A 57671-nucleotide genomic window follows, 5' to 3' on the forward strand; every position below is an offset into this window, starting at 1 on the left:
CTTTGGACCTTTGAACCGGTTCCATTGCTGCATAATACCATCTGAACCTTCCGGCCGGCAAAAGTCGCCGCATTGGATGATAAAGTCGGGTGATGCTATCATCACGGCATCCATAAACGCTGTAATACGTTTTTCTTCATCCTGGCCAAATTGCAGGTGATGCAGATCGGAGATCATTCCTATCCGGAGTGGCTTTGCACTTTTATCGGGGGAAGCCGGAATCGCAAAACTGGTTTGACGAAGGAAGAAGGCGCCTCCTGCGAGTGCGGCGCCCCTGATAAATTTCCGACGGTTAACGGACAGCATGGGAAAATTATTTTGTTGTTTTTTTAATCCCTGGTATGGGCGCTCCTACCGGGTGATTGGCCGTGAAATGCAGACCCAGCAAACTTGCGGCGGTTTGTGCAATCTGATCCTGGTAAATGGTGCCGGCACTTTTTATTTCGCCGGTAGCTGGTGTATCGGGGCCTATTACCGCCAGCCAGGTATCGCCGGAACCGGCGGCGTTGGCGCCGTGGTCGGTCCACTGATTACCGTTACCACGACTGTGATCTGGATAAATAAAGATGGTAGTCTGGTCTTTATAGAAAGGATCGTTTTGGATCATGTTCCAGAGGCTTCCGATCATGGCATCCAGGTAGTGACCGGCATCCAGGTAGGAATCGTACTGACCCGCATGGCCGAAATCATCGGGATCCACAAAATCAATATGGGTAACACGTGGGTTATTGGCTTTCATGTAGGTTTTGGCAATGGCATAAGTGGCCACGTCGAACCGCACAGAATGCCCGAAGTAAGCGGGCAGATAGTCCTGTATTTCATTGGCCAGTTCCTGCGCTTCGGTTAACTTAGGACCGCTCACTTTTTCCATTGGATTGATGAGTGGGAGATGATTACGGTTTCTGTTCACGATTCTTGACACGGCATTCCAGCCGGCTATGGTCACAATTTTATTGTTGAATCCTTTTTGTTTGCCCAGGAAATCCAGGATGGTTTCATTGGGATTATCGGGATAGTCGTTCGAGTTAATGGTGGAATCGTAATATCCGCACAGTGTTTCACTTCTGCCGGGATAGGAGAACCAGTATTTGTTGCGGAGGTTTACCTCGTTGCCCAGATTCCGGTTGCCATACAATTGTCCTTTTGAAGCGATGGTGTTCCAGAAGAAGGGCATCAGTTTTTCCCTTCTCTGCTCCGGGGTGGCTGCCCAATACTTTTTAAAAAGGGAGGATGAATCCTGATCACGGTATTTACGGTTGTAGATCAGTGCGGAGTCGGCTCCTTCAAACACTTCTTTCCAGCGGTAGCCGTCGATGGAAATCAGCAGGATGTTTTTGGTCTGGTGTTGCTGAGCGAAGCCTGCAAGGCTGCTGCTTAGTAACAGGATGGCGCACCATATATTTTTCATATGCAATTATTGAGCGGTTAGTAATTTACTTTGTAATCTTTTTTGATGGACTGGCCGGACCATGCTTTTACGGAAGTCCATGGTGCTGCGGGTTCTGTCCAGAATGGATCATCAGCGGGAAGTCCCAGTGGGAGGAAACTCAGCGTGGCCATGTATAAACTGCCGGTGGAAGTATAGGCGTCTGCCAGCATCGGTTGATGACCATTTAATCCTAATACCAGCCAGCCATTTTTATCGAAGTTCTGGTTACCGGCAAACAGGCTTTTGGTGACGGCTGTTAACGCCGCCCGTACTTGTCCGTTGCTCAGTGTTTCGGGTAATTGTTTCAGCAGGGCACACTGGGCCAATGCCTGGAAGGCGGCGTTGCGGTAGGTCATGGACCTGCCGAATACCGGAAAGGTACCATCCGGAGCAATCATGCGTTCCTGGAATTCTGCATATCGCTGCATGCGTTTCAGTGCAATATGATAAGTGGCCGTATCTGACTTCTTCTGTGTTACCAGAACAGATAACAAGTCTATCAGCATCGGGTGGATCACAAAGGAATTGTAGTAGTCCATGCTGAAAAGCGGGCCATCGCTGTACCAGCCGTCACCGGCGTACCACTCCTTCATTTTTTCCAGACCAAATTGTATGCGTGCCGGATCATACTGCTCACCCAGTTGCAGGAGGAAGGCCTCATCGATGGCGGCAAACAGCAGCCAGTTGTTATAAGCAGCGGAACGTGTTCTGAGTGATTTAAAGCCCGTTATCAGATACTTTTTAGTGTTGCTGTCCAGGGGAGCCCAGAGTGCCTTTGGTGCCCTTAAAAAGGCTGCGGCAAGGTAAGCCGCGTCCACGATCGGTTGCCTGTCGTCGATATCAAAGCGGATAAAATCCGGGTCAGCCGGGTTGCAGGCGTTGTTTAAACCTTTCACGGCCTCCTGGCGTAGTTGCCGCCGCATATTGCCTTCTTCGGTATTATCGTCCGGTAAGGCAAGCCAGGGCGCAACGCCGGCGAGGGTTCTCCCGATGGCTTCCAGGTAAGTGAATTGCTTTGCATCACTGTAATAGCCTGGCCCCAGTTCGAGTGGCATCTGCTGTTTCAGCGTTCCCATCGCCAGGTGATGGATCACGGGATAGCTGATTTTATACAGCGACTTTACCCAGAAAGCGCGGTCCTGCTGCCCGTTTGGCGGCAGGGGCGCTTTTTGCGCATTTGCCGTAGAGATACTGCCCAGGCACATCAGCAGAAGGGTAAAGAAAAAAGAGGATTTAAGCATGATCACATTTTTTGTTGCACACGTGCATTGAATTTCATCATTTCCACACCAGCCAGCAGGAAGGCGCCTACGCCATAAACATCGGTGTCGTCAAAAGTAACTTTGTCCGGAGATGCGCCCTGTGGCTGCACAAAGCCCAGCTTGCCATCTTCGTGTATAGCATCGGTGAGCGACTGCCACGCCCGGTCAATAACCGGTTTGTATTTCCTGCGGGATAAGTATCCGTTGTTGACACCCCAGGTGAGTGCGTAGCAAAAAAAGGCAGTGCCACTGGTTTCCTTCACCGGGTAGGCAGCGGGATCAAGTAAACTGGCATGCCAGCTGCCATCGGGCTGTTGTAAGGCGGCTATGGCGGCAGACATTTCCTTTAGCTGTTTAATGAGAGCGGGTTTGGCGCGGCTGCTATCGGGCAGTACCGAGAGTACCCGTACCAGTCCGCCCATTACCCAGCCATTGCCTCTCGACCAGAAAACTTTTTTGCCGTTGGCTTCGCGTTTGGTAAAGTAGCGGCTGTCGCGGTAAAAGAGGTGTGCATCTTTATCGTATAAAAAGTCACTTGATTTCTTCCACAGGTATAAACACTTTTCCAGGTATTTGTAATCACCGGTAGCCTGTGTGAGATAAGCCAATGCCGGTGGTCCCATATAAAGTGCGTCGCACCAGGCCCATTCCCGGTAGTCAATGCGGTTGCCCCATTGCAGCGATTCCGTGTGCGGAAGCGTGACAAGGGTATCCGCCATACTTTTAAAATCCCTGATGTAAAGCGGATTTTTAAAGATGTTGTATAGCTGGATATAAGTTTGTGCTACACAATAGTCATCTGCACATTGGCGATCGTTGCCGATCTGCCAGTGGTTGTCTTCTCCCACCTGTTTCAATTTGTCGTAGTACTTTTCTTCCTGTGCGAGATTGGCCCAGGCCATCATACCAGTGAGTAATACACCGCTGGTCCAGTCTTTTTTGGATGTTTTCCATCCTGCAGTTTCCAATGTATTCCATTGCCAGTCGGCTACTTTTTTCATGGTCTGAAAAATGGCTGCCGTGTCGCGGATCGATGATTGTGCGTTGACCAGCAGGCAGGTCATCAGCAATATCGGAATGATGAATAAACGTTTTTTCATGTAGTCGTATTAGTTAGGAAGCATAAAGTCGGCGATTACCGGGTAGTGGTCAGACAGGTACCCTGTTGCGTCTCCATTGGCAATGAATGCATTGGTGCATGCATGTGCCATGGAAGGCGTAGCCAGGATGTAATCCAGTCTTTGCCGCCTTTGAATTACTTCTTCCATATTTTTCCGGTAGCGGCCAATCAGGATGGGTGTGGAGTAACTAAAGCGGTTTTCGGAAGCAACATATTTCCGGCAAACATCTATCATTGGTGTGGAGAGAAATTTGCTGATCACGCTGTAGTCGAAGTATTCGTCGGCCAGGTTTTTATATTGCAGGCTTTTCCGGTCGCTGATAATGTCTTTTTCCAGCAACAGGGGTACTCGTTTTTTCATATCGTCGTCCAGTGGGGAGTTGGCATTGAAATCTCCCAGAACAATACACCTGCCGTTTTCCAGCTGCTGCCCGGTGATGCGGCTGATAATGGTATCTGCTTCCCTGCCGCGGATGCGGTAATCGTCCGGGCTGAGATGTACTACAAATATATCTATGCCGCCTACCTGGCAATGCAGCATGCCGTGCCACATGCCTTCCAGTTTCCGTTCCTTAACGGTAATGGGCATATTGGAAGTAAGTCCGACCGAATAGCCTTTTGTTTTCAGCAACACAGTGTAAGGATGTCCCCAGCCGCGTGCTTCGGTTTGTAATCGTTCTGCTGAGTAATCGCAGAGTTCCTGCAGGGCAACAATATCCGGTTTTTGGGAATAGATCCAGGCAGCAGTTTTTTGCTGCCGCCCGGTATCTTTTCCAAAATTAAATCCATCCATGATATTATAGGTCATCACCCGCAGGTGGCGATCCTGGCCTGTGGCTGCGATGTGCAGCAGGCAGGCGCTGATCAGTAATATCCATCCTCTTTTCATATTCCGCTTCATGATTACCAGTTAGGATTAGGGATCAGGTTGGGATCATAGGCAAATTCCGTGGTAGGAATGGGCCAGAGATAATCCCGGTTAGGTCTGAAGCTGCGTTTATCAGCCGGTTGTGCGATGATAAACCCATCTGCGGTGAGTTTCGGGTTGGTCAGGTCGCCCTGTTCCGCCTTGATGTATTTTGATCCCAGTATGGCTTTGGGCAATTCCACTTCGGCTGTTTTCCATCTCAGCAGATCCCAGTAGCGGTAGCCTTCCATGGCCAGTTCTACGGTGCGTTCGCGGCGGATTTCTTCCCGCATATCCAGGCCGTTGGCCGTTACAAAACCATTGGTGAGTGGCGTAACACCGCCTGCACCGTTCCTGTTACGGATCTTATTGATGGTGGTGTTCAGCTGGTCGTCGGTGATGCTTCCGTTTAATTCATAGAGTGCTTCTGCGTAGTTCAGCAATACTTCTGCGTAGCGGATAATTGCGAAATCGGTGAAGCTGCCGTTGTCCCAATCCGTTTTATTGAACCATTTGGCTACTTTATAGCCGGTTACGGTAAACTGGAAACTGGGTACATAGAAAGACGTAGCATACCAGAGTTTTTTATTGAATACGGTCATGCCTGCTCTCGGGTCCCTGTTTTCAAACTGGGAGAGGGTAGTGGTTTGTTCCTTTGCAAATGCAGATTTTGCAATGGGCAATCCATCCTTGTACAGGTACAGATCGAGGAGTGCTTTGGTAGGCGTGATATAGGCCTGTTCAATATTACCGGATACGTTATGGGTAGATATTTTGTTGGCGATATCTTTTCCGTAGAGGCGTACCAGTACGTTTTCTTTATTGGCTTTACCTTCTCCCACAAACTGGAAAAGATAGAAATAGCTGCTGTCCGGTTTGGGAGCATATTGCCAGATATCGTATTTGCCACTGTTAACAACGGCGCCTGCGGCATTTACGGCGATGGTTAAATCGGCCTTGCTGTTACCATAACCGAAGAACTTTTCGCGGGTACCTTCAAAGAGCGCTACCCTGGATTTGAAGGAGAGGGCGGCGCCTTTGGTGATCCTGCCGTAATCGGCATTGGCCTGTACGTCGATTTCAGGTACCACGGAAGCGGCATAATCGAGGTCGGCATAGATCTGTGTGATCACCTGTGCCCGGGGCGTTCTGAAAGCCTGTGTGAGCGAATCTCCGAGAACGAAGGTTCTGAGGATGAGTGGCACATCCCCGAATCTTTTCAGCAATTCAAAATAAGCCCAGGCTCTGAAAAAGGAAGCTTCGCCTCTGGCCTGGTTGATTATTTTCTGATCGCCGGTAATGCTGCCGGATTTTTCCAGGATGGTATTGCTTCTTCTGATGAGGGTGTAGTTATCGTTCCAATCGGCGCTGGTAGCGGGCGCCAGTCTTGATCCGTCACTGATATTATTGGGACCGGTGGCGTAAGCAATATCAGAATAGTTATCCTGGTAGCTGTTGGCAATTACCGGCAACGACAGGTAGAGTGCATTTGCGGCGGATATCAGGTCGTTGGGCGTCTTCCAGAAAGATGCATCGGTAACAGCTGTTTCCGGAAATTTATCCAGTTTCCGGCTACAGGCTGATAGTACGAGGACGCCTGTAAAAACCGTGATTATATTTTTCCATGTATAATTAATCTTAAACATAGCTAGCTTTTTAAAGAGTTCTAAAAGGTCACATTCAATCCGGCAGCATAGGAGCGGAAGAAAGGATAGTTAAAGGCGGTGTTGTTGGGCTCTTCCGGATCGTAATATTTCATCCACATCTTTGAGTTTTCCCAGAGATCCTGTCCGGAGAGATAGATCCGTACTGCTTTCATGCCTGCCTTTGACGTGAGGGTTGCGGGAAGGGTATAACCGATCTGCAGATTTTTGAGGCGGATATACGCTGCATTCTGTACCCACCAGCTGGAGGTAGAGGTATTCTGACCGCCGCCTATGTAAAGTCTCGGATAACGTGCATCCTGGTGATCAGGCGTCCAGTAGTCTTCCTGTCCTTTTACGGGTTGTCTCCAGCTTTCCACGAATGGAACGATGAAATAGGAATTGATGAGCATCTGGCGCTGACCAACCCCCTGGAAGAAGGCCGCGAAATCGAGGCCTTTGTAATTAAAGCCCAGGTTGAAGCCATAGGTATAACGGGGAGTGGTACTGCCCAGTTTTACGAGGTCGCCATGATTTTCTTTGGTGTTTAAGCCGGCATCGATGCGGTTGTTTTTATCGATATCGTCGTAAATAATATCACCAGCACCGGTGATGTTGCTCTGGAATACGCCGCGTTTTTGTACCTGGTCGGCGCTGGAATATAATCCCAGTGCGCGGTAGCCCCAGATAGAGTTTATTTCTTCTCCTTCAATTACGCCTCTTACACCGGCGGTATACACAGAAGCGCCCTGGTATTTCAGTACTTTATTTTTACTGTCGGAGATGTTACCGTTGATCCAGTAGCTAAAGTTTTTACCGATTTTGTCGCGCCAGCCTAAGGATACTTCCCAGCCCCATGCCTTCATGGACGCGTAGTTGTACTGACCGGTGGGAATGCCTATCATAGCGGTAGTGTTGACAGTTACCAGCATGTTTTCATTTTTCTTCACGTAGTAGTCGCCGCTAAAGGTTAACCGGTTGTTCAGCGTAGCGAAGTCGAGTCCTCCATCGGTGGTCGCAATTCTCTCCCATGTTTTCTCCGGGGAAGCCAGTGCATTGTTGTAATAGCCGTAAGTGCTTACGTTATTGAACGGATAGGCGGCGGATTTGCTGAGGGAAGAAATGTAATCGTAGCTACCAAAGTTGCTGAGGTCGGAGTTACCGAGTTTACCGTAGGAACCACGGATTTTAAACTCGTTGAATACCGGCAGCAGGGAGTTAAACCAAGGCTCTTTCGATACGCGCCATGCGGCGGACACAGAAGGGAATGCCTGGTAGCGGTAGCCTGGCGCCAGTTTGGAGCTACCATCGTATCGGAGTACAGCTTCCAGGAAATATTTGTCGGCGTAGTTGTAGCTCAACCGGCCAAAGTAGGATTCCATGGCCCAGGTGTTCACCGTGTCCGAAGCTGCGTAGAGCGTAGGATCTCCGAGGTTCAGGGAAAAGAGGTCGTTGCTGCTGAGATTTTTAGCGGTTGCCGCATTGATCTGTTGCCTGTAATCTTCGAACTGGTAACCGCCCAGGAGGTGGAACTGGTGGGCATTTCCGAGCGTCAGATTATAGTCGGCCAGCAACTGATAATTGGCTCTGAAAACGTTTGCATTCTGGACGCTGTAAGAGTTGGGATTATTGTAATAACTGGAAACCCCTACTGCATTGTATCTTGGAATGGTGCGGATGCTGCGGCCATAGTCGTAGCTCTGGAGATACGGTGCATAGATCGCTTTCAGGCTGAGACCTTTTACCAGTTCGGAAGTTTTGAGGGTGAATACACCGCTGAAATTATCGGTGCGTTCGTCTGTTTTCCCACCGTCTTTCAGGTAGGCGTACGTCTGGTTGGCGGAGGAATAATCATTGTAATGGTCTGCATTATCGGGTGTATGTACCGGTGATACAGAGCGCAATACGTAGATGTTGTACAACAGGCCATAGTCGCCGTCTGTAGCCGCCATCGGCGATAATACGCGCTGGTTGGCATAGGCCAGGCGGGAGTCCAGGCTTAACCAGTTGGTGAATTTTGTATTGAGATTGAGACGGAAGTTGTATCGTTTGTAATCATCGGGGCCAAATTTAAACAGGCCGCTCTGGCTGTAGTACCCACCGGAGAACAGGTATTGTGTATTGCTGTTGCCGCCGGCCACGCTGATATTGTGTTGTTGCTGTTGGGTAGTTTTCCGCGCCACGGAGTCGATCATGTTTACGTTGTCGTAGTATTCGTAGCTGCTCGGGTTAGCGGGATTGATGCGGTAATTGAAATTCGGATCTTTGAACCAGGCAATCTGCTGATCGGTCCAGGTAGCGCCCTGGCCTGCATTGAGCCGGGATTCATTCAGCATTTCCGCTTCGCGCCAGGAGTCGATTCTTTCCGGCATACTATAAGCTCTGTTGATGCTGTACATACCATCGTAGGACACGGTGAGTTTACCTTCCCTGCCACGTTTGGTGGAGATGAGGATAACGCCGCCGGCGGCTCTGGCGCCGTAAATAGCGGCAGCTGCTGCGTCTTTCAGTACGGATACAGATTCAATATCGTTCTGGTTGAGTGCATTGATATTGGCCTGTTCCACACCATCCACGAGTATCAGCGGACTGGAACCGTTAACGGAAGTGAAGTTGCGGATCTGTGCGGTCCAGTTTTCCTTGCCGGGTTGGCCGGAAGAGCGCGTGATGACCAGGCCGGGAGCAGTTCCCTGTAAGGCGCTGAGGGCGTTGGTAACAGGGCGGTTGGCGATGGTTTCGGCATTAATAACAGATACCGCGCCGGTTACACTTGATTTCTTTTGTGTGCCGTATCCCACCACCACTACATCGTTCAGTACGGAACTGGATGGGTTCAGGGAAACTTCCAGGTAAACGCCATCCTGCACAGCTATTTTTTTCGGTTTGAAGCCGAGGAATTCTACGGTAAGAGAATCTGCGTTGGCTGCTTTAATCGTGAACTCGCCGTTTTTGTCGGTGATGGTGCCACCGCCTTTGGAAGTTCTGATGGTAGCGCCGGGAATAGGCTGTTGTGTATCCGATAAAATTTTCCCGTGTTGCTCTTTGGGCGTTGTCTGTGAGAAAGTGTTCAGGCAGAAAGAGGCCTGTAACAGGAACGACAGCGTCAACCCTTTTTTGATTTTACGGGCAAAAGGAGTCCCTGATCTATTTTTTTTCATAGATTTGTTAGCTAATAATTAAACGAATGGAGCAATCTGTAACGACGCTTGCTCTAATTTTTTGATTTTAAGGGAAGAGGCTTCTTCCCTTTTTTTTGTCCGGTTGGTGTCCGTTTACATAGTTGACGTTTAGATCGTGATAAAATAGCATGGCCCCCTTTGAAGATCACTTCAAAATATACATTAGAGGAAGGCGGTTACGATTAGTCCAAGGCTAGGTAGCTGGCATCTGGTTTAATAAAAGCCCGCTTTAATTACATGACATTGTAAAGTTAAACTAAACAAATTTCAATCTGAGTGAACAAATTGTTACGAAATCTTTAATGCTTTGTTGCGTAGAAAGGTGGCATCGCCGTGAGGGTGACGCGTGGGGAAACGTAGTGTCAGCGTGGATAGCAGGGCAGATGGTGCCCGGAACAGTGCTTTTGTTATTCCGGGCAGTGGTGTGTTATTCCTCTTCTTCCTCTTCTCCGTCTTCATCTTCATAAGATATATAAGACCAGTCAACATCAAGCGTATCCAGCAGGCGGTCAAATCGTTCCTGATCGCTTGTGCCTGCGAAGATACCGGTACAGGTATGTTGTTCGTCAAAGGAGAGACTGATTACTTCGTAGAAGTTTTTCGTGTAAACTTTTTGTCGTTCCCAACTGATGTCGGGTACTTCCGTCCAGTTCTGTGTGATGGCATCTACGGTGGCAGGTGTAATCTGTTCCAGCGCGTTTGCATGATATTTCAATCCACCGAGGGTGCCGTTATATATAGCCATCAGCAACAGGAAGCCGGTGGTTGTTTTTGTTTCCAGGGTCCATACCGGTGCTGCGGAAGTACCATAGTTGGCCCACACCGGTGGATCGCTTTGCAGGAGATCTTCTTCCTTTATTCCCCAGCAGGCTGCCCGCTGGTTTTCTTCATAAAACACGAGATAACGGTCGTCGGAAAATCCGATTGCTTTACCCGGTTTCAGCAATCTGTTATGGGAATAATTAATGGCTTCGTTTTTTCCCAGGGTGAGGTAGTATTCCCTGAGTTTTTCCGGGAGGGAGAGCTGGAGCTGTTGTTCGAGTGTTGCTATTTCATTTTCGGAGAAGCCCAGGTGGCCGTTTTCATCCAGGTCGTAGAGTCGTTTTATTTTCCGGGTATTTGTCATGTTGTTTCTTTTGATAATCTTACCTCAGCTTCCCAGTCGCTGCAGGAAGCTATTCAAGTCAGCCTCCTTATCCAATCCGAGTTTTTGTTTAATCCGGTACCGGCTCATGCGGACGCTTTTGGCTTCGATGTTCATCAGCTGGGAAATCTGCCGGGTATCCATTTTGAGATAAAGATAGGCGCATAGTTTCAGATCCAGCAGTGTTAATTTTTTTTGTGCCGTATCATTGAGCAGCAGGAAGAAGTCGGGGTGGATCTGTTGTATTTCCAGTTTGGCATGTTCAAAATCGTTATCGATCACCATTTCTTCTTTCAGCATTTTCTGGGTGCTGACGGCATCGCCTTCGGTGAGTTTATCTTTTATATTGAGGAGCATCTGGTTTTTGTATTCCAGTTGCAACACATTTGCCATTACTTCTTTTTTCAGTTGTTGTTGCTGGGTTTCCAGCAATAGTTGTTCTGCCCGCAGCCTGGCATGTGCTTCTTTCTCCAGTTTTATCTGCATTTCGGAGTCCTGCTTTTCCAGTTGCAGTTGTTTTTCCCGTTGCAGGGAGTAGCGCAATCTGAAGTGATAGGCCAGGAACATGAATATCAGTCCTATTACCAAAGCGATGGCGATGCCGGCATACAGGTAGTTTTGCCGGGTCTGGCTTTTCTGTCTTTCTTTCAGAAGCTGTATTTCCTGGTTGTGTTTTTCGGTTTCGTATTGAATTTCCAGCTTTTGGGTATTGAGTACCTGTTGCTGGTTGAAGTTCTTCTTATTATATAAGGTCACTTCTTTCTGAAAGGCCAGTGCTTTTTCGAAATCGCCTCTTTTTTCGTATAGGCCAGATAGTGACTGCACCACATTGATGAGGGTATAGTAAGCCGGAGAGGGGGCGCTTTTCATCAGGTGATAGGCCTCCATCAGGTAGTTCTCCGCCTGGCCATAGTTTTCCTCGCGCATGGCGTATTCACTCAGGATACCAAGACTGCTGGCTGCCACATCTTCCGTATTGGGGGTGTTTTTCAGGACAGCCCGGGCGGTATTGGCATATTGTGTGGCTTGTATTTTAGCGCCGGCATCATTTGCCGGGAAGTATCTCAGGTAGCTGCTGGCGATATTGATCAGGGCAATGGCGTAAGTGTTATCCGCCACCTTACCGGGAAATTGATGATAAAGGGAATCCGTTTTTGCCAGGTAATAAAGTACGCTATCCAGTTCGGGTCTGCTCTTTTGTGTGTTGTATTTATATTCATGGGCAACAGACATAGCGGTATAGCAGTTGCTCAGCAGGTTATAATCGGTAGTCCGGAGGGCATTATCTGTGGCAGCACGGGCGTAGGTGTTTACCTTTTCTTCGTTGTCCCAACCGGAATTGACCGCATACAGCTGGTAATATATTTTGGCGGCGATATACGGGTCTGTTTTCTTTTCCAGTTGTCTTAACGCCTGCTGACAGTACTTGACAACTTCATCGGATTTATCGAGTGTCTTATATAATAAGGCACGGGAATAATACGCATATGCCATGGCAATAGCGTCATGAGATTGCTGGGCGGTGTTGATGGCCGAATCGCTGGTTTGTTTCAGATCTGAGAACTGCTGGGTATTGGCTTTAACGTTTGTTAATAGTGTATAGGCCTTTGTGGCTTCGACATAATTTTTTTGCTGTAATGCGTGAAGGGCACTTTGCCGGGCGGTGGTAATGGCCAGTGCATAATTTTTACTGACCCGGTATGTTTCCGCTGCTTTCAGGGAGGAAGTATCTATAGGTGATTGCGCCTTGCCCTGCAGCGCAACCCCTAAGGCTAACATCCAGATTAACAATCGATATGGTAATAACTTCATGGGAGTAAATTACTACAAATCGGAAAAAGTAAATAGAAAATTTCTACGGGTTTATGTTTGTTAGCATGTATAACTAATTGTTTTTTATATAATTAAAAATGTTGTAGTCGTTTTGTAGTCGCGTTTTCAGGAAGAGGTAGTCGTTTTGTAGGATGCCTTTGAACGGAATTGCGGAGTGGAACCAACAAATTTGCATCAGGCAATTCCGCCCCACGAAAACCTAAAAACGATGAGCAACAAAACATTATCCATTTTGTCATATGTGACCCTCATAGGCTGGTTGATTGCCTATTTCTCCGGAAAGGATAAAGCCGACGGTCTGCTGACCTATCATCTGAAGCAGTCATTCGGACTGGCCATTGTAAGTATCCTCTTCAATATTACGTTGAGTGTAATCGCGTTCCTGGTGCCATCGCTTTCTTTCCTGGGCCTGTTGGGATTTGCTATTCTTATCTTCTCGGTACTCGGAATGATCAATGCGGCTAACAACGCAGAAAGACCGGTACCTGTTTTCGGTAAGGTATTCGAGGACAAATTTTCATTTATCAGTTAGTAACCATATGGAACCACATCAATATTTTACCCGGGAGGGAAATGTATACGTTAAGAAGAACCAGATATTGCTCTATTGTTTGTTAGCCCTTTTATTGTTTGGCCTGATGGCATTTATCTTCACCAAAAACCTGAATGCCGGCGCGAAGGGAGCGGCGGTGTTGTTTGGGCTGCTGGGAGTGATCCTCATTTTGCGGATGACCGGGAAGTTCAGGATAGATGTGGACCGGCGTGTGCTGAGCAATCAGCCGGTGTTTTTTGTCAGTCCCACGGAATATAGTTTCGACGACTTTCAGCATTTCACTATTTCCCGGCAAACCTTCCTGATCACTTTAAATGCCTCGGCGACGATGGTGATGCTTAAGAAAGGGAAAGAAAAGCACCTGCTGGTGCATCAGAGCATTTTCCTGACCAAACCGCTGCAACGGGTTACGGAGGAGATTGCGGGGATCATGGGATTACCCGAATAGGTATTACTAATCTATAAAGTTTTACAAATGGCATCGGATCAGGCAATACTTATGGATGGGCAATTACGGATTCAGCCCAACAGGAGCTATAAAAGTAAAATTATCATTTGTGCTTTGCTTGCCGTGGCAGCGTTTTTGATAACATGGCTGTGGTCTCTGTCGTATAATATGCGGATGCTGATCGGATGTATCGGGCTGGTTTGTGCAGGATATGCGGTGACAGACTTTTTGTTTAAAGTAAACCTCACTTATATTTTTGATCCGGTGGAGCGGGTAGTGTACCAGAAAGTACCCGGTTTGTATACCCGTAAACTGATGTCTTTTGATGAGGTGTATATTCTGCCGGAAACCACGCACGGCGAAGTACATTATGTGATGTCCAATAAAAAGAACAAATACGGCCGGAACTATGCCCTCAGCAATTACTTTTCGCTTACGCGTAAAGGACAGCAGAAACAGGCATTGTTTGAGGACGAAGTACTTGAAGTGATCATAGAACTATTATCAAAACGCTAAAGCTATGGGACTACCTTTTTTAGAAATCATTGAGTCGGTTACACCAGACCCCAATGCGTTGATGTGGAAGTTTGCCGACGCGGATAAAGAAATCAAGAACGGGGCGATGCTCACGGTGCGGGAAAGTCAGCATGCGCTTTTGTTGAACGAAGGGCAGCTGGCAGATGTATTCCCTGCCGGAAAGTACTCCCTTGAAACAGAAAACATTCCGGTAATGACGCGGCTCCGGGGCTGGAAGTATGGATTTGAAAGTCCCTTTAAGGCAGATATCTATTTTTTCAATACCCATCAGTTTATTAACCTTAAATGGGGAACACCTGCGCCGGTGCTGATGCTGGATCCTGTTTTTGGCCAGGTACGTATCCGGGCTTTCGGTACGTACAACATCCGGATTGTGGACGTGGGGCGCTTTTTTAAAGAGTATGCCGGCACATGGCCCAGGCTGGGCATTACAGAGTTGGAGTTGCAGCTTCGGGATTTCATTGCACCGAAATTCGGTGAGGTGTTGTCGCTGGCGAAAATACCGGTGGTAGATGCCGCCGGCAATGTGCCCGCTTTGAATGAAAAGATTCAGCCACTCATCCAGCCTTATTTTACGGACTTTGGTCTGGAGGTAACCCGTTTTACGATCACCAGTATTACGTTGCCGGAAGAAGTACTCAAACAGTATGATAAGGTCACTGGCATGAACATGGTGACGGATATGAATAAATTTTCCCAGTATAGTATAGCCAATGCCATGGATCAGGAAGGTTCCGACCTGGGAGCCGGTGCGCGGACAGGCATAGCGCTGGGTATGATCACGAACCTGAGTACTGCTGCTGCAAAGCCTGCACCGCCGGAAGATATTACAGAACGGCTTAAAAAGCTGAAAGCCCTTTTTGAAGCAGCACTGATTACCGAAGCAGAGTATGCAGCGAAGAAAGAAGAACTCCTGAAATTATTGTAACCCAATTTTACCGGTATGGCAGAAGAAAAGAATAAGCGGATGCTATCTTACCTGGAACAGCTGAAGCTGAAAGCTACGCAACAGCCGCATTATGGCGGTGACATCACCAATGAAGAAGCGCAGATGGATATCCGGGATTGCCCGGAATGCGGCGCCGCCAGGGCTTATCACAAAGGCCTCACTGCCTGTGCCTATTGTGGATTTGTATTTATGGAAACAAAGCTGACAGACGGTATCCATATCAAAAAAGAAAATAACTCCTAGTCATGTTTGGTTTATTTGGTAAGAAATATAGTAACCCTGCGTTGCTGGAGGAGCTTCGCACAAGGCAGGATCGTTGGTTTGTGTTCCTGGATAAACTGGAAACACGTATGGATGAACTGACCACTGCGGCAGTACCGGAACTGCATACCGTATATCAACAGGATGATGATCCTTACAAACGGTCGCATGGCCAGATGCTGATGGGATTGATCGGCCAGGTGAACCACATGAGGGAAAAGGCGAATGAAGTCAGGGAAGATAATATCGTTTCTTTTCTCTATGGCGCAGAAGCGACAGTACCGGTGATCACTTCTGAGGCCGGGCGTGATTATCACAACCGTATCCTTGCATTCCGGATGGCCTGTATCAACCGGTATTATATTTTTGATGAGAAGGTCAATGAGGCTATTGTGCTGCTGAAAGGAACCGAGGGGCAGCAAGACCTGGAAGGTGCTTACAGGGAACAGCTGGCTGCTTTTGAAAGGATCCGTGATAAGTTTAGTTGCAAGCAATGTGGCGGTAATATCACCATACCCAAAATGTTTTTTATAGATACTTATGTAACCTGTTCCTTCTGTCATTCGCAGAATACTTTTAAGCCATCTACGGCGGCGCGCATGGTGATGCACAATGCGCGCGCACTGGCAGAACAGCGGACCGCGCAGCTGCTCCGGGCCTATGAAGAAAGTAACCCGCAGGATCGCAGTTTGTATGCAATATATCTGCGGGCTATGTTCAACGAATGGAACAGCATTGTTCCGGACATGGCCGTGGAAAATGAAAAGTTTTATCAGCGTTTACTCGAAGAACATACTATTAACCATTTTAAATAGAAACTTTATGTCTGAAAATCCATTATTAGCTCCTATTCACGGTATTACACTGGAAGACTACAGTGCAGCCTGTGCAAGAATGGGCAGCGGTTTAAGCGAAGAAGAAGTAGCCAAAGCACTGGGTGTAGAATTACCTGTTTGGCAGGAAGCTAACCTGTTGTGGCCGGAGCGCATGAAACAGGATGCTACTTTTCATATTGTTACTTTGTTTGGTCAGTACTTCGGGCAGGCCGATCAGCATCCGAAGTTCAGTGTAGTAAAAGCAGCTCCTCCTTCCGCCGAAGGCAATGCCAATACAGAAAAAATTAAAGCGGATAAAGATTACTACCAGGAGCTGGAGGTGGCCAGGCAGGTGGCTTATGATTATGGCGTAGATGGGGCTCAATGGATCCTTGACAAGTACGGGATTACCATTGGAGATTTCCAGATCGCGGCTTCCCGCTGGAACGATCAGATTCACCGCGACATACAGGCAGATTATGCCGGTTACAATGCGCGGCAGGCGGCTTACAAAGCGAAATACCAGCAGTTGTTTGCAGCGGCGCAGGGTGGTAATGTAGCCGATGATATTGAATTTTAAAACGGATCCTGCAAAAGGAAGATGCCCTGCCGACGGTTGTTGGCGGGGTATCTTTTTTCCGGATCAGGCCAGGTATGTTTTGCGGTACTGGCTGGGTGTTTGTCCTTTTACTTCCTTGAATTGTTTGCTGAAATGCGCCCAGCTTTTATACCCGCTTTCATAACAAATATCCAGTATGGGAGCATTTGTTGCGGTGAGTAGTTTACAGGCATGGCTGATACGCAGATCGCGGAGGAAGTCGAAATATGTTTTCTTGATATTTTTCTTAAAAAAGCGGCAGAAGTTGGGTACGCTCATATTTGCAATGGCGGCTACTTCTTCCAGTGTTACTTTTTCCAGGTAGTGTTTAAAAGAGTAATCGATAATTTGTTCAATGACGGGGTTTACCACATTCCCGGTATCGTTGAAATCTTCTGTGAGTGTACTGAAATGGGCAGATTGCCCGATGCGTTGAAGGCACTGTAATAAAAGCATGAGTTTTTCAAAGCCTTGTTTGCGGTACATCAGCTGCATGATGTCGGCCACTTCTTTTCTCAGGGTTCCTGTCAACTGGATGCCGTTGTTCTTATGCAGCAGGGATTGGATGGTTTTCATTTCCGCCATCTGCAGTAATCCTTCTCCCCAGCAATCGCCGGTGAAATGTATTACCAGGGCGGCTCCCTTCATCTGGGGATGGTTTTTCCTGAACCAATGGGGGAGGTTCCCTGCCATGAAAAATATATCGTTGACGGCGTAGTCGCTTACGTAGTCGCCGATCATGGCGGTGCCATGTCCTTTCAGTATCAGGATCAGTTCATATTCCGGATGTTTATGCCAGTTGGTTTCAAACTGCGGTGTTTCATAAATACGGCACGCAAAACTCTGGCTGGAATCGTTCGTGATTTTTTGAAGGAGCGTTTTCATACAGCGTTAAGATAATTCATCTTATCATAATAATAGGCAATTATCTGTTATTATTGATAAGATAGCATATTTTCTTTCAAAAATAGCGGTTGTCAACCCTTTAAAATCAGGCAATATTTGCGTAACAAAACACGATTATGAAACCAGTAACAGGAAAGAGAGAATTTTTTAGTGGCATTGGTGCCATTCAATATGAAGGTCCGCAAACAAACAATCCTTTAGCTTACCGTTGGTACGACGAAAACAGAATAGTGGCCGGCAAGTCCATGAAAGAATGGTTGCGTTTCGCCGTTGCTTACTGGCATTCATTTAACGGAAACGGAGCTGATCCTTTTGGTGAAGCGACCCATCTGTTTGAGTGGGATAAAAATGCAGATCCTATTGCCCGTGCAAAAGACAAAGCGGATGCCGCTTTTGAACTGATTACCAAACTGAATCTTCCTTACTACTGTTTTCACGATGTAGATGTGGTTGATTACACCAACGATATTGCAGACAATGAAAAACGCCTGCAAACCCTGACGCAGTACCTGAAAGAAAAGCAGGAAGAAAGCGGTGTTAAATTATTATGGGGAACAGCTAACCTGTTCAGTCACCGTCGTTATATGAACGGTGCTTCCACCAATCCTGATTTCCATGTGCTGAGCCATGCTGCTGCGCAGGTGAAAGCAGCCCTTGATGCTACCATTGCACTGGGTGGTGAAAACTACGTGTTCTGGGGTGGCCGTGAAGGATACATGAGCCTGCTGAATACCAACATGAAACGTGAAAAAGAACACCTGGCGAGATTCCTGCAGGCATCCAGAGACTATGCCCGCAAAAATGGTTTCACCGGTACTTTCTTCATTGAACCTAAACCTTGTGAGCCTACCAAACATCAATATGATTATGATGCAGAAACAGTGATCGGATTTCTCCGTCAGTACGATCTGCTGAATGATTTCAAACTGAACCTGGAAGTGAACCACGCTACACTGGCCGGTCATACCTTCCAGCATGAGCTGCAGGTAGCCATCGACGCCGGTTTACTGGGCAGCATCGATGCCAACAGGGGCGATTATCAGAACGGCTGGGATACCGACCAGTTCCCTACCAATCTGAACGAACTCACAGAAGCGATGCTGATCATCCTGGAAGGCGGCGGCTTTAAAGGCGGTGGCATCAACTTCGATGCAAAAATCAGAAGGAACTCTACAGATCCGGCTGATATTTTCTATGCGCACATTGGTGGGGTAGACAGCTTTGCACGCGCCCTGGTAACAGCAGATGCTATCCTGGAAAAGAGCGATTACCGCAAGGTGCGCCAGGATCGTTACGCTTCATTTGATGCGGCGGAAGCGAAAGCGTTCGAAGCAGGGAACTCCAGCCTGGAAGCACTGCGTGATTTTGCAGTAGCGCAGGGAGAACCTAAAGTGAGCAGCGGCAGACAGGAATACCTCGAGAATATTATCAATAATTATCTGTAAGTCTTTTTTTGCTAAAATTCCCCGTAACGTGCTCCGTCAGAAAATGTCTGGCGGAGCTTTTTTATTAAAGCGTTCCAGACTCCCAATTCGACCAGTGGTTATTCGAAGGTAAGGTGGGCTGCCAGAGGGATGTATCTTTGGTTATTAAAATTTTTGTAATGAGCTGGTAGAGTTCCTCCCGTGCCGGATGATGATCATCGCTGTAAACACTACTGAAATGGAAGTGGTCAATGGTCATTAATTTTCGCAGATCTGCGGGTATATGTTGTCTGATTTCGGCCTCAGTGGAGCTGAGTACCCCAGGTGTTGTGTCGTGGTAGTAACGGAGCAGATCTTCGAAGCTGATCAGCTCTCGTGGATTATCTTCCTGTCTTGAATGGATGCCCAGGTTTCGGTATCTGGTTACATCTTGTTCTATAGGGATTTTTACATCCCTGATCATCACATATTGTGCATCCGGGCTAATCATTTCAAATTGCTCCATATCTTCTCCCTCTGTATTGCAAATCCTTTCCCATTCTTCCTCTGTGATTAACACGATGGAGTTTAAATTCGATACATAGTTTCTCTCCGGATAAGCAGATACCGGGTAATCGATGCAGTTACCGAAATAGTATAGTTCTATTTCTGCGCGGAATCCCCTGTTTTGGTACCCGCTTTTTTCTGCCACCACTGCCCAGCGCTCATCATCCGCATACAGGTGAATGCGGCTACCGGCCGTTTCACAATAGCCATGCTCAAGATCCAGCCAGAAATGATACCTGATATCGTTTTCAGCGATCACCGGATAGTACTTGTTTTCTTCAATATTTAAATTGGGATCAAAGTGAGATAAAATTTCTGATTCAGTATATTTGTTATTCATGATAGGGGATAGTTATGTCTCAATATAGCAAATCATGTGATGATATGCCTTTTTTGGGGTGTTGAAAATTTTTGAGCCGGCCGAATAAAGCTAATCTAAATGATACCCGCAAGAATCTGTTTAACAACGATCCTTCCTACATCCAATCCTTTGTCCATTTATACAAATATTTCATCGTCGCTTCCAGATCCCTGCCTTTATCTGTCAATGAATACTCTACTGTTGGCGGTACCGTAGCAAATGCGGTTCTTGTCAGGATCTGGTGATCTTCCAGGTTCTTCAGCTCTTTCACCAGCATCCTGGTGTTAATGCCGGTTACCGCACGTTCCAGTTCCTTGAAACGTTTTTTCCCGTCCAGCAGGGCATAAATAATCAGGAATGTCCATTTCCCGCCCAGGATATCGAGTGCGGTCTGCATTTCGCAAATTTTTTCTACAGTATTTTTTTTCGCTTCCATAGACCTGTGGCTTTTACTTTACCCGGTGTCAATAGTGTACAATAGTGTACCTACTTGCAAAAGTAAAGTAATGCCGGTAGCTTTGCAATATCTTATTAAGAATAAATATTTCCCCGGGGAGTGATTTTAATAAATATAGGGACAAATAACAGCAAATCATGAAACTTTTAGCACCCATCACAATAGGCGATCAGACCCTGAAAAACCGTATGGTTATGGCACCGATGACCAGGAGCAGGGCCGACAGCCATGGCGTTGTGACACCGCTTACTACTTTATATTATCAGCAAAGGGCTTCTGCCGGACTGATTATATCCGAGGGACTGAACATCTCATCACAGGCGATTGGGCTGCCTTTTACGCCCGGGATATATACACCGGAACAAATTGCAGGTTGGAAAAAAGTGACCACAGCAGTACATGAGGCAGATGGAAGAATATTTGCACAATTGTGGCATACGGGGCGGGCTGCACATTCCGCCAACAAAAATGGAGAATTGCCGGTGGCGCCTTCCGCTATTGCGATAGCACAGCAACAGGTATACACTACCGGTGGCTGGTCGTCTTTTGAAACGCCGGAGGAGCTGTCGCATGCCGCCATACAGCAGGTGATCCGGGATTACCGGCAGGCTACGATTCATGCACTGGAGGCAGGGTTTGATGGCGTAGAATTACACGGGGCATTTGGTTATCTGCCTAACCAGTTTTTATCTGCCGGCGCTAATAACAGAACGGATGAATACGGAGGCAGCATCGAAAACCGCAGTCGTTTTACATTGGAAGTGATGATGCAGCTGACAGACATAGCAGGACCGGGTAAAGCTGGGATTAAGTTATCGCCGAGTATCCTGTATCATGGTATCGCAGACAGCGATCCGGTGGCTTTATATTCTTACCTGCTCCGGGAGCTGGATAAAATGCCACTGGCTTATATCCATCTGATGCAGCCCATGTTCCCGATAGATGAATTTGACCGGTATCCCAAAGATGTAACGGCTGCATTTGGCCATCTCATTCATCACCCGCTCATCATCAATGCCGGGTATACCCGTGATACCGCAGAACAAATACTACAGGAAGGAAAAGCACAGTTGGTGTCATTTGGTGCGCTTTTCCTGGCGAACCCGGATCTGCCGGAACGTTTCCGCTTAAACACCGCTTTAAATGAACCTGACAGGGAAAGAATGTACAGCGGTGGCGATGAAAAAGGCTATACCGATTATCCTTTCCTGGAGAATTAACAGGTAACAACTTCAAATAAATACGATCATGAAACAGTTTATCTTGTTGGGAATGATAGCGCTGCTATCTTTCCATATCGGTGATGCTATGCCGGTTGTATCCGGCCATCACGAAGCAGCAGACACTTCGCTCACCCATCATTATACCCAGGTAAATGGCATCCGGCTACATTATGTTACCTGCGGATCAGGCCCCGCAGTGGTACTTTTACATGGATGGCCATTCACCTGGATGGAATGGCAGCAGGTAATGGTACTTCTGGCCAAAGCAGGGTATACCGCTATTGCACCGGATCTGAGAGGAATGGGCGATTCCCAGATCACCGATACCGGGTATAGTAAAGTAAATGTGGCCGAAGACATTCACCAGTTAGTGAATCAGCTTGGCTTTAAAACTATCCGTATGGTGGGAACCGACATTGGTATGATGGTCGCCTATCCATATGCCGTAGCACACGAAAATGAAATAACACAACTGGTGCTCGGTGAATCTCTGATCCCCGGATTTGGCCTGGAGGAGTTGATGAACCCGGCCACCGGCGGTTACTGGCACTTTGGTTTTCATGCACAGGCAGGTCTCGCGGCTATGCTCATTGCAGGCAAGGAAGCGGCCTATTTAAACCCGATGTATCAGATGATGTCTTTTGGTAATCATATTCCGCCAGCTACCATTGCGGAATACATCCGGCAATACAGTAAGCCCGGTGCCATGAAAGCTGGCTTTATGCACTATGCCACCATGATAGCAGACGGGAAAACAAACCGTGCCCGTTTTAAAGGGAAATTGCAACTCCCGGTTCTGGCTGTGAATGGTGAAAAAGGAATCCCGTCAGCGCAAACTTTCGCGGGCATCCACCAGGTGGCGGCTCATGTTACCACAGTGCTGGTACCCAACAGTGGACATGCCCTGGGAGAAGATAACCCGGAATGGTTTACCCGGAGACTAATACAGTTCTTTAAGAACGGCCAGTAGAAGGTAAAGCAGGTTGATACAAATATCTGTAACTTTGACTTCCAGATGCCAGGTATATGATCGACAACACATTACCGGCTGATCTGCGCGGTGTCCGGGATCCGGCAGATCAGCTTTCTATATTTTGCTATGATTCGGCTGTTGCCAGTGTGAAGGCGAAAATAACGCTTCCGCAAAATCTTTTCAGTTTTCTGCTGGAAGGAGAGAAGACCGTACATTATGCAGGCACACAGGTAAAAATAAATCCCCAGCAATTTCTATTGCTCTCTGCGGGTAATTGCCTGATGAGTGAAAAGATTGCTGCAGAAGGTGGCCGTTACCGCAGCATCCTTATTTTTTTTGATAATGTGCTCCTGGCAGATTTTTTTAACCGGCATCCGCAAGTATTGGCAACAACGCCAGGTAGAATACCGGAAACACCTTTCCTGTTATTTGAAAAAGATCCGTTCCTGTTCAATTTCATCGCATCCCTCGGGTTTATGCTGGCATCCGGTCAGCCGATATCCACGCATATGGGCAGGATTAAACTGGAGGAGCTTTTACTTTATCTGAGCGAACACTATCCGGGAGAAATTCAAAAACTGCAGAGTGTCTGTCAGCAGGTGGAAGCTGATATGCTGATCCGGCAGGCCGTTACCGCTAACATGGATAATAACATTACGGTAGAAGAATTTGCTTTTTTATGCAACACCAGCTTATCCACTTTCAAGCGGCGGTTTGCAAAAATATATGGTACTTCTCCCTATAAATGGCTGCTGGAAAAAAGAATGCAAAAGGCTGCGCAAATGCTTACCCGTGGGGAGTATAAAGCAAGCGAAATCTATTATGAACTTGGTTATGAAAACCTGTCCAGCTTTATCCAGTCCTTTAAGCAGGTGCATGGCATCACCCCCCGCCAGTACCAGTCGGGCAAATTGAACGTTTAGCAACACTTTTTGAACGTTACCCCATCGTCTGCAGGGGTTCTTCGGATCTACCTTTGTGCTATCAAACAAAAAATAAGACGATGGCAACAAACAACACCTTTACGCTGAAAAGTAATGAACTCGGCGGGCAATTAAACAACAAACACTATATCAACGGCATGGGCTTTACCGGTGAAAATCAGTCGCCGCAGCTTTACTGGGAACATGCGCCGGAAGGCACCCGGAGTTTTGCTGTAACGATGTACGACCTGGATGCACCTACCGGTAGTGGTTTCTGGCATTGGGTGGTTTTTAATATCCCTGTACACATCAACGAGCTGCCTTCAGGTGCGGGAGATACCGCCAAACAGCTGCTTCCGGAAAGCGTAGTGCAAAGCATTACCGACCTGGGAACTCCCGGATATGTAGGCGCAGCGCCACCGGAAGGACCGGCGCACCGTTACCTGATTACCGTACATGCGTTGAGTCAGCCGCTGGAACTGGATAAAAATGCCACACCGGCTTTTGTAGGATTCAGTATGCATTTTGCTACACTGGGAAAAGCGTCGCTGCTGGTATACGGACAAAAACAATAAGGAGTTGATAGAAAATTAAAATCCCACAGATGATTATCTGTGGGATTTTAATGTATGACGGCTACGTTACCAGGAAGTACGCATCAGCCCATTGAGTTTGTAGTAGTTTTCCAGATGTTTTGTAACGATCTGTTCGCCGGCTCCCACCTGGATCAGGTTATCTCCATCGGCGCCATAGCCGCCCAATGCAGCGGAACGCACATCCGGAATATAACCGGGCCATTTGCCACCGCTCCAGGAATAGCCGAACATAAAGCCATTCATGGAAGCGAGCTTCATTTTGTCTTTCCAGTCGAGTTGAAATTGTACAAACATCTCACCCGGACATACCGCTATTGAAATATGGTTATTAATGAGCAGGGTTACAAGATGCACATTAAAAGCACGTTTGGCATCATATCTCCCTATAAAATGCAAAGAGTCTACTTTGTATTTGATATCTGTTTCTCCGTTGGCAGGCATGGTAATATTTTTTGCCAGCTTTACCGTTTCCCAGGCCAGTAATTCGCCGGTACGTTCCATAGGAGCGTAGTTGGTAGCAGTGGTATCTTTGGGGCCGGATTTACGCGGACTGATCATCAATGATTCCACATTGCCGCCGCCGCCATTTACAAATAAGCAATTGACTTTATTCCCGAAAGCTGCTTCCACTTTACGGGAGGCTACGCCGGGGTAATCGGCTGAAACGGCATAGTTAAAACAAACCACATCCGCATGCATCGCATAGTTCATCATAATAACGCGCGGATTATCCTGCATGTCCGTTATTTTGATGACGCCCAGTTCCGGATCAACCGGACCAAACGGAATGCGCTCAGGGTTCTCTACACGGTAATGTTCGTCACCTATCCAGGATTCGCGTGCCTTGCCATCTTCGCGTACGATGAGGCGGTTGAATCCCAGTTGCGGGAAAGTGCTTTTACCGGCAGCGATTTTTGCGGGAAACAGCTGCGCCAGTGCTTCACCCACCACCTTGATAATTTGTTCTTCATAGAACGGCTGGAAAGGGCTGCTTTCTGATACATTGATCTTATTGTCGACCATAGGCGCCGAATGGTTGTGGGAGGAACTGAGGATCACCTTAGCGATGTTGTACCGTTGTTTGCATACCTGTTCAATACGTTCGCTGGTAAAAATGGGCAGGTCGAGCGATACAAACGCCAGTCGTTGTCCGTTCAACTCCAGCACCAGGCTCCGGGCGAAAACAGAGTCATGGATAAACTGATCCGTTTTGGGGGTGATATTGATTTTGCTGGTACCGGCCATGAGTTTACCATTATCAGCAAAGGCAGCATGGATGTTAACGGCAGCAGCAAACAGGAAGGTGAGCAACAGCGTTTTTCGCGAATATACCGCGCGCCGTTTTCCGGACGAAGTCATTTTTTGCATAACGTGGAATATTAAATAATAGCAGTAAAAATAATCTGGCTTCGCGGATATTTTCCTGCTTTCACCGGAAGAGATAAAATAATACCAGCAATCAGTAATTTCTTATTATAAACCGGAAAGCGGGTATGGCTCTTCCTCTCCGTTCATCGCAATTATACTTTGAATTAAAGAAAAGGCTGCTATATTTATGGCGATATAAACCACGTTAGGCATTCATCACCGCCATGCAGCTGCATGGCGTAAATGGTCTATTTATGTTCAGCAGCTATCCACGCCGGCATGCAGTAATACTGCCTGCCATTTTCGCTATGTTAGTGCGGCGGCTATTGGCGGCCGTGTGCCATATGACGTCTACCGGGAAAACCTTTTCTTCAATCTTAAACACATTTGTGTCACCCAAATGAAAAAATTAATCCTGACAAGCCTGTTGGGCATAACGTTGGGGCTGCCCCGTTATGCGGCCGCCCAGCAATCTCCTCATTTCAATGGCGCGGTATCAGCGTGGCATGATGGCTTCGTGCGCTACGACTATATCATGGACGACGCCACCGGGGAAATCACCCCGTTTACGCCCAAGCCGGACGAGCGCATGGGTATTGCAGATCCACCGAAAGGTAAGCACCGCTGTGTAGTGGTAGCTCCTAAAGTAGCTGCGCCGGGTAATCCGTGGTCGTGGCAGGGCTGCTACTGGGATCATCAGCCGCAGGCGGAAGTAGAACTGCTGCGCAGAGGGTTTCACGTAGCCTATATTACTGCCGGCGCCAATTTCCAACCCGGCAAAGAATGGGATACCTGGTACCAGTTTCTTATCAAACAGGGATTGTCTGCCAAGCCCTGCTTCGTGGGCATGAGCCGGGGAGGACAATTTGAATATGCCTGGGCTACGCAGCACCCCGATAAGGTAAGCGCTATCTATGCAGATAACCCGGCGATTACACCGGAAAGTCTTGCCGGCCTCGAAGGACTGGCAAAAAACAACGTGGCTTTATTCCATGTGATCGGTAACCTGGACCCATTGTATCCCATTGCCACCGGACCGGTAGAAGAAATTTACCCGCAGTTTGGCGGACGTGTATCCGTGATGGTGAAAGAAGGATTGGCGCATCATCCGCATAGTTTGCATAATCCTGCGCCTATTGCAGATTTTATGGAGGCTACCGTAAAAGAAAAAAACGAAAAGCCTGATTTCCTGGATAGCAACTATACCAGCGGTTGGTATACCGGTACTGCCAGTTCGTATAAATCAGTACCGGAGGAAGGCACGTACATTACCTACCGGGGTGCCCGGTTTGCAGGTAGCTACCGACGTTATGTGTTTCAGTTGCCGGGTGTAGAATCTTTTATTACGGTGATAGCGCCGGCTACACCAGCGGCAGGCAAGCCGTGGGTATTCCGTGCCACTTACGTGAAAAGGGATGATCAGCTGGCACCGGCACTGTTGGAAAAAGGGTATTACATCGTTACCGGTGCAGTGCCTTATAATTTCGATGGACCGCAGTTATCACACTGGAATACCATTTATCAATACCTGACCGGTAAAGGTTTTTCTGCACGTCCGGTGATCGCAGGGGAAGCTTCCGGCGCGGGTGAGGCCATAGGCTGGGCTACAGAGAATCCAGGTAAGGTGTCGGCGGTGTATACGGAGAATGCTATCTTCAAGACCATTGCAATGACGAAAACGCCGTTACCTGCGCACCTGGAAACACTGGCCAAAGCACAGGTGCCGCTGTACCTGGTAGCGGGTAGTGAAGATCCTCATGTTAAAGAGAATACAGAAGCAGTGAGCGGTCAGTATAAGAAGTTTGGCGGCAAAGTAACGACCGATATCCGTAAGGGCGAAGGACATGTATTGTTGCCGCATAATCCGGCGCCGGCGCTCAACTTTATCCTGGCGAATACAAAGCGTTAACAGCTATATTTTTTTGATGAAAGCGTCCGTAGCCACTTGCGTTACGGGCGCTTTTATTTTTATGCTGGTATCTGGAGATGACTATGCCGTAGCTATTCCGTCAGCATCGCTTTTCATATCATTCCTTCCCCATTGCTCGATTATTTTTATCAGCGGCAGCAGCGACTGCCCATAGGGCGTAACCGTGTATTCCACACGGGGAGGAACTTCCGGGAATACCATCCGCTCAATAATACCATCCTCTTCCAGTTCATGCAGCTGGTTTACAAGCATCTGTTTACTGATAGACGGAATACCGCGCTGCAACAGGCTAAAGCGGTTACAATTCATGCTGATAGCATAAATGATCAATACTTTCCATTTGCCGCCGAGTTTGTTCAGGAAATGAGTGACGCCGCAATTGTTAGGATTGAAATCCTTATTTTTCCGCTTGTTTCCCATTAGTCTATAATTATGTACCAGCTACAAAAGTAGGGACTATTTACTTTTAAGGAAGGAAGGGTGCAAATTTATAATTTCTTAAAAGCAGTAAAACTATGACACTAACACAGGTAAAGGAAAACATGCTGGGAGAATGGAGCAGTATTGCTCCGGAAATCCGCCCCAGTAGTATTAAATCTGCAGATGGCCTGATAAAGCCCTTTTATCTGACGCGGAATTTTAAATACCTGCCGGATGATACCTTTGAACTGGAGATCCTCAATAGTGTGGATGCTTTGGGAAAAGTGCCGTTGGCAAAGATGTGGCTCAGGGGGCATATCATCTGGCAGGGCAATCATGAGATAGCTCCCGGAGCGCAGCAAGTACAATTTGTAGCAGATGAAGGTTACGAGGTAACGCCATTGCTACCTGCTTTTGCCGACCTGCTGAATAAAGTGGCAACAGAAGGTTATGACACCTAGGAGGTGAACAAAAGCCAGGACATTCTGCGGAAACCCTTTGTGCCATTTGAGCTGGCAGCAGGACAGGTATTCTCGGAGTACGATTTAATTTACATGTTCAACGGACTCTTATTCTGGGGGGCGAGAAACGTGGATGGGAGAGGCTTTGATACAGAAGAAAACAGGCCGCTGAATTTGCAGATACCGTTGGTAAGGAAATCGTAATCCTTCAACAGGACGGGTGGTCTGAACAGGAAAGAGCCGCCTCTGTGTTCGAAGAGACGGCTACCTTCTTTATGTCAATCAACCAAAAAACTATTATTTACAGGTTTGAGGTATAAGATCATTTTTGGAAGACATAATAATTTCCAGGATGCCTTCATTTTCTATGATCATCATGCCGTGCCTGTCGGTGGTGATACCGGGTTCCAGCTGATAGGTATAGCGGGGAACAGTACCATCCATCACCGTGGGAAGGAATACAAACCGGAGATTGTTACATTGCTGCCTTAACGTTTCTCCCACTTCAATAATATGGGTGGAGATAATAAAAAATGAATTCCGGTATTGGGAAAAGGCCGCAGTTACCGCGAGGGTGGCGTCGTAAGCATCTTTTACATTGGTACCTTTAAACAGTTCGTCAAATATGACTACGAGATTTTTTCTCTGGCTCACCTGTGTGGCTACCTCTTTCACCCGCATCACCTCTGCATAGAAATGGCTGTAACCCAGACTCAGGCTGTCGGGTACGTTGATGGAAGTATACAGGCCATCGCGAATGGCAAACTGCATATTAACGGCGGCTACAGGAAAACCCATATGCGCGAGGTAGATGGCGATACCGTAAGATTTCATCAGGGTAGATTTGCCGGCCATATTGGCGCCGGTAAGAAACAGCACATTCTGATCCTGGTGCAGTGATACATTGTTGGCTACACCCTGGTCCAGTCCGGGATGCCGCAGGCCTTCCACGCTGATCCGGTTGTCGGTTGCCGGCAGGGCGGCAGCGTATGAAAATCGTTTCTCCCGTGCTATGGCGCCAACAGCAATATATACATCCAGCAGATAGATATTTTCCAGGATCATCTCCATTTCATGCCGTAAGGTATGCCGGAGCAGAAAATCGTAGCGGCATACTTTTATTAGCGGCAGCTGTATTGACTGCGCCTCTTCAGCCAGCCATTTCAGCCGGTGGTCTGATAAAATGGCCTGCACTTTTTTCACCTGGTCGCGAAAGGGACCCTGATCACCTATGCGGGTGATGAGTTTTTGTAACGCATTCAATGCGCTGATGCTTGCCAGCAGTCCACTGTGAAGGATATTGTATTGATCGTCCCTTAAGAGGGAATGCGACAACTTTTTTCGGATCACAGTAATGCCGGCTGTAATCAGGTTACCCGCAGTACCCATTCCCAGGTAGTTCTCCGCCTGGCGGAAGGAGTTGTTTTCAAAGGGGAATTCCAGTTGTTTTTCCTGGAAGTACCGGAAGGTGCTGCTACGCAGATTGATCTCATCCGGGGCGGTCAGGGGATGCTGGAACATCGATTCCAGGAGTCTTTCCCCACCGGCCGTGCGAACTTTGTTAAAAATGCCGTAGATAGAATGAGATTTGTATTTACCCAGCAGGTTCAGATCATCCAACGTTTGTTTGTCAGCAATAAAGCTCATGTATATCTCTTTTAGTGCGCTTTTTCGATGCCTTCCTGCAGCATATCGAGAATGCCCTCGTTATTAATAATGATCATACCATGACGGTCATCCGTAATGCCATTTTCCAGCTTATAGGTATACACCGGTTTATTACCATCCATTTTTGTGGGGAGATAAATAAAGTGTACGTTGTTACAGGCCGTTTTCAATATGTCGCCTGCTTCGATGATGTGTGTTGAAATGACAAACAGGCTGTTTCGTTTGGTGGCAAATGCTTTGGTAATAGCAATGGTGGCTTCATAAGCGTCTTTAACATTGGTACCACGGAACATTTCATCAAAAACAACCAGCAGATTTTTTCCTTCACTGAGTTCATGCGCTATTTTTTTTACCCGCAATACTTCTGCATAAAAATGGCTGGCGCCCATGCCCAGGTTATCGGGCAGGTTGATCGTCGTATAAATACCATCCAGCACCGAGAACTCCATTTTTTTCGCCGCCACCGGGAATCCCATATGCGCGAGGAACAGCGCAATACTGAGCGATTTCATAAAGGTGGATTTGCCGGCCATGTTAGCCCCGGTAAGGAATATCACATTGCCTTGCGGTGTTATCCGAATGGTATTGGATACCGCATTAGGCACCTGTGGATGATATACTCCTTCCAGGGTGGCAGTGTGGCGATCCCTGGGAAGTGCCAGTGGAAATACAAATCCGCGTTCCCTGGCGACCCTGGCAACAGACAGGTATACATCGAGGTAGTACACATGCCGGAGCAGTTTGAAGATAATGTCCCGGTCGCGGAAGCGGAAAATACTATCCAATACCGGCATGGCAGCAGAAGAGAGCTTGATTTTACCTTCCTGTTGCATCGCCGGTGCAAGTGCCGGCGCGTTTAGGAGGCTATTGACAGCCGCTATTTCGGACTGATAAAAAGTCATTTCCCTTACGGCCGGTGAATGGATAAAATCACGGAGTCCGTTGAGCATGCCGGCAATAGCGGTGATGCCTTTCCGGATCTGCACAGTTCCTGCATCCTGAGCAATGAGATGATTGATTTTTTTCACCACAGACTGTTCATCTGCTGTGAGTCGGGTACGTTCATCCGTGTTGGCGAGGTAAGGTTCTATGGCGTCAAACAGTGTATTTTCAAAAGGGAATAAAGTGCCTGTTGCGGCGAAGTGCCGGATGATGCCACTACGTGCATTAATCGCTTTCTCGTCTGATAGCGGATACTGGAACATTTCATCCAGGATCGCTGCACCACCCCGGGTGATGCAGCGATTGAAGATATTGTAAATGGAATTGCCTCCATGTTTACCAAAGATGTTGAGATCTTCCAGTGTTTGTTTATCGGTAGTAAATAACATAGCTTTTATTTCCGCTTACGTCTGATCAGTAATATGGTGGCGAATGCGATCATGATACCCGGCATTACCCAGAGATATACTATTTTCAACAGATCTACACCATCAGGTGTAACGGTTACCCTTTTGTCCAGGGAGGAAGGGCGGCTGGCATCTATCGGGAACAGTTTGTAATCCAGCCAGCTGAAGATGGCAGTGATAAAAGGGAAATTCGCTGTTTGTACATCGGATCGCTGAAGATTGGCGTTGCTCATAAAATCTGCGTCTGCAGCTACCACGATGCGTTGTTCTTTTCCTTTTACCTGGCGTTTCATGGTGATGATAACCGGTAGTGATTTTCTTTCATCACCGGCTGCAGCATCATATACAATTTCGGCAGAGTCGAGTACCAGCGCGGACTTCCGGAGCCAGCTCCTTTGGGCGTCTGTTACCAGCAGCGGCTCAATCGAGAATCCGTTATTGTTGCTATAGGAGAGGCCGGTAACACCTGGTACTGCCACTTTTAAACTGTCTTCCACTGTTTTTTTCAATTCCTGCGACAATGACTGGGCGAGTGGTGTGAGTTCCGGCAATACGATATCCGGTGTCATTTGTTTGCTGGGTTGTGCGATGACGCCATCGAGCATTTGTACCCCCAATTTTTGCAGGATGGGATTGAGCAAAGTTTGTTTACCCGGTTCTCCTGCAATCAGCAGATTGCCTCCATTATCGATATAGCGTTCCAGTCGTGCCAGTGCAGCAGGAGTGAGCGCTGTTTTAGGATCAGCGAGCACCAATGTGGCGATATCTTCCGGAATATCACGGGTATCCAGTGAGATCGTATCCGCATCAAATCCCTGGTTGATCAGCGAATAACGGAAGGTTTTGTTATTGGTGATGGTCATGTATTCTCTCGTACCGATTTTGAAAATATCTCTTTCCAGGTCACCGGTAACAAATAATACCTTAGGCAGCTTCGCCTGTAACAATCGTTTGAAAGCGGCCGCTACTTCCGTTTCGCCGGGCCATACCATCTGATCGTTAAATACCCGCAGGAAAGTGGAGCGGTCTTTATATTTTAACTGCATCACATACCTGTTAAGCTCGGGTTTCAGGTCAATTATTTTATGAATTTCTTCCGGTGTTTTAAAAGCAGACATTTTCATGCCCATTCCACGGATGTTTTGCTCAGCTGCTTCTTTCAGGGTTTTATCGGGATACATTTTAGACAGCGGATAGTCGGGGTTATCCAGTGGTTCATCATAGTACTGTACAAATGAAAATTTAATATCCGGTTTAAAGCGGGTGTAGAGGTCCCAGTTCGACAAGGTATTGTTTCTTTGTTCGGGCAGTCCCATCCACACGAAATTTCCCAGTGCATTGTTATAGGTCACTATTTCCAGCTGATCTTTACCCAGTTCTTTGATAATCTGTTGTACGGTAGGGGTGAGGGTTTGCTCCTGGTGAAAGGTGGTGTCGTGGTAGATGGTGAACATGGGGCGTGAACTGATGTAACCAACAGCCAGGCCGATGGCCAGCACGGCCACATATCGAACGGCTTTTACCACGAATGGTTTGGATTCCATGCCCGATTTCAGCTTGTAATACGTAAAGCCGATAAAGATGAAAATGATCACGAGGAAGTACAATACATCTTTGCTGGTGATGAGACCTACCAGCATTTTTTGTGTACGTCCCTGCATGGAAAGAAAGTAGGCCAGGTCTCTCACAAAATCAATTCCCTGCCACATCGTACCAATAAAGCTGAGTATGCCGATCATCACGAAAGTACATACGGCGGCTACTACCTGGTAGGTGGTTAAGCTGGACATAAATAAGCCGATGGCTGAGTAAGTACACAGCAACAGGTACAGGCCTATGAGGGCCGACACCATGATGCCGCTATCGATCGATTTGATATGCGACATACCTGCCAGTATAAAAACGCTTACCGCTGCCACCATCAGCAGGCTATAAAGCATCATGGCCAGGTATTTACCCAGTACAATATCCCTTACCCGTATGGGGGAGGAGTATAGTAATTTGATAGTGCCACTGCTCGTTTCACGGCTCAGTAATCCCATGGTAAGCAAAGGAATGTAGAGATAGAGTTTTTGCATGACATTGGAAAAAACACCGCCCTGCGAAGAGAAGATCTGGAGAGTCAGGTGATCGATATAGCGTAACTGAATACCTCCCATTTCCTGCATGGTGGCATACGATCTCAGCATCATGAAATAAGCGATACCGGACTGAATAAAAAAGGCGACCAGTAAAAACCAGGCAATGGGAGAATAGAACAGGACCCGTAGTTCTGTTTTTGCAATTCTGATTATTGTCTTCATTAAATATTGTTATTAAGCTGATTGACTGGATAATTGTTTGAAGATTTCATCGAGTGCCGTTTTATCAAGGTTGATTTCCCGCATTCTCCATCCATTCTGCACACTGGCGCTGATCAGTTTTTCCGTAATATCCTGGCTGCCGTTGAAGTAAAGGCGTATTTGTCTTTCTGTGAGAAAATCTACTTTGATGATGCCATCTATTTTTAACAGTTCGGCAGCGGCGGGCGGATTTTCCAGGTGCATCAACACGCTGTGTGGTTCTACATAATTGTTGAACGCATCCATGGTATCGGAGAATACAATCCTGCCGTTTTCGATCATTTTGATTTCCTTGCAGAGCAACTGTATTTCAGAGAGGATATGTGAGGAGAAGATAACGGCCCGCTCCTGTGCAATTTCTTTGATCAATGAACGTACTTCCGTGATCTGGTTGGGATCCAGTCCGTTGGTGGGTTCATCGAGTACCACCAGTTGCGGGCGGTGCACAATGGCCTGAGCAATGCCTACGCGCTGGCGGTAGCCGCCGGAAAGATTGCGGATCAACCGGCTGCTGAAGTGGTCGATGCCGCAACGTTCCTTGGCTTCTTTTATGGCTGGTTTCATTTTATCTTTTGGCAGTTGTCTTAATCCTGCGCAGTAACCCAGGTATTCGTCTACAGTGAGATCCATATATAGTGGCGGGTTCTGTGGCAGAAATCCGATTTCTCTTTTCGCGAGTTGTGGTTGTTCGCGCATGTTGATCCCATTGATATAAACATTCCCTTCGGTTTGATTCAGCGCTCCGCAAAGAATATTCATGGTAGTAGATTTGCCCGCACCATTAGAGCCCAGCAAACCAACAATACCGGTTTTGCTGATCTCTATATTGATATCACGGATCGCCCATGAGCTGCTATACTTATGAGACAGGTGCTCAAGTTTTACAATACTGGTCATATCGTGTTTGTCTGTTTTAATTATCTGATTATGGATTATCGGGCATACCCGGATTGCTTTGAATATAAAAGGGTGGCATCCGCATTACGAGACGGTTTGGCTGTCGCAGTGTAAATACAGTAGCGGTGCCGTTCTGGTTGTAAAGCGTATGTGTGATCGGTTTACTGTTGAAGATTGGATCGGGCGACAGGCGGCGCATATCAAACCAGCGGTATCCTTCCTGTGCGAATTCCCGGGTCCGTTCGTCGATGATAAATTTAATGAGCGCTACCTGGTTGCCTGCAATAGTTGCAGGTACAGTTGCGGCTGCCGCCGGCATCCGGTTTCTTCTGAGTGTTTCCACATCTGTTACGGCACCATTCAGATCATTGGTCCTGGCTTTGCATTCTGCACTCAGCAGGTACAGCTCAGGCAATTGTAATCCCCAGCGGGAGTAAGTAACGCCGTACTTGCGTAGCCTGCCACCCGCATTTATACTGCCATCCATGTTTTTATTGGTATACAGCAGCAAACGGAGATCATTGGCGCTATACAGGGCAGCTGTTTGCGGCATAAGTACGAGTCCGTCTGTGGCAAACATATTACCGGTATACGGCCCGTTGTAGAACACTTTGGAGAGCACCGCTTCTTTCAGGTCGTTGCGGTTGATGCCGGGGCCTTGCGGGCCAAAAGTGGGATCGATGGGCAGAAAGGTACCCCCCGGTGCAAACTCCCGGTTATAGTTGTATAGCACCGGGGTGCCGTTGGCAGCCACATCTGCGAGTGCTTTACTGAATAAAGGCAAGGCATCCTGGTAGCGGCCCATAAAGAGATATACTTTGCCCAGCATACCTTCTACTGCCGGTTTCGACATACGGGTAGCGATCCGTGGTTGTGCAGGTACATCCGGCAATGCTTCCGTCAGGTCTTTGATCATAAAATCATATATCTCCTGTACGGTGCCCCGGTCGAAATGCTGCTGGGTGACATCTGCTTTTACGATGATGGGGAAGCCGGGATCTGTAGCCGCAGTAGCAGCCTGGTAGGGCTTTGTGTAGTAATTGACAAACTGGAAGTTTAACCATGCACGTGTGGCTTTCGCTTCTGCGAGGATGGCTTTTTTTTGTGCCTCTGTTCCTTCTGTAGCCGCCATTACCTCATTAATGATTTTATTAACAGTATACATACTGACTAAATTCTCTGTCAGCATAAAAGGTGATTGCTCGCCCGGCTTGTAGATACTGTCTGCCCACTGGAACAGGCGAACAGGCCACACCGTATTCACATTGAGAAAGGCGGCTTCGGCGCCTATTTCGTCTCCCATCAGCACTGCTTCCTGCCATCCCACTACATTCGTCATATAGAACCGGGGATCATTCATCAGCTTATCGTAATCGTCGGTGGTAACAGCCACCTGGTTGCCCATTGGTATTACTTCCAGGAAATCCTTGCTACAGGAAATGAAAGCAGTGAGCAGGATGGTATATAAGAAAGGAGAAAATAATTTCTTTATCATGATCTGTTTCATTTTGGATGCGCTTATAAGGTAACGTTAACACCGAGGCTGTAGCTGTGGAGGTAAGGCGGAACAGACATGTATCCCTGTCGCAGATCCTGGTATTCCGGATCAACGCCCAGGTGATTGGCTTTCCATACCAGGAAGTTGGTGGCCTGGCCATATATGCTGAACTGCTTTATATTGAGTGATTTCAACCAGTCGGCAGGCAGTTCATAGTTTAATGTGATATCCCTGATTTTAATATAAGCGGCGCTTACTACATTGATATCAGCTTTATAGTAGTAGTTCATATTCCTGCGATAGTCTTCTGCGGGATCTGCCAGGTAAACGGGGGCGTTGGTAAATGCTTCATCTCCCGGTTTTTTCCAACGGTCGAGGAAGTAGGCAGAGAGGTTACCGGCGGCGAAATTGGCGCCCATGCTAGACAACCGGGCGGCGTAGGTGCGGTCTACATCGCGGCGCATCACGTTACCAAGGTTATAAATCATATTCACAGAAAGCGACACTGCTTTATAGCTGAAGGTATTGGTAATGCCGCCATTAAATACCGGTACGGTGGTGCCCATATACTTAATATCATCCGGTGTTGTTTTGTAGGAGGGATCTTTGGTTACTGTTTTATCGCCCAGCCTGATCTGAGGATCTCCTACATTATCCAGCCCTGCGTAGTTGTAAGCGAAAACGGGACCGGCAGGATAGCCCACATAGTAAAAAGAATTGATTTTGTAGTCGCCGGTATTGCTGTAACCGCTCAATGGCTGGAAGGACAATAGCTTATTATGGTTGTAACTGAAAATAATGGTGGAAGACCAGTTGAAATCAGTTGATTTTATATTTTGTGAGGAGATGCTCAGCTCAATACCTTTATTGGAATACTTTCCCAGGTTGCCGGTAGCAGAGTAGGAGCCGGTGAAGGGATTCAGCGGAATGTTGCCCAGCATATTGGTGGTGGTTTTGCTATAGATATCAATGCCTCCGTTAATTCTTCCTTTCAGCAGGCCATAGTCTATTCCGATATTGATGGTATGGGTAGTTTCCCACGACAGTTTCGTATTGGCAGTAGAGTTTATGGATAAGGCATCGCCGCCCACGCCGCCGCTCTGGGATTGCGGGTATGCCCGGAGAATATCCTGCACGGAAGCTGCACCTACATAGGGAGAGTTACCGGTGATGCCATAAGTTGCCCTGATGCCGAGATTGTCTATCCAGCTCAATGATTTGAAGAAATTTTCTTTTCCTAGTTGCCATTTGGCGCCTATGCTCCAAACGGGCTTATTCTGTGAGGATACATCGCTTCCGAAAAGATTACTTTTATCCTGTCGCCAGCTGCCATCCAGACTGTATTTATCGTTGAAGGTATAGCTGGCCAGTGCGAACCTGGAGGTAAAGCGGGAGAGTGTCTGGTTGATATAATAGGGTTGGGGAAGATAGCCGTAACCAGTGACAGTGCCGGTGGCACCGTTACTTAAACTGGCATAATCTACCAGGCCATAGGTGCCCATTTTTTCATCGTACCCCATATAAGTATTGCTGGTCGTAAAATTGAACTGCTCCTGTGCTTCCTGGCCCACCTGCAATAACAGGTGATCTTTGCCCTGGCGGGGTGTTGCACTGTATATCAACTGGTTCCTGACGGTCCAGTTACGCTGATCATTATTGCCGGAGGTAAAGGTGCCACCAGTGATCGGGACCAGGTATTGCGGCGTTGAGTTGACAGTAGGAGCTATCGTAAAACTGAGTAACTGCCGCCGCTGTCTGTATTCCCTGTTGTCTGTAAAATATTTGCTGATACCGGGAGATTTTACATAGCCGTATGTGCCTTCGAAGCTCAGTCCTTTCCATATTTTCACACTGGCATTACCGGTTAGATTAATGAAAATATTATTGCGGTTATAGCTTGTGTAATTCACCTCATCCAGGGGGACGTAGCCCATATTTATTTTACTTCTGTTCTGGTAATCAAGACGGAGGGAATCTGACCAGCCGAGCATGAAATCAGCAGGAATATTTTTACCTGACGCATCTCTCAATAACAGGTATGGCAAGGCGGAGGGTCCCGCTTCTATCGCATTTCTGCCGCTGGATACGTTGTTGATCAGAGAGGCATTCACAGAGATCCTGATGTTCCTGCTGGGTTGTATATTCTGGGTTAAATTTATTTTATAGCTATTGTTTTTATTACCCGGTGTATTATCCTGTGAAAGTGTATAGGCGAGGGAACCGTAAAACGAATACATGTTATTGCCACCGCTTACCGATATGGTATGATTGCTACTCATGGCCGGGCGGACGAGGAGGTCGAGGATTTGCTGCCGGTTATTGATATTGCCCAGGCTATCCATGCCTTTATTGAATTGTGCATCGCTGATCAATCCACGGTAGTGATCATAGAGCAGTTGGTCGTGCGGCGCGATAGTCTGATCATATTGCGAATTCCAGGGGTATAGTTGCGGATTAAATAATTCTTTTGCTACGCTGATAAATTGCTGACTGGTTAATACCGGTATATAACTGAAATCCGGTTTACCCTGATAGTTAAAAAAGCCGTTGTAATTAACGGTCAGGCGTTGATTGTTTTTACCGCTTTTGGTGGTCACTACCACTACACCATTGGCTGCCCTGGCGCCATAGATGGCAGCGGCGGCGGCATCTTTCAGTACAGTGATACTTTCCACATCATCGGGGTTAAGCGTACTGAAATCCGTTACAATGGTACCGTTGATCACATACAGGGGATCGGTGTCCAGGAACAGCGTTCCTTTTCCCCTGATCACACTTTTCCGGGTAGAAACGCCATTTCCGTTAGGGTTTGCGGTGGTAGGCTGATCGGTTCCCACGGAAAGTGTGAGGCCGGGTATGAGGCCATCGAGACGGGACATAATATCCATGGTACCGGTACGTTTCGACACGATGGCCATATCAGGTTTGCCAAAAGAACCGGTAGCCCTTTCTTTATCGAGTTTCTGGTAACCGGTATTCAATACCACTTTTACATCGGTAAGCTGGTATACTTTGCTTTTGACATGTATCACCTGTGGCTGCGGCTGTTTCTTTAACTCACCTGTCCAGGGCTCTATGTTTACGCTGGTGATCTGTAGCTGCACGGAGGGCATATCTACTTCCGATAAAATGAAATCTCCTTTTTCATCAGTGAACGACATCTGTATACGATCGGCGCCAATACTGGCACGTACGGAGGCGCCAATGACCGGGATATTATGCTCGTCGATGACGCGGCCCCACATGATATTATCCGGATCCGATGGAACTGCCTGCATAGTGGCGGGTTGCGCCGGGGCAGAAGTGGGAACAGGTGTAACTACAATTACTTTGTTCTTGATTTCCCAGGTCAGTTGCTGATCGGTAAGGCACTGATCCAGGACCTGCGCCAGTGAGGCGTTTTTTAAATTAAGGTTCACCGGCTTTGACTTTTTCAGTGTTTCTTTGCCAACGAGAAAAGAATAATCTGTTTGTTTCTCGACTTCGCGGAATATCTTTTCCAGCGATAGATTCCGGCCGGTTATATTAATTTTTTGCGCGTAGAGATTTGCACTAAGCAATAACGCCACTGTGAAAACAAAAGCATACGTCTTCATGAATCGGCTCCGTTTATGTGGCATACGATCGGGCATGGGACTGCCATGTACAACTAAGTTCATATCTTCGTACCGGTTTGGATGTTAAAGTTGCGCCGTAAAGCGATTTTGGTTTTTACATTTAATTCCTGCTGTTATCCGGGAATGCTTTTTCATTGCCGGGTATTTTTTGGTTGACCTTGTGTTACTCCTGATTGACTTTTTTAATTCAAATAAATGGTTGGTTTTTGATTATCTCGGACCGGGAATGACGGTGATCCTTTTCCCTTTTATTTCAAAATGAACTTTGTGTGTTAATTCCAGTACATCCAGGATCTGCGCCGCATTTTCACTTTTAGGAATGGTGCCATAAAATTCTTCTTCCGGTATGGTTCCCTGGTAGAAAACTTCCACATCATACCATCTGGCCACCTGGCGCATAATGGTAGCGATATCTGTATTGTAAAAACGGAACTTGCCTTCCTTCCATGCCAGCACATTGTCGAGGTCAGGTGTGGTGATGGCAATACCTGCCGTGCGATTGCTGACGGCTGCCTGTTCTCCGGGCTTGAGTATTTTTGACGTGCCTGCCTGTATCACTTTAATAGCGCCATTGATCAGGGTAGTTTTTATAGCGGCTTCGTCGGGGTAGGCCATCAGGTTAAATGCTGTTCCCAATACCTGGATGCGCTGCCCTTTTGATACCACGATGAAGGGTTGCGCCGCGTTTCTGGCAACATCGAGGTAGGCTTCTCCCGAAATTTCCACTTTTCTTTCCCTGCCATGAAAGCTGGTAGGATATTTAATGTAGGAAGCGCTGTTTAACCAAACCTGTGTGCCATCCGGTAGTTGTAACTGATATTGTCCCCCGCGTGGGATGGTGAGGGTATGGATCGTTACCGCTTCCGCCTGATCTGCGAGGTAAGCCAGTTTACCGTTGCCTTGTTTCACTACACCGTTTTCCCCGGCAATTTGCCCGTTGGAAATGCTGTCCAGTGTGATTGTTCTTCCGTCTCCCAATGTCAGTATGGCTTTGTTACCACCCGGGCTCAGGGGTGTTTGTAGTGCTATTGGCGCCTGATGGCTCCTGTATTGTTTGTATACGAAGAAGCTACTGATACCGATGAATGCAGAAATGCCCACTGCTGCTGCCATCCGTAACCATCGCATGTGGTAAACAGGTGCAACGGGGAGCGGGGGATGAGTAGCATCTATAATTGCCTGCCATACTGCTGCTTCCCGCTCTGGGGGCAGGTCTGTCAGGGGCTTCTGCTCCCGGAGTCCCTGTCTTAATACCGCTCTTAATATCTCTTCATGCCCCGGTTCCTGCAGGTATTGCAGTAATGCAGCCTGCTCGGCAGCGGTAGCATTTCCCTGTATACAGCGGTGATATAAAGCAGCAATATGATCTGGTAATTCCATCATCTTTATTAGTATAGTTCATTTAATGGGAAAGTTTTGCGAGGCAAAACCGCCGTATCGACCGCATCGCCTGTTCCAGGTTCCACTTCACCGTTTCCGGTGATACAAGTAACTGATCGGCGACTTCGTTTCTTTTCAACCCATCCTGTTTAATCAGTTTATATGTTTGTTGCTGTTTTTCCGGCAACCTGGACACGGCTTCATTCAGTAAGCGGTCCAGTTCTTTTTCTATGTACAGGTCCAGCGGATCTTTTTTATCCGCTTCCGTGACTGGTTCTGAGCCGGTAATGGTTCTCCGTAGCTCCCGGATTACTTTAAAACCGGCATGTTCCGTTACCCGGTAAATCCAGCCGCCAAAATGTTCAATCACCGGCAACCGCTCCCGGTGCAGCCATACCTTGATGAATACCTCCTGTATTACATCCTCCGCCATCTCCCGGCTGCCGGTGAGATGAAAAATGGTGGTATACAATTGTTTCCTGTAATGAGCGAATACCTTGGCAAAGGCAGTGGTGTCCCCGTTGGCTATTTTTCCGAGTAACCCCGCTTCATCAGGCAGATAAACAGTATGATTATGACGGCCTTTCCTGTGAATCATATATATAAGAGCCACGGGAAAGACAAATGGGGGGTAATGGCGAAAAAAATTATTGCAGGCTGTTGACCAGCATAAAAGCCAGGGTTAGTCCCAGATGGGCCATGCAATAGTTACGGACCGACTGATTCGCCTGGTCCAGGTTCCATTTAACGGTTTCGGGCGACACTGACAATCTTTCTGCCACCTCTTTTCTTTTAAGTCCCTGCTGTTTGATCATACGGTAAGTAAGCTGCTGCTTTTCCGGTAATTGGGCAATGGCAGCCTCCAGCAGCTGATCATATTCTTTCTCGATAAAAATATCAACAGGGTCTTTTTCTGCGGGGGGGAACGGATCGTTGGACAAAACATGCAGCTGTGCTGCTATGCGACGGTTATTACGGATTACTTTAAAGCCGGCATATTCGGTGACCTTATAAAGCCATCCGGGAAAATTTATGATATCGGGCAATCGCGCCCTGTGCATCCATACTTTGATAAATACTTCCTGCAATACATCTTCTGCCATTCCGGAACTACCCGTTAAATGGAATATTGTACTATACAAATTTTGCTTATACTGTTTAAATAACAGCGCAAAAGCCATACTATCGCCATCTGCTATACGCTGGAGCAACGTCTGCTCATCCGGAAGTTCCTCATGAATATCAACACGCCTCATATGGTAGATCAATGCGCTCTGGGGAACATCCCCGGTCTGTAAATATGGTTGTTGAGGTAAATTTATTAATAAATTGACGAAAAAGAGAAGGAATAATAAAGATGCCAGCTGCGTTTAAATACCCTACTACCGGACTTTTTTGTTGTTCTGCCGGAAAATACTGAAAATAAATTTGGGCAACTGATCGGTTGCGTATATATTTGCAACCAATCAGTTGCTTAATAGAGCAGCTACTATGAATTGTACCGGGTGTCATTGAAGCCGGTATACAAATGACCGCTATATGAGAAGAGATATTTTCCAGGCTATCGCCGATCCGACACGCAGAGCCATTATAGCGTTGATTGCCGTGCAGGCAATGACGCCCAATGCACTCGCGGAGCATTTTGATACGACCAGGCAGGCAGTTTCCAAGCATTTAAAAATATTGACGGAGTGTGAACTGGTTAAACAGGAATACCAGGGACGGGAAATTTTTTATCAGCTTGAAATTGATAAAATGAAAGAGATAGATAAATGGCTGGAGCAATTCAGGAAGATCTGGGAAAAGCGTTTCGATCAACTCGATCAATTATTGTCAACGATAAAAAAACAAAGAAAATGAAACACAATTTGCATTTCGAATTCCTGGTAGATAAGAAAGAAAATACGCTGACAATAAGGCGTGAGTTTCTGGCCGACCGGCAACTGGTGTGGGATTGTTACACCAAAAGCGAATTGCTGGACCGCTGGTTTGCGCCGGCTCCGCTGACGACAAAAACAAAAACGATGGACTTCCGCGAAGGAGGTCACTGGCATTATGCGATGGTAGAACCCAATGGCACAGAATACTGGGGATATACCGCCTATGTAAAAATCAGTCCTATTGATTTTTACACCGCCCTCGATGCATTCTCTGATGCAACGGGTGAAATAAATGAAAGCCTGCCCCGTGCGGAGTGGCTGGTAACTTTTACTGACAAAGGTGAAAACGCATTGGTAGAAACAGTGGTTACCTACGCATCGCTTGCTGATGTGGAGCAGGTAATACAGATGGGCATGGAACAGGGTATGATGGCCACTCTGCAAAAGCTGGATGAGTTGTTGTTAACCATCAAAAAATAGTACCGGCATTCGGAATGCCGCTGCAATGTGCCTGCCGGAGCAGATACATGATAAGCTGATAAAGGAAAGGTTTGCGAAGCAGGCCTTTCCTTTATCAGTGTTTGTCTACTGCGTGATGAGGTGCTGAAAAACAATGAGAACCGGATACGTTTTTGTTGTTTTTATTACATTCTTAAAATAATTTTTATCTTAGCCCCCGATTATCGTAAGCTGTAGGCAGTGCAGGACACATGATTGAGATTTTAGCACAACGAAGTATGATGAATGTCTGAACACTGCATCCCTATTTCAACTGATTAAGTACATTTTTTTTAATTATTGAACCCTTACCTACTGTCACTATGAAACCAATTCCTGTATTCATTTATGTTTTCGGTGGCAACTTTGCCCCAGAGGGCCAGACCTCCTGTCAGGGGCCGCTTTTATTCTAATCAGGATGAAAAAGATATTCTTTATAATCCTGTTACTGGCAGGAACGCAAAGCTTAACCGCGCAACAGTGGGGTAATGCCACCACTTCCCAGGTGGATCCGTTGGGGTCGCAGTATTTTCAAAACCAGTACCTGGGTAATCCCGCTATGGCGGGGATTGATACAGGGCTTCATCTGAATGCCGCCTACAGAAAGCAGTGGAGAGATGAGCCGGGTGTACCGGTTACCATGGCCATCACCGCCGACTATGCTGCCGGTAAAAGAGTAGGTGTAGGTTTGAACGTGTATAACGATAAAGCCGGGCTGCTCTCCAATACCCGTGTGGCGGCTACTTACGCTTATCATTTACCGTTATCATCAACAGGCGGGCAGCAACTCCATTTCGGGTTATCCGTTGGGTTTCGCTCCGAATTCATCGACCGGAAAGCACTGAATGGTGATGCCAGCGACCCTTCCATCGGCCGCTTTAACCGTCGCGATAACTATTTTGACGCAGATTTCGGATTGGCCTATACCAGCCACGGATTGAATCTCCAGGCTGCGCTGCCCAACATGATCGGCTATTTTAAATCAGATAATAAAGGCCAGGTAAACAGCTCCACCTTTTATTCCTCTGCCAGCTACCGGATAGGCATTGGTTCCCAGTTAACATCGATAGAACCAAAAGTATGCTTCCGTGGTGTACGTGGTTTTGACAATATCATAGACCTTGGCGCCAATATCGTTTTCCTGGAAAATACGCTGAATGCGTTTGGCATGTACCATACCTCCAAAAACTTCACCGTAGGTGCAGGATATAACATCTTCCATACAGTAGGTATCCTCGTGAGCTATTCTTCCCAGACCTCGGGTCTGAGTAATTATCTCTCCGGCAACTTCGCAGTAGGGCTGAAAGTAGACCTGTTCAACAAGGAATAGGTGTATCCGCAGATATTAAAAGAAAGCAGCTGTCTCATTTATTTGTAAGGCAGCTGCTTTCTTTTACTGCATATTTAAAATAACTTTGGGCTGACCAAGATCTCCCGGATATGCGGAATGACGAACTACTGCTCCAGCACATAGCCAGGCATATTCACCTGGAACAGGAGGAAGTGGATTTTTTCAGCTCCTTACTGCATTTCAAAACCCTGCCGAAAAAAGCGTTCCTGCTGCGGCAGGGCGACATCTGTAAAACGGAAAACTTTATCATCCGGGGATGTGTGAGGATGTATACCATTGATGACACCGGGTTTGTACATATTGTGATGTTTGGCGTAGAAGGTTGGTGGGTGAGTGATCTCTTTAGTTTCCTGACGGGCAGTTATTCCGACTATTATATTGATGCGCTGGAAGATACAGAGCTGTTGCAGCTTTCCAGGGAGCAACTCGAACAGCTGTACGAACGTGTTCCTAAATTTGAGCGGTTTTTCAGGATCTTATTCCAGAATGCTTTTATTGCCCAGCAGAATCGTATCAATCAAAGTCTTTCTTTTACAGCAGAACAGCGGTACCTGGATTTCCTGAAGAAATATCCGCAACTGGAACAGCGGATTCCGCAGAAGCAGGTGGCTGCCTTCCTGGGGATGTCGCCGGTTTTTTTGAGTATGCTCCGTAAAAGGCTGAGTCAGCGTTAATTTCTTCAACTACTTTAATTTTTTAGATTTTTTGCCATCGTTTATTTGTAGATCTAAATGCACTTACAAATAAATGAAACAGCGTATTTTCAGTACACACAACGATTGGACGGGCCTGATTCTCCGGCTCACACTGGGATTGATTTTGTTTCCCCACGGCGCCCAGAAAGTATTGGGTTGGTTTGGTGGTCCCGGCTTTACAAAGGAGATGTCCTTTTTTACAGATACCCTGCATTTGCCCTGGCTGATCGCCTTTTTAGTGATTGTAACAGAGTTTTTTGGGGCGTTGTCGCTGATTGCAGGCTTTGCATCCAGGCTTTGGGCGGTGGCAATCATTATCCTGTTTGTGGGCATTATTTTTATTGCACACATCGATAACGGCTTTTTTATGAATTGGTTTGGCACGCAAAAGGGAGAGGGGTATGAATATCACCTGCTGATTATTGGGTTGTCGCTCGCTATCCTTTGCCAGGGGAGTGGCAAATATGCTATCGACAATGGGTTGATCCGGCGTTCGGGTTTCTCCGGTACCATGCTGACCCTGCTGGCGGCTGGCGTCTTCCTATGTGCCGCCTGTGGTAATACCGCCGCAACGCCGCAGGAAGAAAATAAGCAGCTGGTACAGCGTTATTTTAATGAAGTATGGAACCAGGGAAAGGTGGAGGTATTGGAAGAGCTGTTAAGCCCCGGTTATGTCAATCATACGCCTTCCGTTCCCAATCCTCCAAATGGGCCTGCTGGTTTAAAACCGATTGTAAACGCTATCAGGAAAGCATTTCCTGATTTGCACTATACCATCAAGGATATCATCGTCACAGAAAACAGGGCGGTTGTGCGCGTGATTATGACCGGTACACAAACGGATACATTATTTGATATTCCTCCTACCGGGAAATCTGTTACGGTGAACCAGATCAACATAGAAGAAATCAGTCATGGTAAAATTACGGATCACTGGCGGGTAACCGATGAACTGACCATGATGAAACAACTGGGTCTGGTAAAATAGGGCTGTTCCAGCTTTTAGTGCTGAAACAGGGTTACGGTCAGGTTTATCTCAAAAGTCCCGTTTGTGTAGTTACTCAATCCTGATGTCTGAGAATTACAGATCAGCTGAAATCCTGCTATGGATCTGTAATTGGCTCCCACGCCTGCGTGGAATTCAGCCCGGATGTATCCTGGCATGATCATTTATTTTGTGCAGAAATATCTTAATATTGCACTTCCGGGAAAAATAAAGTGCTTTCCTGCCATAACCTTACCAATACGTCTATGCCTATACGAATGAAACTGTATTCACGATCAGTGATGGTGTTATTACTGGTACTTGCTATTTATATACCTGCCCATGCTTTCTCAGATACCACCCGTGTTTTATTTCTTAGTAAAGAAGATGTACTTCCTGATGGACTCAGGAAAATAGGAAATGTAAAAGTGACCGATGGTGGCTTTAAAATGAATTGCGGATACGAACAAACCATGCAGCAGGCGACCGACAAGGCCATCCAGGCAGGAGGGAACATTGTGAAGATCAAGGAACTGAAGCATCCTGATATGTTCAGTACCTGTTACCGGCTGACAGGAGAAATTTATTATTATCCTGATATTCTTGGCCTTATTGCGGAGAAATTCAGGATTGTTGATTCCATCATAAATACCGTATTGCCTGATACTGCTTCTTACGCCTTGTTGTACATTTATCGCCCTGACACAGATTTGGGTGCCGGAATTTCCTATAATGTGCTGCTGGATGATTCTGTTGTATGCCGTGTGAAGAACAGTACCAGTTTTCTTATTAAAGTTTATAAGACTGGTACCGCCAAAATTTCTGCAAAAACAGAAACCCGTAAGGAAGTAACATTGGATATCCGTCCCGGAAAGGCATATTTTATTAAATGTACCATCGCCCCTGGTGGATTTGTTGGCCGGCCAGAATTGAATGTGATAGAAGCTTCCCCAGGTTTATATGAATTTAACGCAGTGAAAGAAAAACCGAAGCTGAAAGTCATGGATTCCGTGTACTAGCTATGCAACAGGTGTTTAGTAGTCTGGCAGGTGATAATCATGAATGCAGGTCTGCAGTTGCTTGTTTTATGTAAATTCTGCATTTTTTTATATTTTCGCTTCGTGAAATGGTTCCTGATCATATTTTCATTATACGTAGTTATTCTTTCCGGCATCCCCTGTGATTGCCAGGAAGACGACTACGCCTGTAATACAACGGAACCAGCAGATCATCGCAAACCAGATTGCCCGTGTTCTCCCTTTTTCGCTTGCAGTACCTGCCACGGCGTAGTACTCCCGGATGCAGGGGTTAAACTGACAAGACCGGTGTATACTCCCAACCAGCAGGTGTTTCATCCTTACCAGGAAAATGCTGTCTCTCAATACCCGCTACCTGTTTTCCAGCCTCCACGGCTCGCTTAGATCCATCTCACAAAAGACCCATATTCTTTTCACCAGGTACTGGTGAACTATATTTTATTTACTATCAATCAAAGAATGAAACATATATCCTTCCTGGCAATATTGCTGGGCTCATTTGTCGTGGGCCAGGCGCAGCATAAACATCCAGCCGCTCCGGCAGATACAGTTGCCGCTAAGCCGGACCATTCAGAAGACATAGAAGAAGTGGTGATCTCTGCTACCCGCAGCACCAGAACCATCCAGCATATTCCTACCAGGGTGGAATTTATTGGTGGAGAAGAACTGGAAGAAAAGGGCAATATGAAACCAGGTGATATCAGGATGATGCTGAACGAAAGCACCGGTATTCAAACACAGCAGGTGTCTGCTACTTCCGCCAATTCCAGCATCCGTATACAGGGCCTCGATGGACGATATACGCAGATCCTGAAAGACGGACTGCCGCTTTACGCCGGCTTTTCCGGTGGATTGGGGCTATTACAGACCCCACCCCTGGACCTGAAACAAGTGGAAGTGATTAAAGGCGCCGCTTCTACTTTGTATGGTGGTGGCGCCATTGCCGGGTTGGTCAACCTGGTATCAAAAGCGCCGTCGGAAGAAAAGGAATTACGTTTCCTGCTCAACGGAACTTCTGCCGGAGGCCTTGATCTCAACGGTTACTACGGACAGCGTTTTGAAAAAGTAGGTGTAACAGTATTTGCTTCACGAAATAGCAGCAAGGCCTATGCTCCCGGTAATACCGAGTTTACGGCCATCCCGGAATTTGACCGCTACGTGATCAATCCAAAGTTGTTTATCTATTTCAGCCCAAAAACAAAGTTGAATATTGGGGTCAATGGCGTATTTGAAAACCGTACCGGCGGCGATATACAATACCTCAAAGGCCGTGGTGACAGTACACACAGCTACTTTGAGAAAAATAAAACCACCCGGTTATCGACACAACTGGCTTTTGAACATCAGTTCAATGCGCATAGCACACTGACCATCAAAAATGCACTTAATCATTTTCAAAGGACCATCACTATTCCGGATTATCTTTTTGATGGGAAGCAGTTTTCTTCTTATTCAGAAGCTACCTACAGCTATCAACAGGAGCATGTGGAGTGGATTGGCGGACTAAATTATTATACGGATGATTTCAAAGAATACCCGGTAGATGCCTTCCCTAAACGGAATTACAATCAGCAAACGGTAGGCATCTTTCTCCAGAATACCTGGAAAGCCAATCATTGGTTGCAGCTGGAAACAGGGCTCCGGGGGGATGAAGTGAAAGATTACGGGTTTGTGCTATTGCCACGAATCTCGGCGCTCTTTACCATTTCGCCTGAAATAAGTTCCCGTGTTGGTGGCGGTATGGGCTATAAAACGCCTACCATCTTTACGGAAGAAACGGAACGGATACAGTTCCGGCGGGTGTTGCCCATAGCGCCGGATAATAATACACTGGAAAAATCATATGGAGGGAATTTCGATATCAACTACCGTACTATCTTCTTCGATAAACTAAGTTTTAGTGTGAACCAGTTATTCTTTTATACACGAATTAATCATCCGCTATTGATGGAACCCACTACTACCAACAGCTACCGGCTGCTGAATATTGCAGGCTATATGGATACAAAAGGCTGGGAAACTAACGTGAAGCTGGGATACGGTGATTTCAAACTGTTTATCGGATACACATTTACCGATGCACAGATCACTGAACAGGGAACAAAGCGGGATAATCCTTTAACGGCAAAGCACCGGTTAAATAATGTGCTGATGTACGAAGTGGAAGATAAATGGAAAATTGGACTGGAAGCCTACTATTACAGTAAGCAACCGTTGAATGATGGCACTGTAGGAAGATCTTACTGGTTGTGCGGTTTCATGGCGGAGAAATTATGGGAACGTTTTTCTGTGTTTGTGAATTTTGAAAATATGCTGGATACACGGCAGTCGCGTTTTGAGAATATTTACACGGGGACAGTGACGCATCCGGTGTTCAGGGATATTTATGCGCCGCTGGATGGTTTTGTTGTAAACGGGGGGGTGAAATTGAAATTGTAAGGTGGGGAAGGAAAGACGAGTTGTCACAAATATTGGAATTTCCAATTGTATTTATTTTCTTTGCGGCCAGAGTTATATGTAACCCAGCCTATACCATAACCATGCTGTTGTTTTATAGTATGAACAATACATTTTTTACTGCAAGTTGAGGAAGGTAGCATTGCTTTTTTTGTTGGTAGTATAAGAGTGAGATTTATCTGTTGAGTTATTTGAAAAGCCGGATATTTTTATCTCTTCCTAATTAATAATTATGAGAAGGTTTTATTCATACTTAATTTACAAGTTATATACATGGGCTTTAAATGGATCAGGTTATAACACACCTATTTTTAATGTTATTGTGACGCTTGCATGCGTGCATTCATTTCAGCTGATTTTTCTAATGTTCATCGCTTTCAAATGTCTACCTGCTAATACTCATCTTTCGGGATGGCTAAACTATGTTGCTATTCTTGCTATTTTATTCTTAATCTCCCACTATTACGTATTTTACAATAAGGAAAGATGGGAAGGCTATGTAAAGGAATTTGAGAATGAAACACCTAAACAAAGTCTTAAGGGGAAAATTTATGTATTAAGTTACCTGATTGGTAGTACAATTGGTGTCATCTGGCTAATGTATTTTATGAGTGTATACTTATTTAAATAATTTTATAGGTATAAGGCAGGCCTGCAGGAAGTGAATCTAATTAATATTGCGGCAGTTTTATAAATATATAATCTACAGACTTTACACCTGGGCCAAAAATGGTCCAGGTAACAACACTCCAGTTGTAAATGTGATAGGTACGTTGGCGATTGTACATTTTATTCAATTACTTACTTTAACGCTTATAGTTCTTGAATGTTTGCCGTTTAAAATTAAACTTCCGGGCCTGCAGTTGTATAGTTTTGTTTTTTTTATTTTATTTTATTGGATGCACCATGTCTTTTTCTACAATAAGAAGAGGTGGGAAGGCTATGTGAAAGAATTCAAAGACGAGAGTCCGGAAAAGATTTACAGAGGAAAGATCTATGTGTTGAGTTATTTGATTGGTAGCGTGTTTGGACCTTTTGTAGTTGCGTTTTTTATAGCCTTATCCTGGTGAGAGAATTAACTTAATAATTTTGAAGAGATTTTACAGATACATCATCTACAAGCTTTATACATGGTCCTCTAACGGATCAAGTTCCAGCACGCCTGTTTTTAACGTAATTGCTACACTTGCCGTTGTACATTACTGTCAGTTGATTTTCATAACGGCCACGTGGTTCAAATTTTTTCCATCAGGAATCAAGGCTGCGACAGCAATCAACTTTATAGTTGCTTTCTTTATTTTGTTTTCAATAGCTCACTATTACCTATTCTATAATAAGAAAAGATGGGACGGTTATGTGAAAGAATTTGAAAAGGAAACGCCTAAAGAGAGCCTTAAGGGGAAAATCTATGTATTAAGTTACTTGATTGGTAGCACGATTGGCGTCATCTGGCTGATGTATTTTATCAATGAATATTTCTTCAAATGAATATCTGTTACTGTGCTGCTTTAAGGTCAGCACAGTAACAGATATCTTACTTAATACCCTTTTGTTGGTATCAGGTTGGGATTATTTCTCAATTCCGTGCTGGGTATAGGAAACAGCAATTCCCTTTCCGTTAATACCGGTCCGTAAGAGAACTTGTGCCCTACATAATTATCAAATCCTTTCGTACTTAGGTTAAATGCTTTGCGAAGACGCACCATATCGTACCAGGTCACGTTTTCAAAACATAGCTCGTACCAGCGTTCCCGCCAGATGGCTTCCCGCAGTTGTTCTTTTGATAAGTTTTCCAGTACCGGTAGTTTGGCCCTTGCCCTTACCAGGTTCACCGCGTCATATGCTTTTGCCGCCGGGCCATTTACTTCGTTGGATGCTTCTGCATATACGAGCAGTATATCGGCATAGCGGATCAGTGACCAGTTCAGATCGCTGTTGGCAGTAGTGGTTTGCGCCGTTACATCAAAAAGTTTGTAAAGAAAGAATCCGCCGAGATCTACCTTTAGGTTTCTATTGTCCTGGTTGGTGAATTCGGTAAAAAAGAACTGCCCTTCTTTGGCCCGCAGATCTGCCGGATCGTAGGACTTTACAAAGTCGGCCGTGGCATAAATACCGCCGGTTTCAGCAGAATAGGCAGATATGTTTTTGTTATAGGGAATGATGAGGGATTGCCAGGAGCCGGGAATGATCTGCGTTTTATACTGGATCATGAAGATATTTTCCTCTACGTTTTTCTTTGCCGGATTATGCAGGTCACCATAAGTGTCGAATAGTTTATACTGTTTTGAATCCAGTACTTCTGCTGCTTTTTTTGCGGCCAGGTCAAAGTAGGCCGTTCCTTTTTGTAAAGGATAACCGGCCATGGTGAGGTATACTTTTGACAGTAATGATTTCACTGCACCCAGCGTTACTTTGCCGCTGGCCTCAGCAAAGGGCAGCCCTGAGGCTTCGGCTGTTACGAGGTCGTCTACAATCAGTTTGTAGACGTCTTCCGGAGTAGCTTGTTTGGGCCGTAGTTGCTCTGACTTCAGATCTACCGGCTCGGTAATCAGTGGTATGTTTCCGAATAACTGCACCAGGTAGAAGTAGTACCAGGCCCGCAGGAAATGGGCTTCGCCCAGCAGGCTTTTGGCTTCAGCGGCATCCATGGTGATGTTTGGTATCTTGGCGATAGATAGATTGGCGTTGCTGATACCTTTGTAATAATTCTTCCAGATGTTATCACCATAGGCATTGTCTGCCGTATTATGCAGGTCTTTGATGAAGTAGCTGTTCACTGCCTGGCCCAGATCTGTAGCCGCCTGACCGGTGGCGAATTCTGTCATGGTCCAGGGGCCCCCGCCAAAATCGCCGGACATTGGTTCCCGCAAACTGGCATAGATCGCATTTACTGAGCTTCTGGCATGTTCCGGTTTCGTAAAATAGTTTTCTTCTGTATAGTTGCTGGGATCCGATTCATCCAGGAATTTCCGGCAGCCGGTCATCCATAAAGTCCCCGTTGTTAATACCAGCAGTCCATATTTTATTATTGCTTTCATGATTTTTCATTAATAAGTGGAATAATATTATAACCCAACATTCAGTCCCAGCATGAATACCCTTGGCTTTGGATAATCGTACAGCGTGAGGCCCTGGTCGAAGGGGGAACTGGAGTTGGATACTTCCGGGTCGTAACCTTTGAATTTTGTTACTAAGAAAAAGTTCTGTACAGATGCATATACACGCAGGCGGCTGAGTTTTAATGCCGAAATAGCAGAGGTGGGGAAGTTATATCCCAGTAACAGGTTACGTCCACGGATAAACGATCCGTCTGTTACTTTATGGCTGTCGTTGTTGGTGGTGTAATAGGCGTTGATCGGGCGTATCTGCGCTATCGGTGTATTCTGGTTTGTTTCTGTCCATGCGTTGAGTACTGTTTTGTAGCTGTTGGCAATCCCTTGTCTGTCTTCGGCAGAGTGGATGCTCCTGTCGAGTACATCGTTGCCATACATGAATTGTACATCTATGGTCAGTGACCATGCTTTGTACTGGAAGGTATTGAGGAAAGTGCCGTAGCCATCCGGTATGCCTTTCCCGATGATGGCCCTGTCCAGATCGTTGATGATGCCGTCGTTGTTGATGTCTTTGTATTTTACATCACCGGGCAGCATGTTGTATTTCTTTGCCTCGTCGGCTTCCTTGCTGCCCCATGTTCCGAGATGTATTCTTCCGAAGAAGGAGCCTACGGGTTCGCCCACCCGGATAATTCCATTGCCGGAAGCGATATCGCCATTGGCCAGCGCAAGTACTTTGTTTTTATTGACGGAGATATTGAAAGTGGTATTCCAGGAGAAGTCGTCGGTTTTAATGTTGACGGTATTAAGACCAAACTCAATACCTTTATTTTCCATGCTACCTACGTTGGAGAATATTTTTTCACGTCCGCTGGTATAAGGTAACGGTGCATCCAGCAGCATACCATCTACCTTCCTGCGATAGATGTCCAGTTCCAGGTTTACCCGGTTGGAAAAGAGACCGAGTTCCATACCAACATCGATCTGTTTCGTTTTCTCCCATTGCAGTCCGGGATTGGCTAAACGATCGATACCTACACCCGAGTTACGTGCGCCGTTAAAGATCACACTGTAATTACCGAGCCCGGCAAGTGCCCTGTACGCGGGTATTTCAGAGTTACCCGTTGCGCCATAGCTGGAGCGGATTTTTAAGTTGGAGATAAAAGCAATACTCTTCATAAAGTCTTCTTCCGTTACTCTCCACGCGAGGGCGGCGGAAGGAAAGAAGGCAAACTGGTTATCCTGCCCGAACTTTGAGGAGCCGTCCATACGACCGGTAAACGTAACAAGATATTTGTTACGGAAACCATAGTTGATACGGCCAAAGTAGGAGTTGAGTCCGTTGGCAGTTCCCACAGAAGAGGGTGGCTGCGGACTGGATCCGGCACCGAGGTTAAAGTATTTGTAATAAGAATCGCTGAAACCTTCGGTGCTTGCCTGGTTTTCAAAACGGTCGATATGCTGCCAGGATACCCCAGCCATTGCATTTAAGGAATGTACCTTAGCAAACTGTCTGTTGTAGGTCAGATAGTTTTCAAACTGCCAGGAATTGTACCTGTTGTTATTAACAGATGCGTTACCGTTATCGGAGATGTACTGCATGCCTTTTGCGGCAAAGTAATCTTCCCTTTGATTAATGATATTAACGCCAACGGTTGATTTCAATTCCAGACCCGGCGCCAGGTGAATGTTCGCATACATATTGCCGAGGAGGGTCTGGGTATGCAGAATAGAGATCCTGTCTGCCGACACTCTCAACGGGTTATCACCACCTTCCATGCCCGGATAGTCCCTGTTACTGGCCCATGAGCCATCTGCATATTTCACCGGAATGATGGGGAGTGCCTCCAACACCTGGCGCATCATGGTAATACCACCTCCATCTAACTGATCTACCTGCTTTTCACGTTGATCGGTGTAGCTCATGGTACCACCTACTTTCAGCCAGTCTTTCAGCTGGGTATCGTATACGATGCGGCCGGCATAACGATCCTGCCAGGAACCTTTTGCCAGTCCTTCCTGGCTGCGGTAATTCAGGAATGCACCAAGACTTCTTTTTTCATCGCCATCTGTAAAGCCGAGCTGGTGATTTTGTGTAAAGGCCCTTTGAAACGCTTCATCCTGCCAGTCGGTGTCGTACAGTGGATTTCCCTGTGCATCAAATAATTTGGGGTTATTGCGTTTAGTTTTAGGATCTGTATATTTTGTGCCTGTAGCCCATCCGATGGGATCATATTTTTGCGCGTTGGCATAAGCGAGATCTTCTACCGCTAAAAATTCTTTTGCATTGAGCAGTTCCAGTTTCCTGGGCAATACACCGATACTGAAATCCGGATCATAGGTGAGTTTTCCGCCACCTGCATTTCCTCTTTTGGTTGTTACGAGGATCACGCCATTGGCGCCCCTGGCGCCATAGATGGCTGTGGAAGATGCATCTTTCAGTACCTCAATAGATGCAATGTCATTCGGGTTGATGTAATCGATCGGTGTGCTGCCGTTCCGGAGATCTACGGGGTTCAGGATCACACCATCTATCACGTATAAGGGATTGTTGGATACACTCAGGGAGCTGGATCCACGGATACGGATGTTGGTTCTGCCACCGGGCCTTCCTGAATTAGACGACACATTTACGCCGGATACGCGGCCGGATAAGCTCTGGTTCAATGAAGAGGAGGGACGTTCCTGTAATGTTTCCGCTTTAACAGTACCTACCGCTCCGGTGAGATCTGATTTTTTAGTGGTGCCATAACCTACCACTACTACTTCATCTATCTTTTTAACCTGTGGTACAAGTCTGATCAGCATATCGGCGGTTGCGTTTACTTCCTGGGTAACATAGCCGATATAGGAAACAATCAGTACTGCATTGTCTGGCAGCCCTTTCAGGACGAAGTTGCCGTCGCCATCAGTAGTGGTAGCCTTGTCTGCATTTTTTACTTTAATACTGACGCCGGGCACGCCAACGCCATTCTCCTCCAATATCTTACCGCGTACATCCATGAGAATTGCCCGCGAATCATGTAATGTGGCTGTCTCTTTCGCAAAGAGCGGCATGGCTGTACCCATTAACAAGGGGAGTGCCGCGTAGATGATTTTCTGGCGTAATGCCGGCATTTTAAAAATTACCGTGGAAATTTGTTTCATAGTTAAAATGTTATTTGGTTAAGTTTGATCGTATCCTATTATTCCATAAACATTTGTTAAGAAGAAGACGGGCTTTTGCGGACAAATAGCTTTCCTGCTGCTGTTTGTAGGCAGCAGGAGCTATTGTTGATCTATAAGTTGTTTGGATTGCGTATTGCGTGGCTACGGCTTAGCACACGTGTCCTGGTTTCACTGTTGAGTAACTACAGTAATTTTTTATCGGTTGACAATAATAATATACTTGTCTGTTGGTTAGAATTCCTAACAATAGTAATGATACAAACTGGTACTTCCTTGTAATATTTTCACTAAGTGGAATAGTAAATTAGCAATATGGTGCAGCGCTTATTTTTTCTCCATGGGATGTTCTTTCAGCAGTTGTTCTGAAGAATAGAAATCTTTTTTATGATCGATGGTTTTCCTGATTTGTTTTACTTTATCTGGTGAAATCGCTGGCCCTTTGTTACCGAATGAATTACGGACATAAGTCAGCACAGCCGCGATCTCATCGTCTTTCAGGAGTCCGCCGAAAGGCGTCATGGGTACCTGTCCCGGATACGTTTTATTGTTCACGGATATCGGGCCCAACATTCCTTTCATCACGAGTTTGATCAGTCTTTCATCGCTTCCCATCACCCATTCCGAGCCGGCAAGCGGAGGAAAACCGGAGTCGGGAAGTCCTTTGCCGTCCGCCTGGTGGCATGTTTTGCAATATCCCTCGATGGAATAAATTTTCTTTCCCTGATTAAACAGCGCCAGATTTGTTCCTTTCAGGTTGGTATCGGCATCGTCTTCTGTTTCTTGTTTTACATTTTTCCCGTTCAGGTGCGCCACGGCCGTTTCATATGCGTGGATCATCCATTCATCGAGTGGCATTGTTTTGGCGGCTGCAAGAATGGGAAGACCTTTTTCTTTGCCGATCCAGGATGCCGCAACAATGGCCATGAGTCGCACGCGGCTGTTTTCATCTTTTGCAGCCTGCATGAGTAAGTCGGCCTGGTCGCCTACCTGGTGGCCGGTGTAGCGTACTACCTCTACGGCTGCAGCTCTTGCGTGATAGTCTTTTGCCTTTAACACCTGTCTTAACAGATCCTGGTCTACTTTATCCATTCCCCAGCTTACCCATAGTCCTTCCAGCAGATGATGATCATACCGGGGATCATTTTTATCCAGGTTGGCCACCCATGTTTTCAGTTTGGCCAGTACCTGTGAAACATCGCGTCCTCTCAGTTCCCGGCGGGTTCTGTAGCGGGTTCTGTATTCCGGTAGTTTAAGATTTTCCAACAGTTCTTCTATCGGAGCGCCGGCTATATGAGCAGGTTTTACCAGTGGTCTTGAGGGATAGGTAATGCGGTATACCCTTCCATGAGAGTGATCACGGAGCGGATCACGCGCGTTGTGCTGCATGTGTCCGATCAGGATGTTGTGCCAGTCGATCACATAAAGCGAGCCATCTGGTGCAAACTCCAGGTCTACCGGCCGGAAATTGGGATCTCCACTCACCAGCAAATCCATACGGTGATGGCTTTTATAGCCTGTTCCGTCATCTTC

The 57671-nt window shown here is 46.7% G+C and carries 49 protein-coding genes (2 of these 49 running past the window's edge); 21 read left to right on the plus strand and 28 right to left on the minus strand.

What is annotated here, in order from left to right; translation table 11 throughout:
* The 9 genes from BMW79_RS16645 to BMW79_RS16685 form a co-directional block, all read right to left on the minus strand.
* A protein-coding gene (locus BMW79_RS16645; RefSeq protein ID WP_089896602.1) for a metallophosphoesterase family protein crosses the window boundary here: on the minus strand, window positions 1-306 show its beginning. It extends 678 nt beyond the left edge of the window; the window shows 306 of its 984 coding nt (coding positions 1-306); the start codon lies at window positions 304-306; the stop codon falls past the left edge of the window.
* 7 nt (window positions 307-313) lie between these two features.
* A complete protein-coding gene (locus tag BMW79_RS16650; RefSeq protein WP_089896603.1) occupies window positions 314-1408 on the minus strand; it encodes an alkaline phosphatase family protein in 1095 nt (364 codons plus the stop codon).
* Window positions 1409-1425: 17 nt separating this feature from the next.
* Window positions 1426-2670 (minus strand): DUF2264 domain-containing protein, encoded by a 1245-nt coding sequence (locus BMW79_RS16655; RefSeq protein WP_089896604.1) that lies wholly within the window; start codon window positions 2668-2670, stop codon window positions 1426-1428.
* Window positions 2671-2672: 2 nt separating this feature from the next.
* Entirely contained in the window at window positions 2673-3791 is a 1119-nt protein-coding gene (locus BMW79_RS16660) for a glycoside hydrolase family 88/105 protein (RefSeq protein ID WP_089896605.1), read from the minus strand.
* 9 nt (window positions 3792-3800) lie between these two features.
* The gene (locus BMW79_RS16665) at window positions 3801-4712 is read right to left on the minus strand and encodes an endonuclease/exonuclease/phosphatase family protein (RefSeq protein ID WP_089896606.1); all 912 of its coding nucleotides are present in this window, start codon (window positions 4710-4712) and stop codon (window positions 3801-3803) included.
* Window positions 4713-4714: 2 nt separating this feature from the next.
* On the minus strand, window positions 4715-6364 hold the full coding sequence (locus tag BMW79_RS16670) for a RagB/SusD family nutrient uptake outer membrane protein (protein WP_089896607.1): 1650 nt from the start codon (window positions 6362-6364) through the stop codon (window positions 4715-4717).
* Window positions 6365-6384: 20 nt separating this feature from the next.
* Window positions 6385-9519, minus strand: a complete 3135-nt coding sequence (locus tag BMW79_RS16675; RefSeq protein ID WP_089896608.1) for a SusC/RagA family TonB-linked outer membrane protein — start codon at window positions 9517-9519, stop codon at window positions 6385-6387.
* A gap of 448 nt (window positions 9520-9967) precedes the next feature.
* Window positions 9968-10666, minus strand: a complete 699-nt coding sequence (locus BMW79_RS16680) for a hypothetical protein (protein WP_089896609.1) — start codon at window positions 10664-10666, stop codon at window positions 9968-9970.
* A 24-nt stretch (window positions 10667-10690) separates the two neighbouring features.
* On the minus strand, window positions 10691-12496 hold the full coding sequence (locus BMW79_RS16685; protein WP_143059184.1) for a helix-turn-helix transcriptional regulator: 1806 nt from the start codon (window positions 12494-12496) through the stop codon (window positions 10691-10693).
* Between the two features lie 229 nt (window positions 12497-12725).
* On the opposite strand from BMW79_RS16685, the gene BMW79_RS16690 reads away from it, so the two are divergent.
* The 7 genes from BMW79_RS16690 (at window position 12726) to BMW79_RS16720 (ending at window position 16660) form a co-directional block, all read left to right on the plus strand.
* Window positions 12726-13049, plus strand: coding sequence for an import component protein (locus BMW79_RS16690; protein ID WP_089896611.1), 324 nt, complete (start codon window positions 12726-12728; stop codon window positions 13047-13049).
* A gap of 7 nt (window positions 13050-13056) precedes the next feature.
* On the plus strand, window positions 13057-13518 hold the full coding sequence (locus BMW79_RS16695) for a hypothetical protein (RefSeq protein ID WP_089896612.1): 462 nt from the start codon (window positions 13057-13059) through the stop codon (window positions 13516-13518).
* 168 nt (window positions 13519-13686) lie between these two features.
* The gene (locus BMW79_RS16700; protein ID WP_143059185.1) at window positions 13687-14034 is read left to right on the plus strand and encodes a hypothetical protein; all 348 of its coding nucleotides are present in this window, start codon (window positions 13687-13689) and stop codon (window positions 14032-14034) included.
* Between the two features lie 4 nt (window positions 14035-14038).
* Entirely contained in the window at window positions 14039-14983 is a 945-nt protein-coding gene (locus BMW79_RS16705; protein WP_089896614.1) for an SPFH domain-containing protein, read from the plus strand.
* Between the two features lie 15 nt (window positions 14984-14998).
* On the plus strand, window positions 14999-15247 hold the full coding sequence (locus BMW79_RS16710; RefSeq protein ID WP_089896615.1) for a hypothetical protein: 249 nt from the start codon (window positions 14999-15001) through the stop codon (window positions 15245-15247).
* Window positions 15248-15249: 2 nt separating this feature from the next.
* The gene (locus BMW79_RS16715) at window positions 15250-16080 is read left to right on the plus strand and encodes a hypothetical protein (RefSeq protein ID WP_089896616.1); all 831 of its coding nucleotides are present in this window, start codon (window positions 15250-15252) and stop codon (window positions 16078-16080) included.
* Window positions 16081-16087: 7 nt separating this feature from the next.
* Window positions 16088-16660 carry a DUF6620 family protein gene (locus BMW79_RS16720; protein WP_089896617.1) on the plus strand — a complete coding sequence of 191 codons (573 nt, stop codon included), beginning with the start codon at window positions 16088-16090 and terminating at the stop codon, window positions 16658-16660.
* Between the two features lie 63 nt (window positions 16661-16723).
* Here BMW79_RS16720 and BMW79_RS16725 read toward each other — a convergent pair whose 3' ends face one another.
* The gene (locus BMW79_RS16725) at window positions 16724-17563 is read right to left on the minus strand and encodes an AraC family transcriptional regulator (protein ID WP_089896618.1); all 840 of its coding nucleotides are present in this window, start codon (window positions 17561-17563) and stop codon (window positions 16724-16726) included.
* Between the two features lie 137 nt (window positions 17564-17700).
* Between BMW79_RS16725 and xylA the strand changes: the two genes are divergently transcribed.
* The gene (gene xylA, locus BMW79_RS16730) at window positions 17701-19029 is read left to right on the plus strand and encodes a xylose isomerase (RefSeq protein WP_089896619.1); all 1329 of its coding nucleotides are present in this window, start codon (window positions 17701-17703) and stop codon (window positions 19027-19029) included.
* Window positions 19030-19093: 64 nt separating this feature from the next.
* On the opposite strand, the gene BMW79_RS16735 is transcribed toward xylA, so the two are convergent.
* Window positions 19094-19894 carry a DUF7003 family protein gene (locus BMW79_RS16735; RefSeq protein ID WP_089896620.1) on the minus strand — a complete coding sequence of 267 codons (801 nt, stop codon included), beginning with the start codon at window positions 19892-19894 and terminating at the stop codon, window positions 19094-19096.
* 136 nt (window positions 19895-20030) lie between these two features.
* Window positions 20031-20351 carry a winged helix-turn-helix transcriptional regulator gene (locus tag BMW79_RS16740; RefSeq protein ID WP_089896621.1) on the minus strand — a complete coding sequence of 107 codons (321 nt, stop codon included), beginning with the start codon at window positions 20349-20351 and terminating at the stop codon, window positions 20031-20033.
* Window positions 20352-20509: 158 nt separating this feature from the next.
* On the opposite strand from BMW79_RS16740, the gene BMW79_RS16745 reads away from it, so the two are divergent.
* The 4 genes from BMW79_RS16745 to BMW79_RS16760 all read left to right on the plus strand — a co-directional run bounded on the left by BMW79_RS16745 (window position 20510) and on the right by BMW79_RS16760 (window position 24066).
* On the plus strand, window positions 20510-21592 hold the full coding sequence (locus BMW79_RS16745; protein WP_089896622.1) for an alkene reductase: 1083 nt from the start codon (window positions 20510-20512) through the stop codon (window positions 21590-21592).
* Between the two features lie 28 nt (window positions 21593-21620).
* Window positions 21621-22565, plus strand: coding sequence for an alpha/beta fold hydrolase (locus BMW79_RS16750; protein ID WP_089896623.1), 945 nt, complete (start codon window positions 21621-21623; stop codon window positions 22563-22565).
* Between the two features lie 56 nt (window positions 22566-22621).
* Window positions 22622-23491 (plus strand): helix-turn-helix domain-containing protein, encoded by an 870-nt coding sequence (locus BMW79_RS16755; protein ID WP_089896624.1) that lies wholly within the window; start codon window positions 22622-22624, stop codon window positions 23489-23491.
* Between the two features lie 80 nt (window positions 23492-23571).
* Entirely contained in the window at window positions 23572-24066 is a 495-nt protein-coding gene (locus BMW79_RS16760) for a YbhB/YbcL family Raf kinase inhibitor-like protein (RefSeq protein WP_089896625.1), read from the plus strand.
* A 66-nt stretch (window positions 24067-24132) separates the two neighbouring features.
* Here the strand turns inward: BMW79_RS16760 and BMW79_RS16765 are convergent, their stop codons facing one another.
* A complete protein-coding gene (locus tag BMW79_RS16765) occupies window positions 24133-25455 on the minus strand; it encodes a neutral/alkaline non-lysosomal ceramidase N-terminal domain-containing protein (protein WP_177192209.1) in 1323 nt (440 codons plus the stop codon).
* Window positions 25456-25855: 400 nt separating this feature from the next.
* Between BMW79_RS16765 and BMW79_RS16775 the strand changes: the two genes are divergently transcribed.
* Window positions 25856-27364, plus strand: a complete 1509-nt coding sequence (locus tag BMW79_RS16775; protein WP_089896628.1) for an alpha/beta fold hydrolase — start codon at window positions 25856-25858, stop codon at window positions 27362-27364.
* Between the two features lie 81 nt (window positions 27365-27445).
* On the opposite strand, the gene BMW79_RS16780 is transcribed toward BMW79_RS16775, so the two are convergent.
* A complete protein-coding gene (locus tag BMW79_RS16780; RefSeq protein ID WP_089896629.1) occupies window positions 27446-27805 on the minus strand; it encodes a winged helix-turn-helix transcriptional regulator in 360 nt (119 codons plus the stop codon).
* A 95-nt stretch (window positions 27806-27900) separates the two neighbouring features.
* On the opposite strand from BMW79_RS16780, the gene BMW79_RS34095 reads away from it, so the two are divergent.
* The gene (locus tag BMW79_RS34095) at window positions 27901-28266 is read left to right on the plus strand and encodes a hypothetical protein (RefSeq protein ID WP_218150326.1); all 366 of its coding nucleotides are present in this window, start codon (window positions 27901-27903) and stop codon (window positions 28264-28266) included.
* 297 nt (window positions 28267-28563) lie between these two features.
* Here BMW79_RS34095 and BMW79_RS16790 read toward each other — a convergent pair whose 3' ends face one another.
* The 9 genes from BMW79_RS16790 to BMW79_RS16830 form a co-directional block, all read right to left on the minus strand.
* On the minus strand, window positions 28564-29913 hold the full coding sequence (locus tag BMW79_RS16790; RefSeq protein ID WP_089896630.1) for a MutS-related protein: 1350 nt from the start codon (window positions 29911-29913) through the stop codon (window positions 28564-28566).
* Window positions 29914-29924: 11 nt separating this feature from the next.
* Entirely contained in the window at window positions 29925-31265 is a 1341-nt protein-coding gene (locus BMW79_RS16795) for a MutS-related protein (RefSeq protein ID WP_089896631.1), read from the minus strand.
* Between the two features lie 5 nt (window positions 31266-31270).
* Window positions 31271-33586, minus strand: coding sequence for a Gldg family protein (locus BMW79_RS16800; protein ID WP_089896632.1), 2316 nt, complete (start codon window positions 33584-33586; stop codon window positions 31271-31273).
* A 12-nt stretch (window positions 33587-33598) separates the two neighbouring features.
* Window positions 33599-34522, minus strand: coding sequence for an ABC transporter ATP-binding protein (locus tag BMW79_RS16805; protein WP_089896633.1), 924 nt, complete (start codon window positions 34520-34522; stop codon window positions 33599-33601).
* A gap of 28 nt (window positions 34523-34550) precedes the next feature.
* On the minus strand, window positions 34551-36017 hold the full coding sequence (locus BMW79_RS16810) for a RagB/SusD family nutrient uptake outer membrane protein (protein WP_089896923.1): 1467 nt from the start codon (window positions 36015-36017) through the stop codon (window positions 34551-34553).
* 23 nt (window positions 36018-36040) lie between these two features.
* A complete protein-coding gene (locus BMW79_RS16815; protein ID WP_089896634.1) occupies window positions 36041-39679 on the minus strand; it encodes a SusC/RagA family TonB-linked outer membrane protein in 3639 nt (1212 codons plus the stop codon).
* Between the two features lie 168 nt (window positions 39680-39847).
* Window positions 39848-41020 (minus strand): FecR family protein, encoded by a 1173-nt coding sequence (locus BMW79_RS16820; RefSeq protein WP_089896635.1) that lies wholly within the window; start codon window positions 41018-41020, stop codon window positions 39848-39850.
* Between the two features lie 19 nt (window positions 41021-41039).
* On the minus strand, window positions 41040-41615 hold the full coding sequence (locus BMW79_RS16825; RefSeq protein ID WP_089896636.1) for an RNA polymerase sigma factor: 576 nt from the start codon (window positions 41613-41615) through the stop codon (window positions 41040-41042).
* Between the two features lie 49 nt (window positions 41616-41664).
* Window positions 41665-42273 carry an RNA polymerase sigma factor gene (locus tag BMW79_RS16830; RefSeq protein WP_143059186.1) on the minus strand — a complete coding sequence of 203 codons (609 nt, stop codon included), beginning with the start codon at window positions 42271-42273 and terminating at the stop codon, window positions 41665-41667.
* A gap of 283 nt (window positions 42274-42556) precedes the next feature.
* On the opposite strand from BMW79_RS16830, the gene BMW79_RS16835 reads away from it, so the two are divergent.
* From BMW79_RS16835 to BMW79_RS16855, 5 genes are all read left to right on the plus strand, one after another.
* On the plus strand, window positions 42557-42877 hold the full coding sequence (locus tag BMW79_RS16835) for an ArsR/SmtB family transcription factor (RefSeq protein ID WP_089896638.1): 321 nt from the start codon (window positions 42557-42559) through the stop codon (window positions 42875-42877).
* Complete coding sequence (locus BMW79_RS16840) at window positions 42874-43377, plus strand: SRPBCC family protein (protein ID WP_089896639.1); 504 nt, start codon at window positions 42874-42876, stop codon at window positions 43375-43377. The genes BMW79_RS16835 and BMW79_RS16840 overlap by 4 nt, the downstream gene beginning before the upstream one ends.
* 436 nt (window positions 43378-43813) lie before the next feature.
* A complete protein-coding gene (locus BMW79_RS16845; RefSeq protein ID WP_089896640.1) occupies window positions 43814-44725 on the plus strand; it encodes a PorP/SprF family type IX secretion system membrane protein in 912 nt (303 codons plus the stop codon).
* 110 nt (window positions 44726-44835) lie between these two features.
* The gene (locus tag BMW79_RS16850) at window positions 44836-45420 is read left to right on the plus strand and encodes a Crp/Fnr family transcriptional regulator (protein ID WP_089896641.1); all 585 of its coding nucleotides are present in this window, start codon (window positions 44836-44838) and stop codon (window positions 45418-45420) included.
* Window positions 45421-45493: 73 nt separating this feature from the next.
* Window positions 45494-46429, plus strand: coding sequence for an ester cyclase (locus tag BMW79_RS16855; protein WP_089896642.1), 936 nt, complete (start codon window positions 45494-45496; stop codon window positions 46427-46429).
* Window positions 46430-46443: 14 nt separating this feature from the next.
* Here BMW79_RS16855 and BMW79_RS33910 read toward each other — a convergent pair whose 3' ends face one another.
* Complete coding sequence (locus BMW79_RS33910; protein WP_177192210.1) at window positions 46444-46605, minus strand: hypothetical protein; 162 nt, start codon at window positions 46603-46605, stop codon at window positions 46444-46446.
* 99 nt (window positions 46606-46704) lie between these two features.
* Between BMW79_RS33910 and BMW79_RS16860 the strand changes: the two genes are divergently transcribed.
* Window positions 46705-47445, plus strand: a complete 741-nt coding sequence (locus tag BMW79_RS16860) for a hypothetical protein (RefSeq protein WP_143059187.1) — start codon at window positions 46705-46707, stop codon at window positions 47443-47445.
* Window positions 47446-47574: 129 nt separating this feature from the next.
* Here the strand turns inward: BMW79_RS16860 and BMW79_RS16865 are convergent, their stop codons facing one another.
* A complete protein-coding gene (locus BMW79_RS16865) occupies window positions 47575-47808 on the minus strand; it encodes a hypothetical protein (RefSeq protein WP_089896644.1) in 234 nt (77 codons plus the stop codon).
* A gap of 114 nt (window positions 47809-47922) precedes the next feature.
* On the opposite strand from BMW79_RS16865, the gene BMW79_RS16870 reads away from it, so the two are divergent.
* The gene (locus BMW79_RS16870) at window positions 47923-49902 is read left to right on the plus strand and encodes a TonB-dependent receptor plug domain-containing protein (RefSeq protein WP_089896645.1); all 1980 of its coding nucleotides are present in this window, start codon (window positions 47923-47925) and stop codon (window positions 49900-49902) included.
* 1556 nt (window positions 49903-51458) lie between these two features.
* Here the strand turns inward: BMW79_RS16870 and BMW79_RS16890 are convergent.
* The 3 genes from BMW79_RS16890 to BMW79_RS16900 form a co-directional block, all read right to left on the minus strand.
* Window positions 51459-52958, minus strand: a complete 1500-nt coding sequence (locus BMW79_RS16890) for a RagB/SusD family nutrient uptake outer membrane protein (protein ID WP_089896649.1) — start codon at window positions 52956-52958, stop codon at window positions 51459-51461.
* A gap of 27 nt (window positions 52959-52985) precedes the next feature.
* Window positions 52986-56120 carry a SusC/RagA family TonB-linked outer membrane protein gene (locus tag BMW79_RS16895; protein ID WP_089896650.1) on the minus strand — a complete coding sequence of 1045 codons (3135 nt, stop codon included), beginning with the start codon at window positions 56118-56120 and terminating at the stop codon, window positions 52986-52988.
* A 345-nt stretch (window positions 56121-56465) separates the two neighbouring features.
* On the minus strand, window positions 56466-57671 hold the end of the coding sequence (locus BMW79_RS16900; RefSeq protein WP_089896651.1) for a PVC-type heme-binding CxxCH protein. 1983 nt of this gene lie beyond the right edge of the window; the window shows 1206 of its 3189 coding nt (coding positions 1984-3189); its start codon lies off the right edge, out of view; it ends in the stop codon at window positions 56466-56468.

The sequence above is a fragment of the Chitinophaga arvensicola genome (genome assembly GCF_900110835.1).
GTDB lineage: Bacteria > Bacteroidota > Bacteroidia > Chitinophagales > Chitinophagaceae > Chitinophaga > Chitinophaga arvensicola.

Coding starts and splice junctions, on each gene's coding strand:
- BMW79_RS16650 (WP_089896603.1), bottom strand. CDS start 1,408: ATGAAAAATATATGGTGCGCCATCCTGTTACTAAGCAGCAGCCTTGCA.
- BMW79_RS16655 (WP_089896604.1), bottom strand. CDS start 2,670: ATGCTTAAATCCTCTTTTTTCTTTACCCTTCTGCTGATGTGCCTGGGC.
- BMW79_RS16660 (WP_089896605.1), bottom strand. CDS start 3,791: ATGAAAAAACGTTTATTCATCATTCCGATATTGCTGATGACCTGCCTG.
- BMW79_RS16665 (WP_089896606.1), bottom strand. CDS start 4,712: ATGAAGCGGAATATGAAAAGAGGATGGATATTACTGATCAGCGCCTGC.
- BMW79_RS16670 (WP_089896607.1), bottom strand. CDS start 6,364: ATGTTTAAGATTAATTATACATGGAAAAATATAATCACGGTTTTTACA.
- BMW79_RS16675 (WP_089896608.1), bottom strand. CDS start 9,519: ATGAAAAAAAATAGATCAGGGACTCCTTTTGCCCGTAAAATCAAAAAA.
- BMW79_RS16680 (WP_089896609.1), bottom strand. CDS start 10,666: ATGACAAATACCCGGAAAATAAAACGACTCTACGACCTGGATGAAAAC.
- BMW79_RS16685 (WP_143059184.1), bottom strand. CDS start 12,496: ATGAAGTTATTACCATATCGATTGTTAATCTGGATGTTAGCCTTAGGG.
- BMW79_RS16690 (WP_089896611.1), top strand. CDS start 12,726: ATGAGCAACAAAACATTATCCATTTTGTCATATGTGACCCTCATAGGC.
- BMW79_RS16695 (WP_089896612.1), top strand. CDS start 13,057: ATGGAACCACATCAATATTTTACCCGGGAGGGAAATGTATACGTTAAG.
- BMW79_RS16700 (WP_143059185.1), top strand. CDS start 13,687: ATGCGGATGCTGATCGGATGTATCGGGCTGGTTTGTGCAGGATATGCG.
- BMW79_RS16705 (WP_089896614.1), top strand. CDS start 14,039: ATGGGACTACCTTTTTTAGAAATCATTGAGTCGGTTACACCAGACCCC.
- BMW79_RS16710 (WP_089896615.1), top strand. CDS start 14,999: ATGGCAGAAGAAAAGAATAAGCGGATGCTATCTTACCTGGAACAGCTG.
- BMW79_RS16715 (WP_089896616.1), top strand. CDS start 15,250: ATGTTTGGTTTATTTGGTAAGAAATATAGTAACCCTGCGTTGCTGGAG.
- BMW79_RS16720 (WP_089896617.1), top strand. CDS start 16,088: ATGTCTGAAAATCCATTATTAGCTCCTATTCACGGTATTACACTGGAA.
- BMW79_RS16725 (WP_089896618.1), bottom strand. CDS start 17,563: ATGAAAACGCTCCTTCAAAAAATCACGAACGATTCCAGCCAGAGTTTT.
- xylA (WP_089896619.1), top strand. CDS start 17,701: ATGAAACCAGTAACAGGAAAGAGAGAATTTTTTAGTGGCATTGGTGCC.
- BMW79_RS16735 (WP_089896620.1), bottom strand. CDS start 19,894: ATGAATAACAAATATACTGAATCAGAAATTTTATCTCACTTTGATCCC.
- BMW79_RS16740 (WP_089896621.1), bottom strand. CDS start 20,351: ATGGAAGCGAAAAAAAATACTGTAGAAAAAATTTGCGAAATGCAGACC.
- BMW79_RS16745 (WP_089896622.1), top strand. CDS start 20,510: ATGAAACTTTTAGCACCCATCACAATAGGCGATCAGACCCTGAAAAAC.
- BMW79_RS16750 (WP_089896623.1), top strand. CDS start 21,621: ATGAAACAGTTTATCTTGTTGGGAATGATAGCGCTGCTATCTTTCCAT.
- BMW79_RS16755 (WP_089896624.1), top strand. CDS start 22,622: ATGATCGACAACACATTACCGGCTGATCTGCGCGGTGTCCGGGATCCG.
- BMW79_RS16760 (WP_089896625.1), top strand. CDS start 23,572: ATGGCAACAAACAACACCTTTACGCTGAAAAGTAATGAACTCGGCGGG.
- BMW79_RS16765 (WP_177192209.1), bottom strand. CDS start 25,455: ATGCAAAAAATGACTTCGTCCGGAAAACGGCGCGCGGTATATTCGCGA.
- BMW79_RS16775 (WP_089896628.1), top strand. CDS start 25,856: ATGAAAAAATTAATCCTGACAAGCCTGTTGGGCATAACGTTGGGGCTG.
- BMW79_RS16780 (WP_089896629.1), bottom strand. CDS start 27,805: ATGGGAAACAAGCGGAAAAATAAGGATTTCAATCCTAACAATTGCGGC.
- BMW79_RS34095 (WP_218150326.1), top strand. CDS start 27,901: ATGACACTAACACAGGTAAAGGAAAACATGCTGGGAGAATGGAGCAGT.
- BMW79_RS16790 (WP_089896630.1), bottom strand. CDS start 29,913: ATGAGCTTTATTGCTGACAAACAAACGTTGGATGATCTGAACCTGCTG.
- BMW79_RS16795 (WP_089896631.1), bottom strand. CDS start 31,265: ATGTTATTTACTACCGATAAACAAACACTGGAAGATCTCAACATCTTT.
- BMW79_RS16800 (WP_089896632.1), bottom strand. CDS start 33,586: ATGAAGACAATAATCAGAATTGCAAAAACAGAACTACGGGTCCTGTTC.
- BMW79_RS16805 (WP_089896633.1), bottom strand. CDS start 34,522: ATGACCAGTATTGTAAAACTTGAGCACCTGTCTCATAAGTATAGCAGC.
- BMW79_RS16810 (WP_089896923.1), bottom strand. CDS start 36,017: ATGATAAAGAAATTATTTTCTCCTTTCTTATATACCATCCTGCTCACT.
- BMW79_RS16815 (WP_089896634.1), bottom strand. CDS start 39,679: ATGAACTTAGTTGTACATGGCAGTCCCATGCCCGATCGTATGCCACAT.
- BMW79_RS16820 (WP_089896635.1), bottom strand. CDS start 41,020: ATGATGGAATTACCAGATCATATTGCTGCTTTATATCACCGCTGTATA.
- BMW79_RS16825 (WP_089896636.1), bottom strand. CDS start 41,615: ATGATTCACAGGAAAGGCCGTCATAATCATACTGTTTATCTGCCTGAT.
- BMW79_RS16830 (WP_143059186.1), bottom strand. CDS start 42,273: ATGAGGCGTGTTGATATTCATGAGGAACTTCCGGATGAGCAGACGTTG.
- BMW79_RS16835 (WP_089896638.1), top strand. CDS start 42,557: ATGAGAAGAGATATTTTCCAGGCTATCGCCGATCCGACACGCAGAGCC.
- BMW79_RS16840 (WP_089896639.1), top strand. CDS start 42,874: ATGAAACACAATTTGCATTTCGAATTCCTGGTAGATAAGAAAGAAAAT.
- BMW79_RS16845 (WP_089896640.1), top strand. CDS start 43,814: ATGAAAAAGATATTCTTTATAATCCTGTTACTGGCAGGAACGCAAAGC.
- BMW79_RS16850 (WP_089896641.1), top strand. CDS start 44,836: ATGCGGAATGACGAACTACTGCTCCAGCACATAGCCAGGCATATTCAC.
- BMW79_RS16855 (WP_089896642.1), top strand. CDS start 45,494: ATGAAACAGCGTATTTTCAGTACACACAACGATTGGACGGGCCTGATT.
- BMW79_RS33910 (WP_177192210.1), bottom strand. CDS start 46,605: ATGCCAGGATACATCCGGGCTGAATTCCACGCAGGCGTGGGAGCCAAT.
- BMW79_RS16860 (WP_143059187.1), top strand. CDS start 46,705: ATGAAACTGTATTCACGATCAGTGATGGTGTTATTACTGGTACTTGCT.
- BMW79_RS16870 (WP_089896645.1), top strand. CDS start 47,923: ATGAAACATATATCCTTCCTGGCAATATTGCTGGGCTCATTTGTCGTG.
- BMW79_RS16890 (WP_089896649.1), bottom strand. CDS start 52,958: ATGAAAGCAATAATAAAATATGGACTGCTGGTATTAACAACGGGGACT.
- BMW79_RS16895 (WP_089896650.1), bottom strand. CDS start 56,120: ATGAAACAAATTTCCACGGTAATTTTTAAAATGCCGGCATTACGCCAG.